This is a genomic window from Pseudomonas sp. GP01-A4, from assembly GCF_058780865.1.
Genome location: NZ_JBYSWF010000039.1, coordinates 1 through 56,889, shown reverse-complemented (window position 1 = coordinate 56,889; position 56,889 = coordinate 1). Strand labels below are relative to the sequence as shown.

50 protein-coding genes (1 of these 50 only partly in view) are annotated in these 56,889 nt (G+C 61.6%); 24 read left to right on the top strand and 26 right to left on the bottom strand.

The window, feature by feature from the left end:
- From AC3WKX_RS21225 to betI, 4 genes are all read right to left on the bottom strand, one after another.
- Window positions 1-407, bottom strand: the start of a protein-coding gene (locus AC3WKX_RS21225; RefSeq protein WP_102604370.1) for a TldD/PmbA family protein. 1,036 nt of this gene lie to the left of the window's left edge; only the first 407 of its 1,443 coding nucleotides appear in the window; its start codon is at window positions 405-407; the stop codon falls past the left edge of the window.
- 211 nt (window positions 408-618) lie between these two features.
- The gene (betA, locus tag AC3WKX_RS21220) at window positions 619-2,322 is read right to left on the bottom strand and encodes a choline dehydrogenase (protein WP_102604371.1); all 1,704 of its coding nucleotides are present in this window, start codon (window positions 2,320-2,322) and stop codon (window positions 619-621) included.
- 196 nt (window positions 2,323-2,518) lie between these two features.
- A complete protein-coding gene (gene betB, locus AC3WKX_RS21215) occupies window positions 2,519-3,991 on the bottom strand; it encodes a betaine-aldehyde dehydrogenase (RefSeq protein WP_003216900.1) in 1,473 nt (490 codons plus the stop codon).
- A gap of 61 nt (window positions 3,992-4,052) precedes the next feature.
- On the bottom strand, window positions 4,053-4,646 hold the full coding sequence (gene betI / locus AC3WKX_RS21210) for a transcriptional regulator BetI (RefSeq protein WP_003216902.1): 594 nt from the start codon (window positions 4,644-4,646) through the stop codon (window positions 4,053-4,055).
- A 376-nt stretch (window positions 4,647-5,022) separates the two neighbouring features.
- Between betI and AC3WKX_RS21205 the strand changes: the two genes are divergently transcribed.
- Complete coding sequence (locus AC3WKX_RS21205; protein WP_236260840.1) at window positions 5,023-6,957, top strand: BCCT family transporter; 1,935 nt, start codon at window positions 5,023-5,025, stop codon at window positions 6,955-6,957.
- Window positions 6,958-7,111: 154 nt separating this feature from the next.
- Here the strand turns inward: AC3WKX_RS21205 and choV are convergent, their stop codons facing one another.
- From choV to AC3WKX_RS21190, 3 genes are all read right to left on the bottom strand, one after another.
- Window positions 7,112-8,290 carry a choline ABC transporter ATP-binding protein gene (gene choV, locus AC3WKX_RS21200; protein ID WP_102604372.1) on the bottom strand — a complete coding sequence of 393 codons (1,179 nt, stop codon included), beginning with the start codon at window positions 8,288-8,290 and terminating at the stop codon, window positions 7,112-7,114.
- A complete protein-coding gene (gene choW, locus AC3WKX_RS21195; protein WP_003216909.1) occupies window positions 8,287-9,132 on the bottom strand; it encodes a choline ABC transporter permease subunit in 846 nt (281 codons plus the stop codon). The genes choV and choW overlap by 4 nt, the downstream gene beginning before the upstream one ends.
- A gap of 68 nt (window positions 9,133-9,200) precedes the next feature.
- Entirely contained in the window at window positions 9,201-10,148 is a 948-nt protein-coding gene (locus AC3WKX_RS21190; protein ID WP_003216912.1) for a choline ABC transporter substrate-binding protein, read from the bottom strand.
- Between the two features lie 436 nt (window positions 10,149-10,584).
- On the opposite strand from AC3WKX_RS21190, the gene AC3WKX_RS21185 reads away from it, so the two are divergent.
- The gene (locus tag AC3WKX_RS21185) at window positions 10,585-11,961 is read left to right on the top strand and encodes an L-serine ammonia-lyase (protein WP_008434038.1); all 1,377 of its coding nucleotides are present in this window, start codon (window positions 10,585-10,587) and stop codon (window positions 11,959-11,961) included.
- Between the two features lie 540 nt (window positions 11,962-12,501).
- Window positions 12,502-13,605 carry a choline metabolism transcriptional regulator GbdR gene (gbdR, locus tag AC3WKX_RS21180; protein ID WP_003216915.1) on the top strand — a complete coding sequence of 368 codons (1,104 nt, stop codon included), beginning with the start codon at window positions 12,502-12,504 and terminating at the stop codon, window positions 13,603-13,605.
- Window positions 13,606-13,712: 107 nt separating this feature from the next.
- Here the strand turns inward: gbdR and AC3WKX_RS21175 are convergent, their stop codons facing one another.
- The 6 genes from AC3WKX_RS21175 to AC3WKX_RS21150 form a co-directional block, all read right to left on the bottom strand.
- Window positions 13,713-13,976 carry a hypothetical protein gene (locus AC3WKX_RS21175; RefSeq protein ID WP_003216918.1) on the bottom strand — a complete coding sequence of 88 codons (264 nt, stop codon included), beginning with the start codon at window positions 13,974-13,976 and terminating at the stop codon, window positions 13,713-13,715.
- A 378-nt stretch (window positions 13,977-14,354) separates the two neighbouring features.
- Window positions 14,355-15,515, bottom strand: a complete 1,161-nt coding sequence (locus AC3WKX_RS21170; protein WP_102604373.1) for a gamma-butyrobetaine dioxygenase — start codon at window positions 15,513-15,515, stop codon at window positions 14,355-14,357.
- Between the two features lie 9 nt (window positions 15,516-15,524).
- Window positions 15,525-16,001, bottom strand: a complete 477-nt coding sequence (locus AC3WKX_RS21165) for a thioesterase family protein (RefSeq protein ID WP_008430629.1) — start codon at window positions 15,999-16,001, stop codon at window positions 15,525-15,527.
- A gap of 140 nt (window positions 16,002-16,141) precedes the next feature.
- Complete coding sequence (locus AC3WKX_RS21160; protein ID WP_102604374.1) at window positions 16,142-17,107, bottom strand: L-carnitine dehydrogenase; 966 nt, start codon at window positions 17,105-17,107, stop codon at window positions 16,142-16,144.
- Between the two features lie 177 nt (window positions 17,108-17,284).
- On the bottom strand, window positions 17,285-18,172 hold the full coding sequence (gene cdhC / locus AC3WKX_RS21155; protein ID WP_003216924.1) for a 3-dehydrocarnitine:acetyl-CoA trimethylamine transferase CdhC: 888 nt from the start codon (window positions 18,170-18,172) through the stop codon (window positions 17,285-17,287).
- Window positions 18,173-18,259: 87 nt separating this feature from the next.
- Window positions 18,260-19,204 (bottom strand): choline ABC transporter substrate-binding protein, encoded by a 945-nt coding sequence (locus AC3WKX_RS21150; protein ID WP_008430636.1) that lies wholly within the window; start codon window positions 19,202-19,204, stop codon window positions 18,260-18,262.
- A gap of 193 nt (window positions 19,205-19,397) precedes the next feature.
- Between AC3WKX_RS21150 and AC3WKX_RS21145 the strand changes: the two genes are divergently transcribed.
- Window positions 19,398-20,342, top strand: coding sequence for a GlxA family transcriptional regulator (locus AC3WKX_RS21145; RefSeq protein ID WP_003216927.1), 945 nt, complete (start codon window positions 19,398-19,400; stop codon window positions 20,340-20,342).
- Window positions 20,343-20,480: 138 nt separating this feature from the next.
- Here the strand turns inward: AC3WKX_RS21145 and AC3WKX_RS21140 are convergent, their stop codons facing one another.
- Together AC3WKX_RS21140 and AC3WKX_RS21135 are read right to left on the bottom strand one after the other, a co-directional pair.
- A complete protein-coding gene (locus tag AC3WKX_RS21140; RefSeq protein WP_102604375.1) occupies window positions 20,481-20,897 on the bottom strand; it encodes a DUF3010 family protein in 417 nt (138 codons plus the stop codon).
- Window positions 20,898-20,939: 42 nt separating this feature from the next.
- Window positions 20,940-21,341 (bottom strand): lysozyme inhibitor LprI family protein, encoded by a 402-nt coding sequence (locus tag AC3WKX_RS21135; protein ID WP_087694766.1) that lies wholly within the window; start codon window positions 21,339-21,341, stop codon window positions 20,940-20,942.
- 219 nt (window positions 21,342-21,560) lie between these two features.
- Here AC3WKX_RS21135 and AC3WKX_RS21130 point away from each other — a divergent pair, with 219 nt between their 5' ends.
- The 6 genes from AC3WKX_RS21130 (at window position 21,561) to etfB (ending at window position 29,321) form a co-directional block, all read left to right on the top strand.
- A complete protein-coding gene (locus tag AC3WKX_RS21130; protein ID WP_003216932.1) occupies window positions 21,561-22,538 on the top strand; it encodes a dipeptidase in 978 nt (325 codons plus the stop codon).
- A gap of 76 nt (window positions 22,539-22,614) precedes the next feature.
- A complete protein-coding gene (locus AC3WKX_RS21125; protein WP_008430647.1) occupies window positions 22,615-23,145 on the top strand; it encodes a DUF5943 domain-containing protein in 531 nt (176 codons plus the stop codon).
- Between the two features lie 15 nt (window positions 23,146-23,160).
- Window positions 23,161-25,221 carry a dimethylglycine demethylation protein DgcA gene (gene dgcA, locus AC3WKX_RS21120; RefSeq protein ID WP_087694764.1) on the top strand — a complete coding sequence of 687 codons (2,061 nt, stop codon included), beginning with the start codon at window positions 23,161-23,163 and terminating at the stop codon, window positions 25,219-25,221.
- Between the two features lie 158 nt (window positions 25,222-25,379).
- Complete coding sequence (dgcB, locus tag AC3WKX_RS21115) at window positions 25,380-27,320, top strand: dimethylglycine demethylation protein DgcB (protein ID WP_102604376.1); 1,941 nt, start codon at window positions 25,380-25,382, stop codon at window positions 27,318-27,320.
- On the top strand, window positions 27,320-28,540 hold the full coding sequence (gene etfA, locus AC3WKX_RS21110) for an electron transfer flavoprotein subunit alpha (RefSeq protein ID WP_102604377.1): 1,221 nt from the start codon (window positions 27,320-27,322) through the stop codon (window positions 28,538-28,540). The genes dgcB and etfA overlap by 1 nt, the downstream gene beginning before the upstream one ends.
- A 10-nt stretch (window positions 28,541-28,550) precedes the next feature.
- Window positions 28,551-29,321 carry an electron transfer flavoprotein subunit beta gene (etfB, locus tag AC3WKX_RS21105; protein WP_102370063.1) on the top strand — a complete coding sequence of 257 codons (771 nt, stop codon included), beginning with the start codon at window positions 28,551-28,553 and terminating at the stop codon, window positions 29,319-29,321.
- Between the two features lie 759 nt (window positions 29,322-30,080).
- On the opposite strand, the gene gbca is transcribed toward etfB, so the two are convergent.
- Window positions 30,081-31,376: a glycine betaine monooxygenase oxygenase subunit gene (gene gbca, locus AC3WKX_RS21100; RefSeq protein ID WP_003216945.1), complete on the bottom strand. Its 1,296-nt coding sequence runs from the start codon at window positions 31,374-31,376 to the stop codon at window positions 30,081-30,083.
- Window positions 31,377-31,656: 280 nt separating this feature from the next.
- Here gbca and gbcB point away from each other — a divergent pair, with 280 nt between their 5' ends.
- Entirely contained in the window at window positions 31,657-32,757 is a 1,101-nt protein-coding gene (gene gbcB / locus AC3WKX_RS21095; protein WP_003216947.1) for a glycine betaine monooxygenase reductase subunit, read from the top strand.
- A 122-nt stretch (window positions 32,758-32,879) separates the two neighbouring features.
- Here gbcB and AC3WKX_RS21090 read toward each other — a convergent pair whose 3' ends face one another.
- Complete coding sequence (locus AC3WKX_RS21090) at window positions 32,880-33,080, bottom strand: hypothetical protein (protein ID WP_003209176.1); 201 nt, start codon at window positions 33,078-33,080, stop codon at window positions 32,880-32,882.
- A 182-nt stretch (window positions 33,081-33,262) separates the two neighbouring features.
- Window positions 33,263-34,303, bottom strand: a complete 1,041-nt coding sequence (locus AC3WKX_RS21085) for a threonine aldolase family protein (protein ID WP_003209178.1) — start codon at window positions 34,301-34,303, stop codon at window positions 33,263-33,265.
- A 90-nt stretch (window positions 34,304-34,393) separates the two neighbouring features.
- On the opposite strand from AC3WKX_RS21085, the gene AC3WKX_RS21080 reads away from it, so the two are divergent.
- From AC3WKX_RS21080 to fdhA, 8 genes are all read left to right on the top strand, one after another.
- Window positions 34,394-35,122 (top strand): TraX family protein, encoded by a 729-nt coding sequence (locus AC3WKX_RS21080; RefSeq protein ID WP_102604378.1) that lies wholly within the window; start codon window positions 34,394-34,396, stop codon window positions 35,120-35,122.
- 257 nt (window positions 35,123-35,379) lie between these two features.
- Window positions 35,380-36,633 (top strand): serine hydroxymethyltransferase, encoded by a 1,254-nt coding sequence (gene glyA, locus AC3WKX_RS21075; RefSeq protein WP_102604379.1) that lies wholly within the window; start codon window positions 35,380-35,382, stop codon window positions 36,631-36,633.
- A gap of 22 nt (window positions 36,634-36,655) precedes the next feature.
- On the top strand, window positions 36,656-37,906 hold the full coding sequence (locus tag AC3WKX_RS21070; RefSeq protein ID WP_003209185.1) for a sarcosine oxidase subunit beta: 1,251 nt from the start codon (window positions 36,656-36,658) through the stop codon (window positions 37,904-37,906).
- 15 nt (window positions 37,907-37,921) lie between these two features.
- Window positions 37,922-38,224, top strand: coding sequence for a sarcosine oxidase subunit delta (locus AC3WKX_RS21065; protein ID WP_003209187.1), 303 nt, complete (start codon window positions 37,922-37,924; stop codon window positions 38,222-38,224).
- Entirely contained in the window at window positions 38,221-41,238 is a 3,018-nt protein-coding gene (locus AC3WKX_RS21060) for a sarcosine oxidase subunit alpha (RefSeq protein WP_102604380.1), read from the top strand. Before AC3WKX_RS21065 ends, AC3WKX_RS21060 begins: the two co-directional genes overlap by 4 nt.
- Window positions 41,239-41,370: 132 nt before the next feature.
- Entirely contained in the window at window positions 41,371-42,003 is a 633-nt protein-coding gene (locus AC3WKX_RS21055; protein WP_102604381.1) for a sarcosine oxidase subunit gamma, read from the top strand.
- A 120-nt stretch (window positions 42,004-42,123) separates the two neighbouring features.
- Entirely contained in the window at window positions 42,124-42,981 is an 858-nt protein-coding gene (purU, locus tag AC3WKX_RS21050) for a formyltetrahydrofolate deformylase (RefSeq protein WP_003209192.1), read from the top strand.
- 194 nt (window positions 42,982-43,175) lie between these two features.
- Window positions 43,176-44,375, top strand: coding sequence for a formaldehyde dehydrogenase, glutathione-independent (gene fdhA, locus AC3WKX_RS21045; protein WP_003209194.1), 1,200 nt, complete (start codon window positions 43,176-43,178; stop codon window positions 44,373-44,375).
- A 65-nt stretch (window positions 44,376-44,440) separates the two neighbouring features.
- Here the strand turns inward: fdhA and AC3WKX_RS21040 are convergent, their stop codons facing one another.
- From AC3WKX_RS21040 to AC3WKX_RS21030, 3 genes are all read right to left on the bottom strand, one after another.
- Entirely contained in the window at window positions 44,441-44,899 is a 459-nt protein-coding gene (locus AC3WKX_RS21040; RefSeq protein ID WP_003209196.1) for an anti-sigma factor domain-containing protein, read from the bottom strand.
- A gap of 84 nt (window positions 44,900-44,983) precedes the next feature.
- Entirely contained in the window at window positions 44,984-45,661 is a 678-nt protein-coding gene (locus AC3WKX_RS21035; protein ID WP_102604382.1) for an anti-sigma factor, read from the bottom strand.
- Window positions 45,658-46,293 carry a sigma-70 family RNA polymerase sigma factor gene (locus AC3WKX_RS21030; RefSeq protein ID WP_173882993.1) on the bottom strand — a complete coding sequence of 212 codons (636 nt, stop codon included), beginning with the start codon at window positions 46,291-46,293 and terminating at the stop codon, window positions 45,658-45,660. The genes AC3WKX_RS21035 and AC3WKX_RS21030 overlap by 4 nt, the downstream gene beginning before the upstream one ends.
- A 153-nt stretch (window positions 46,294-46,446) precedes the next feature.
- Here AC3WKX_RS21030 and AC3WKX_RS21025 point away from each other — a divergent pair, with 153 nt between their 5' ends.
- The gene (locus AC3WKX_RS21025; protein ID WP_003209203.1) at window positions 46,447-47,016 is read left to right on the top strand and encodes a DUF2780 domain-containing protein; all 570 of its coding nucleotides are present in this window, start codon (window positions 46,447-46,449) and stop codon (window positions 47,014-47,016) included.
- Here the strand turns inward: AC3WKX_RS21025 and yihG are convergent.
- A complete protein-coding gene (gene yihG / locus AC3WKX_RS21020) occupies window positions 47,013-47,900 on the bottom strand; it encodes a 1-acylglycerol-3-phosphate O-acyltransferase, YihG family (protein WP_003209204.1) in 888 nt (295 codons plus the stop codon). The two genes, AC3WKX_RS21025 and yihG, sit on opposite strands and share 4 nt — an antisense overlap.
- Window positions 47,901-48,073: 173 nt before the next feature.
- Here yihG and rloA2 point away from each other — a divergent pair, with 173 nt between their 5' ends.
- The 4 genes from rloA2 to creD are packed head-to-tail and all read left to right on the top strand — an operon-like array spanning window position 48,074 to window position 52,093.
- Window positions 48,074-48,574, top strand: coding sequence for a retropepsin-like aspartic peptidase RloA2 (rloA2, locus tag AC3WKX_RS21015; protein WP_003209205.1), 501 nt, complete (start codon window positions 48,074-48,076; stop codon window positions 48,572-48,574).
- Between the two features lie 9 nt (window positions 48,575-48,583).
- The gene (gene creB / locus AC3WKX_RS21010; RefSeq protein ID WP_003209207.1) at window positions 48,584-49,252 is read left to right on the top strand and encodes a two-component system response regulator CreB; all 669 of its coding nucleotides are present in this window, start codon (window positions 48,584-48,586) and stop codon (window positions 49,250-49,252) included.
- Window positions 49,252-50,691: a two-component system sensor histidine kinase CreC gene (creC, locus tag AC3WKX_RS21005; RefSeq protein ID WP_102604383.1), complete on the top strand. Its 1,440-nt coding sequence runs from the start codon at window positions 49,252-49,254 to the stop codon at window positions 50,689-50,691. Before creB ends, creC begins: the two co-directional genes overlap by 1 nt.
- 52 nt (window positions 50,692-50,743) lie before the next feature.
- Entirely contained in the window at window positions 50,744-52,093 is a 1,350-nt protein-coding gene (creD, locus tag AC3WKX_RS21000; RefSeq protein ID WP_102604384.1) for a cell envelope integrity protein CreD, read from the top strand.
- 201 nt (window positions 52,094-52,294) lie between these two features.
- On the opposite strand, the gene AC3WKX_RS20995 is transcribed toward creD, so the two are convergent.
- The 4 genes from AC3WKX_RS20995 to AC3WKX_RS20980 form a co-directional block, all read right to left on the bottom strand.
- Entirely contained in the window at window positions 52,295-52,924 is a 630-nt protein-coding gene (locus AC3WKX_RS20995) for a glutathione S-transferase (RefSeq protein ID WP_003209214.1), read from the bottom strand.
- A gap of 35 nt (window positions 52,925-52,959) precedes the next feature.
- A complete protein-coding gene (locus AC3WKX_RS20990) occupies window positions 52,960-53,136 on the bottom strand; it encodes a hypothetical protein (RefSeq protein ID WP_003209216.1) in 177 nt (58 codons plus the stop codon).
- A complete protein-coding gene (locus AC3WKX_RS20985; protein ID WP_102604386.1) occupies window positions 53,133-54,236 on the bottom strand; it encodes a PepSY-associated TM helix domain-containing protein in 1,104 nt (367 codons plus the stop codon). Before AC3WKX_RS20985 ends, AC3WKX_RS20990 begins: the two co-directional genes overlap by 4 nt.
- A 62-nt stretch (window positions 54,237-54,298) precedes the next feature.
- A complete protein-coding gene (locus AC3WKX_RS20980; RefSeq protein ID WP_102604387.1) occupies window positions 54,299-56,728 on the bottom strand; it encodes a TonB-dependent siderophore receptor in 2,430 nt (809 codons plus the stop codon).
- Between the last annotated feature and the right edge of the window lie 161 nt (window positions 56,729-56,889).

The following is a 56,889-nucleotide window of genomic DNA, read 5'->3' as shown; positions in this document are numbered from 1 at the left end:
GGCACGGCGGCCGATTCGGCGCCGAGCAGTTGGTAGCAGTCGCTCAGGGACGGGAAGGGCTGGTCGAGGCTCGGCGACAGGTAGTCGGCAATGTCGCTGGACACTGGCTGGTCGCGCAGGTCGAGCAGGGCGTGGGGCTTGATGAGCCGGGCTTGCTGTTCGGCGCGCTCAAGGGCGGCTTGCAGGCCGGGCAGGGAAATGTCGTGGGTGGCGGCGTAGGCTTCGACGCCATTGAGGCGCACGGTGAGCATCGCGCCTTCGTCCTGGCTGAGGTGTGGCGGCTCGGCGACGTTCTTGCGTACCGACAGGTACTGGCCGGACTCGCGGACGTAGCGCAGGGAAAAGAATTCGGCGGTGGTGCGCAGGGCACTGAACTGCTTTTTGAGTGTGGCGTGGTGTTCGAACATGGGGCCTTCCTTGTGGGCGGCTCGGCGCGGGCAGGCAAACAGAGTAGGCCTGGGCTGGGAGCTGATCAAGGAAAGTGTAGGCGGGCGGGAGGTCTTGCGGTGTCAGATCGGGCCTCTTCGGGAGCAAGCCCCCTCCCACATTTGATCGGGTTCACACGGTCAAAAATGTGGGAGCGGGCTTGCTCGCGAAGGGAGCACCTCGGTCCATCAGTTACTGCGCAGTAGGACCCACTTCACGCATCGGCTTGCCACGCACCGGCGCATCGCCTGCCACGTAGTAATCCGCAGTGCTGCGCGGCAGTGGCTTGCGGCCACGGATCTTGTCGGCGATTTTCTCGGCGATCATGATCGTCGGCGCGTTCAGGTTGCCGGTGGTGATGATCGGCATGATCGACGCGTCAACCACGCGCAGACCCTGCATGCCATGCACACGGCCTTCGGCGTCAACCACGGCCATCTCGTCGGTGCCCATCTTGCACGAGCAGGACGGGTGGAACGCCGTCTCGGCGTGCTCACGGATAAATTTATCCAGTTGCTCGTCGGTCTGTACGTCGATGCCCGGGCTGATTTCGCGGCCACGGTATTGGTCGAGTGCCGGCTGTTGCATGATTTCACGGGTCAGGCGGATGCCGTCGCGGAATTCCTGCCAGTCCTGTTCGGTAGACATGTAGTTGAAGAGGATGCTCGGGTATTCCCGTGGGTTCTTCGACTTCAGCTGCACGCGGCCACGGCTCGGCGAACGCATGGAACCCATGTGCGCCTGGAAACCGTGCTCTTTCACACCGTTGCTGCCGTTGTAGTTAATCGCTACCGGCAGGAAGTGATACTGGATGTTCGGCCAATCGAAGTCTTCACGGGTACGGATGAAACCGCCCGCTTCAAACTGGTTGCTGGCGCCGATGCCGGTGCCGTTGAACAGCCACTCGGCACCAATGGCCGGCTGGTTGTACCAGAGCAGCGACGGGTACAGCGAGACCGGTTGGGTGCACGCGTATTGCAGGTACAGCTCAAGGTGATCCTGCAGGTTTTCGCCGACGCCTGGCAGGTCGTGGACCACCGGAATGTCGAGGCTTTCCAGCAGTTTTGCCGGGCCAACACCGGAGCGTTGCAGCAGTTGCGGCGAAGCGATTGCGCCGCTGCACACCAGGACTTCCTTGCGGGCACGGGCTTCAACGCGTTCTTCGGCAGCACCGATCAGGTAACGCACGCCGACGGCACGCTTGCCTTCGAACAGGACTTTGTCGGTCAGGGCATGGGTGACGATGGTCAGCGTCGAGCGCTTCTTGGCCGTGTCCAGGTAACCGCGAGCGGTGCTGGCGCGACGACCGTTTGGCGTCACGGTACGGTCCATCGGGCCGAAGCCTTCCTGCTGGTAGCCGTTCAAGTCTTCGGTACGTGGGTAACCGGCCTGTACGCCGGCTTCAACCATCGCGTGGAACAGCGGGTTGTTGCCGGCCTTTGGCGTGGTCACGCTGACCGGGCCGTCGCCACCGTGGTAGTCGTTCGGGCCGATGTCGCGGGTTTCGGCTTTACGGAAATACGGCAGGCAGTCCAGGTAGGTCCAGTCTTCCAGGCCCGGCAGTTTCGACCAGTTGTCGTAGTCCATCGCGTTGCCGCGGATGTAGCACATGCCGTTGATCAGCGAGGAGCCGCCGAGGCCCTTGCCGCGACCGCACTCCATCCGGCGGCCGTCCATGTGTGGTTCTGGATCGGTTTCGTAGGCCCAGTTGTAGCGGCGGCCTTGCAGCGGGAACGCCAGGGCGGCTGGCATCTGGGTACGGAAATCGAAACGGTAGTCCGGGCCGCCGGCTTCCAGCAGCAGGACGGTGACGCCTTCGTCTTCGGTCAGACGGGTCGCCAGGGTGTTACCGGCGGAGCCGGCACCCACAATGATGTAGTCGTATTCTTGGGACATTGAATGCACCCTCGTGAAAGTTGGTTCAGGCTGCTTTTGTGGCGAGGGAGCTTGCTCCCGTTCGACTGCGCAGCAGTCGCAAAGTCAGCGCTCGAGTTCTGTCTGAAAGAACTGCGGTACCTGGCATGGGGCTGCTTCGCAGCCCGACGGGAGCAAGCTCCCTCGCCACATGGGCCATGCCAGGCTCAATCAGGTTTTAGAACACCGAGGCGTAGTCGCCCAGCTCAACCTGTACCGATTTGATGCGAGTGAAGTTGTTCAGCGAGCTGATCCCGTTTTCACGGCCCACGCCCGACTGCTTGTAGCCGCCCACCGGCATCTTCGCGTCGGACTCGCCCCAGGCGTTGATCCAGCAGATACCGGCTTCCAGCTGATGAATCACGCGGTGGGCGCGGTTCAGGTCCTTGGTCACCAGGCCCGCGGCCAGGCCGAAGTCGGTGTCGTTGGCACGGCGGATCACTTCTTCTTCAGTGTCGTAGGTGAGGATGCTCATCACCGGGCCGAAGATTTCTTCACGGACGATGGTCATTTCGTCGGTGCAGTCAGTGAACACGGTCGGGGCCACGTAGGCACCCTTGGCGAATTCACCGTCGGTCAGACGGTCGCCGCCGCACAGCACGCGGGCGCCTTCTTCTTTACCTTTGGCGATGTAGCCGAGCACGCTTTCCATGTGGGCGAAGCTGACCAGCGGGCCGAAGTTGGTGTTTTCATCTTCCGGGTTGCCGATGCGGATGCGGGCAACGCGCTCGGCGATCTTGGCTTCGAACGCGCCTTTGAGGGCGGTCGGAACGAACACGCGGGTGCCGTTGGTGCAGACCTGGCCCGAGCTGTAGAAGTTGGCCATCATCGCGATGTCGGCGGCGCGGTCGAGGTCGGCGTCGTCGAAAATGATCAGCGGGGATTTGCCGCCCAGTTCCATGGTGACTTCCTTGAGCGAAGAGCTCGAAGCGCTGGCCATGACTTTCTTGCCGGTGTCGGTGCCGCCGGTGAAGGAGACTTTCTCGATGCGCGGGTGTTCGGTCAGCCAGGTGCCGACTTCACGGCCGCTGCCGGTCAGGACGTTGAACACGCCATCCGGAACGCCGGCGGCGGTGTAGATTTCAGCCAGTTTCAGGGTGGTCAGCGAGGTGACTTCGCTTGGCTTGAAGATCATCGCGTTACCGGCCGCCAGGGCAGGTGCGGATTTCCACAGGGCGATCTGGATCGGGTAGTTCCATGCGCCGATACCGGCCACGACGCCCAGCGGCTCGCGACGGGTGTAGACGAAAGAAGTGTCACGCAGCGGGATCTGCTCGCCTTCGATGGCGGGCACCAGGCCTGCGTAGTATTCCAGCACGTCAGCGCCGGTGACGATGTCGACGTATTGGGTTTCGGAATACGGCTTGCCGGTGTCCAGGGTTTCCAGGGCGGCCAGTTCGTCGTTGCGCTCACGCAGGATGTCGACGGCACGACGCAGGATGCGCGAACGCTCCATGGCAGTCATGGCGGCCCAGATTTTCTGGCCCTTTTCGGCGCTGACCACAGCGCGCTCGACGTCTTCTTTGGTAGCGCGTTGCACGTTGGCGAGAACTTCACCGTTAGCCGGGTTGATGGCTTCGAAAGTGGCATCGCTGCCAGCGTCGGAGTAGCCGCCGTCAATGTAGAGTTTTTGCAGTTCGAAACGGGCCATAAAGTCCTCGCAAGTGCATTAGTGGTTGGCGCGGTTCGGGAGTTGAGCGTTTATGTGTGCTCTAACTCACCTGCTTGGCCAATTGGAAATCCATGTATTCGTAAGCGATCCGTTGCGCCTGCTCCGTGTCAAAAGCGTCTCCCGACAGGGCGCCGCGCAACCACAAACCGTCGATCAGGGCCGCCAGGCCTCGGGCTGCGCTGCGTGCCTCGGGCAACGGCAACGCTCGGCGGAACTGGCAACACAGGTTGGAATACAGACGGTGATCGTTGATCCGCTGCAGCCTGTGCAATGACGGGTGGTGCATGCTGGTGGCCCAGAAGGCCAGCCAGGTTTTCATAGCCGGGCCGTTGACTTGGCTGGCGTCGAAGTTGCCTTCGATGATCACCTGAAGATGGGCCCGCGGGCTGTCATCTTTCAGCGCCAACCGGCGCTCGGTGACGTTCTCGATCAGCACGTTCATCAGGTACCGCATCGTGGCGGCGATCAGGCCATTCTTGTCCTGAAAATAGTGACTGATGATGCCATTCGAGACACCGGCCAGACGGGCGATCAGCGCAATGCTGGCATCCCCCATTCCGACCTGATCGACCGCCGTCAATGTGGCTTCGATCAACTGCTGGCGGCGTATGGGTTGCATACCGACCTTGGGCATCGTGCACCTCTCCTTAGGCCTGCCAACGGGCGATAAACGTCCGTCGGCTTGAGGGCCAGTCTATTTTGTTTTGATTGAACGTTCAATCAACAAAGAATAAGATCTGCGACAAATGGTCGCTGCCTACAGGTATTTCCTACGTGCATGTGGCGCCACCTGACATCGGGAAAACCCATGAAACAGCCCGGCACAGCGGTTCGCCGGGGGTTTATGGTTTTTCGGGGTGTCTTTATACACCCGTCCGTCGACTGCCGAAAAATCGATGGCTCGGGTCAAGCGTTGCCTTGTGTTTCTCTGCACTGCCCGGAGCATCTGTGCCATGAGTTCTGCCTCTCTTATAAAGACCCCGCCAGAAAAGGTGCGGGTCAACGGTTGGGTGTTCTACACCTCCACCGCGCTGATTCTGTTGTTGACCGCGATTCTGATCATCGCCCCGCAGGAAGCCGGCAGGATGCTCGGTGTGGCCCAAGCCTGGTTGTCGAAAAGCTTTGGCTGGTACTACATGGTCGTGATCGCCGCCTACCTGGTGTTTGTGGTGGGCCTGGCGTTTTCGTCCTATGGCAAATTGAAACTGGGCAGCAAGGACGACACCCCGGACTTCAGCTACGGTGCCTGGGCCGGCATGCTCTTCTCGTCGGGCATCGGCATCTCGCTGCTGTACTTCGGCGCCTCCGAGCCGCTGGACCACTACTTCAACCCGCCTGAAGGCGCATCGGCCACCGGCGAAGCTGCACGCCAGGCGTTGCAGTTGACGTTCCTGCACTGGGGCCTGCACGGCTGGGCGATCTACGCACTGGTCGGCCTGGCCGTGGCGTACTTTGCCTACCGTCATAACCAGCCGCTGGCCCTGCGCTCGGCGCTGTACCCGCTGGTGGGCGAGCGTTGGGTCAAAGGCGCGGCCGGTCACGCGGTGGACGGCTTCGGCATGTTCGTGACCCTGCTGGGCCTGGTGACGAACCTGGGGATTGGCTCGATGCAAGTGTCGTCCGGGCTGGAAAACCTGTTCGGCATGCAGCACAGCAACACCAACCTGCTGATCGTGATCATCGTGATGAGCACCGTGGCGACCATTGCCGCCGTGTCGGGTGTGGAGAACGGCATTCGCCGCCTGTCCAACCTGAACATCGTGCTGTTCAGCGGCCTGCTGATTTTCGTGCTGCTGTTCGGCCCGACCCTGCACCTGCTCAACGGCTTCGTGCAGAACATCGGCGACTACATGAACGGCATCGTGCTGAAGACCTTCGACCTGTACGTGTACGAAGGCGACGCCGACAAGACCGAACGCTGGATGGGCCTGTGGACCCTGTTCTACTGGGCCTGGTGGATTTCCTGGGCGCCATTCGTGGGCATGTTCATCGCGCGTATTTCCCGTGGTCGCACGGTGCGTGAACTGGTGGCCGGCGTGCTGCTGATCCCGCTGGGCTTCACCCTGGCGTGGCTGTCGATCTTCGGCAACTCGGCCCTGGACCTGGTGGTGAACCATGGCGCGGTGGAGTTGGGCAAGACGGCGCTGGAACAGCCGTCCATGGCGATCTACCAACTGCTTGAGCATTACCCGGCGTCGAAAATCGTCATCGGTGTGTCGATCTTCGTGGGCTTCGTACTGTTCCTGACCCCGGCGGATTCCGGCGCGGTGATGATGGCGAACCTGTCCTGCAAGGGCGGCAACGTTGACGAAGATGCGCCGCACTGGCTGCGGATTTTCTGGTCGGCGGTGATCACCCTGGTGACCATCGGCCTGCTGTTCGCCGGTAACTTCGAAGCCATGCAAACCATGGTGGTGCTGGCGGGCTTGCCGTTCTCGGTGGTGCTGGTGTTCTTCATGTTCGGCCTGCACAAGGCGATGCGCCAGGACGTGGCGATCGAGTTGGAGCAGGCGCAGTTGGCCGAGCGTGGTCGGCGTGGTTTCAGCGAGCGTTTGACTGCCCTGGACCTGCAACCGAGCCAGGGTACCGTGCAACGCTTTATGGACAAGCACGTCACGCCGGCGCTGGAAGAAGCGGCGACTGCGTTGCGTGACCAGGGGCTGGAAGTGCAGACCCTGCTGGGCAAATCCAAGCGCTGCATTGGTGTGCGCATCGAGATGCAAGAGGGCAATCCGTTTGTCTACGAGGTCAGCCTGGATGCTTATTCGTCGGCACCGAACGACTTGCCCGAGGAAGAACGCACGCGCTACTACCGCGCCGAGGTTTACCTGCACAACGGGCCTCAGGAATACGACCTGATGGGCTTCACCCAGGAGCAGATCACCCGGGACGTGCTCGATCAGTTTGAAAGCCATCGGCAGCTCCTTGGCCGTGTCTATAGCTGAGTGTTGAAAGGACAGGTGGTGTCGTTACTGACACCACCTGAGCAAAATGTGGGAGCGGGCTTGCTCGCGAATGCGCAGTGTCAGTCAGTACATCTGACACTGATACACCGCATTCGCGAGCAAGCCCGCTCCCACATTTATGTTGCGGTGTCTGTTAGCCCAGGTTCTTGCCCAAGAGGGCGTGATAGAGCTCGCTGTCACCCAAAATCCCCACCACCTTGTTGTCGTCCTGCAGCACCAGCTTGTTGCCTGTCTGGTACCGAATCTGCAACGCATCGCGCATTCCGATATTGGAATCCACCAGCGTCGGCATCCGCCCCAAACCTTCCACGGCTTGCCCCGGTGCCCAGTTCTGCAGGTTCAGCACCGAACCGTTCTGCCGCGCGCCCTTGATGGTGTTGCCTTCGGCCAGGTCCAGCCACGAGTCACCGCCCGGGTCCAGGCTGATGGAGCCGTTGACGTGGGTGCAGTTATCCACCGTGCGCATCAGGCTGCGGCCACACAGCACATTCAGCGGGTTGGTGTGGGCCACGAAGGTCCGCACATAGTCATCCGCCGGGTTCAGCACGATCTCTTCCGGCACGCTGTACTGGATGATCCGCCCGTCTTTCATGATCGCGATGCGGCTGCCGAGTTTCAGCGCCTCATCCAGGTCGTGGCTCACGAATACGATGGTCTTGCTCAGCTTGCGTTGCAGCTCCAGCAACTCATCCTGCAAGCCCTGGCGGATCAGCGGGTCGAGTGCCGAGAAGGGTTCGTCCATCAACAGGATATCGGCGTCCATCGCCAATGCGCGGGCCAGGCCGACACGCTGCTGCATGCCACCGGAAAGCTCGTCTGGCTTCTTGTTGCGCCACTGCGACAGGCCCACCAGTTCCAGCTTGTCGTCCACCAGCTTGCGTCGTTCTTTCTCCGGGCGGCCCTGCATCTCCAGGCCGAAGCTGATGTTCTCGCGCACCGTCAGCCAGGGCATCAGGGCGAACTTCTGGAACACCATGGCGATGCGCTGGGTGCGCATCATTTTCAGCTCGGCGGGGGTGCAGGATGCGATGTCGATCTGGCGACCTTCATGCTCCACAAACAGCTTGCCGCGGCTGACGGTGTTCAAGCCATTGATGCAGCGCAACAAGCTCGACTTGCCCGAGCCGGACAGGCCCATCAGCACGCAGATCTCGCCTTTCTCGACATCCAGGCTGGCGTTTTCAACGCCGACAATCTGCCCGGTCTTTTTCAGGATCTCGTTGCGCGTCATGCCCTGGTCCAGCAGCTTGAGCGCCTCGCGTGGGTCTTTGGAGAAGATCACGTCGACATTTTCGAATCGGATAATGCTCATGCATCACCCCCTACTTTGGCGTCGGGTTGTTTGCAGATGCGGTCGAGCATGATGGCCAGCAGTACGATCGCCAGGCCGGCTTCAAAGCCCAGGGCGATGTCGGCGGTGTTCAGCGCGTTGACCACCGGTTTGCCGAGGCCGTCGGCGCCCACCAGGGCCGCGATCACCACCATCGACAACGACAGCATGATGCATTGGGTAATGCCGGCGGCGATGCTCGGCATGGCGTGGGGCAGTTCGATCCGCGAGAGCAACTGACGGCGCGAGCAGCCAAAGGCCTTGCCGGCGTCCATCAACTCTTGCGGCACATCACGGATACCCAGGTAAGTCAGACGGATAGGCGCGGCAATCGCAAACACCACCGTGGAAATCAGCCCGGGCACCACACCCAGCCCGAAGAGGGTCAGGGTAGGGATGAGGTAGACGAAGGTCGGTACGGTCTGCATCAGATCGAGCACCGGCCGCATCAGGGTGTAGAACATCGGTTTGTGCGCGGCAACGATGCCCAGCGGCACGCCGATCACCACGCAGACCAGGGTGGCGAACAGCACTTGCGCCAGGGTCTCCATGGTTTCCTGCCAGTACCCCAGGTTGAGGATCAGCAGGAAGGAGGCGATGACAAAAACGGTCAGGCCCCATTTGCGTTGAATGAAGTGAGCGAGCAGCGCAATCAGACCGATCAATGCCAGTGGATTGAACCAGGTCAGCGCGAACGTCACGCCGTGGATCATCGTTTCCAGGGTCGATGCGATTGCGTCGAAGTAGGCGGCCCCGTGTTGGGTCAACCACTCAACGAAGGCAGCGATGTACTGGCCTAGCGGGATTTTATGTTCAGTCAGCATGGTAGTGAATGTCCACATGCGAAGAGGAAAAACATCCCGGGCCAGCGTACCGGCCCGGGGTCAGCGGTTTACTTGGCGAGGTAAGCTTTGACGGCCTCCAGTCCTGGTTTGCCATCGACCGTGGTGACACCGGCGAGCCAGGTGTCGAGCACTTGCGGGTTCTTCTTCAGCCACGCCTTGGCGGCGGCGTCAGGCTTCATTTTGTCGTCCAGGACGTTACCCATCAGGGTGCTTTCCATGTTCAGGGTGAACGACAGGTTTTTCAGCAACTGGCCCACGTTGCTGCATTCCTGGGTGTAGCCCTTGCGGACGTTGGTGTAGATGGTGGCCTGGCCGTAGTTGGGGCCGAATGAATCATCACCCCCGGTCAGGTACTTCATCTTGAAGCGGGTGTTCATCGGGTGCGGTTCCCAGCCGAGAAACACGATGGCCTGGTCGCGCTTGGTGGCGCGTTCCACCTGCGAAAGCATCCCGGCTTCGCTGGATTCGACCACTTTGAAACCGGCGGTTTTCAGGCCGAAAGCGTCCTTGTCGATGAGGGTCTGGATGGTCCGGTTGCCGTCGTTGCCCGGCTCGATCCCGTAGATCTTGCCGCCCAGCTCATCCTTGAATTTGACGATGTCGGCGAAGTCTTTCAGGCCCTTGTTGTACAGCGCTTCCGGTACGGCCAGGGTGTACTTGGCGTTTTCCAGGTTGGCGCGCACGGTTTCCACGGTGCCGGCATCACGGTACTGCTTGATGTCGTTTTCCATGGTCGGCATCCAGTTGCCGAGGAAGATGTCCATGTTCTTGCCGTCGGCCAGGGACTTGTAGGTCACTGGTACTGAAATCATCGTGGTGCGGGGTTTGTAGCCGAGGCCCTTGAGGACTTCGCTGGTGGTGGCCGTGGTGACGGTGATGTCGGTCCAGCCGACATCGGAGAAGTTGACGGTCTGGCATTGCGCCGGTTCTGCAGCGTGAGCCACGACTGGCAGACTCAGCATGGCGGCCAACAACAACGACGGGGAACCTTTCATGGGGGTGGACTCCTGGTGTTTTTCTGGCGGCAATAACACCGCGCTTATAGGTGTTGCGGTTGGGCGTGCGGCACAGCTCTGCCACGCAACTGTGCAAACGAGTCGAGACTGATCATGTACCAGTGAAAATCTGACGCCTACAGGGGGCGTCGTATCCAGTACAGGGATGGTCGTATCCAGTGTCGGTGACGTCGCTTACAGATTTTTTCCACGGCAAAACTGCACTTTTTACCGATCTGCACCGCAAAAAACGGCCAAAACGTCGCCTTCCACAACAGCGGCGCTGATGAGCATGGGTACGTCGGTGTGAGACGCCGTGAGCGCCAGCAAAAGCTTGATGATGGCCGCATCTGGGCGGATTGCGACATGAGCGTAGCAGCTCCGTCACCAGGCGTTATGTGCGCCTGGCCTGTGCTCATCGAGGAGTTTCACGGCAATGGCTATCAGCGTTTTCGACCTGTTCAAGATCGGCATTGGGCCTTCGAGTTCTCACACCGTCGGCCCCATGCGCGCCGCGGCGTTGTTCGTTCAAGGATTACGTGAACGTGATGTGTTGGAACAAGTCAGGCGCGTCGAAGTTCAGCTGTATGGCTCCTTATCGGCCACGGGCATCGGTCACGGCAGCGACAACGCGGTGATCATGGGCCTGATGGGCGAGTGGCCGGACGCGATCGATCCGTCACAGATCGGCATCCGCATCGAAACCCTGCGCGAGACCAACACCCTGCTGCTGGACGCACGTTTGCCGGTGCCTTTCTTATGGGCGCGGGACATGCGCCTGATCGACGAAAACCTGCCGTTCCACCCTAATGCCATGACCCTGGTGGTGTTTGGTGATAACGGCGAGCTGCACCGCGACACCTACTACTCGGTGGGCGGCGGATTCGTGGTGGATGAAGCCCAGGCCAACAGCGGCGTGGCGGACATGGACCGCACCGAGCTGCCCTATGATTTTTCCAGTGCGGTGGAACTGCTGCAGCTGTGCAAGACCCACAACCTGCGCGTCGCTGAGCTGATGTTGGCGAACGAAAAAACCTGGCGTTCGGAAGAAGAAATCCGCAGCGGCCTGATGAAGCTTTGGCGCGCCATGCAGGATTGCGTGGAGCAAGGCCTAAAGCACGAAGGCATCCTTCCCGGCGGCCTCAATGTAAGGCGCCGTGCAGCCAAGTTGCACCGCAGCTTGCAGGAGCTGGGCAAGCCGAACGTGATCGGCTCGACCTTGAGCGCGATGGAGTGGGTCAACCTGTTCGCCCTGGCGGTGAATGAAGAAAACGCCGCCGGCGGGCGCATGGTCACGGCACCGACCAACGGCGCGGCGGGGATCATCCCGGCGGTGCTGCACTACTTCATGAAGTTCAGCGAAGAAGTGACCGAGGCCAACGTGGTCGACTATTTCCTCGGCGCGGCGGCGGTGGGCATCCTGTGTAAGAAGAACGCGTCGATCTCGGGTGCCGAAGTCGGCTGCCAGGGTGAAGTCGGCTCGGCGTGCGCCATGGCGGCGGCGGGGTTGGCGGAGATCCTCGGGGCTACGCCGGAGCAATTGTGCAACGCGGCGGAGATCGGCCTGGAGCACAACCTCGGCCTGACCTGCGACCCGGTAGGCGGGCTGGTGCAGGTGCCGTGCATCGAGCGTAATGCGATTGCCGCGGTGAAGGCGATCAACGCGGCGCAGATGGCGCTGCGGGGGGATGGCCAGCACTTCATCTCGCTGGACCGGGTGATCCGCACCATGCGCGATACCGGGGCGGATATGCATGACAAGTACAAGGAAACATCGCGGGGTGGGTTGGCGGTGAGTGCGGTGGAGTGTTGATCCGGAAAGACCGCGTCGCCTGCATTCGCGAGCAAGCCCGCTCCCACATTCGACCGAGTTCCTACTGAAAAAACGCGGTCAAGTGTGGGAGCGGGCTTGCTCGCGAATGCGGTAGGCCGGGCAACACTGCTCATAAAGTGAACACCAGAACCAAAAGCGCCACCTTTTAGCGCGTCGCAATTAGATAAGTAGCTCCCGAACGATTTCCCCTCATGACCATCGGTCACCCGTGCTTGTGGTGACAGACTTTTCCCACGTCGTTTCTCTCCCTTCCCACAAGTGCTACCGATCTGCTCACACACCTTGAGCCTGCGTTCTCTCACGTCTTTTCTGGGTCATATCCCCCACTCCATGCGCGGGCTTATATAGACACGTCATGAGGTCGTTTTCAGGAGTTATTGAATATGCATTCAACTTTAGGCATGGCATTTGCTCTATCAATACAAAGCCTCTCGCCATAGGAGTTTCCTTAAGGCGATGAGCGCAATAACAAGAGCCTCGCCTGAGGCCATCACCCGCTTTGTGTGAGGAGATACCGCGATGACGTCGTTCAACTCCGGGGCTCAACCCCAGAACCGTGCGCCTCAATCCATCGGCTTTTTGCTGCTGGACAATTTCACGCTGATTTCCCTGGCCTCCGCAGTCGAACCCCTGCGCATGGCCAACCAACTCTCCGGCCGCGAGCTGTATCGCTGGACGACGTTGAGTGTGGACGGAAACCAGGTGTGGGCCAGCGACGGTCTGCAAATCACCCCCGATGCTTCCATGCACAAAGCCCCGGCCCTGGACACCGTGATCGTCTGTGGCGGCGTGGGTATCCAGCGCACCGTGACCCGTGAGCATGTGTCGTGGCTGCAAAGCCAGGCGCGCCAATCCCGTCGCCTTGGCGCAGTGTGCACCGGCAGCTGGGCCCTGGCCTGCGCCGGCCTGCTGGACGGGTTTGATTGCAGCGTGCACTGGGAATGCCTGGCGTCGATGCAGGAAGCCTTTCCCCGCGTGGCCATGAGCACACGCCTGTTCACCCTCGACCGCAACCGCTTCACCAGCTCCGGCGGCACCGCGCCGCTGGACATGATGCTGCACCTGATCAGCCGCGACCACGGCCGTGAGTTGTCGGCGGCGATCTCCGAGATGTTTGTGTACGAGCGCATCCGCAACGAACAGGATCACCAGCGTGTGCCGCTCAAGCACATGCTTGGCACCAACCAGCCGAAGTTGCAGGAAATCGTCGCGCTGATGGAGGCCAACCTGGAAGAGCCGATCGACCTCGATGAACTGGCGGTGTACGTCGCGGTTTCCCGGCGTCAACTGGAGCGGTTGTTCCAGAAATACCTGCACTGTTCGCCGTCGCGCTACTACCTCAAGTTGCGCCTGATCCGTGCGCGGCAGTTGCTCAAGCAAACGCCGATGTCGATCATCGAAGTGGCGTCGGTGTGCGGGTTTGTCTCCACGCCGCACTTCTCCAAGTGCTACCGCGAATACTTCGGCATTCCGCCGCGGGATGAGCGTGTGGGTTCCAACACCACGCAGCAGGTAGCGATGATGCCGATTCCGCAGGCGCTGGTGTTGTCACCGTTGTCCGGGCCGTTGTCGGCGTTGAGCCAGGCCAGGAATGAGTCGACTTTCGCGAGTGTAAGGCTTTAGACCGAGTCGCCTGCATTCGCGAGCAAGCCCGCTCCCACACTTGACCGCGTTTTTTCAGTAGGAACGCGGTCAAGTGTGGGAGCGGGCTTGCTCGCGAATGCGGTATATCAGGCGCCAGAGTTCTGCCGAAATTGCACCAAAGCCGGCAACAACTGCTTGTCGATCGCCTGCCTCACCGCCGGCAAGATCGTCGCGCTGCCGGTGTACATCTGCTCAACCATACCCTTGAGCGCCTTGGCCCGTGCCGCGCTCAAGCCGCGCACCGCACACTCGCAAGCCTGCTCGGCGGTAGCGCCGCTGGACACCTCGAAACCCAACGACCGCAGCTGGCCCAGCAGGTCATCCTGGTCAATCAAATCCGCGTGCATCATGACGTTAATCCTTGTTAGGGGAGCGGGGGATTGAAGTCGATTCTGGTAGGCCATCACCGAGTCGGCAAGGCCTGAATGCATGAATGTCCGGCACACCTATGAACAGGTCGTTTTCGGCTAACTCGCAAGGCAGGGGAGTGTGCACACTGGCATCAAGCAAGCAGCTTGAAGGTTTGGTCACCCTCGGGATGCGCAGCTCACACAAAGCACTCTGCCCCGATCCTGTCACGGCTGGATCGGGGCTTTTTTTGAGCTGAAATTTGAGGTGAAGCTGCTGGCCCCTTCGCGAGCAAGCCCGCTCCCACAGTTGACCGCGTTTTTTCAGGAGAACTCGGTCAACTGTGGGAGCGGGCTTGCTCGCGAAGGGGGCGCCTCGGTCTACCGCTGCAACACCAATATCCGCGACAACAACTCATCCCGATCGATATAGCAGCCCTGGAAATGCCGCGCGCCGGACGCCGGATCAAACGCATTGCGCGCATGCAGGGTCCGGCGATTATCAAAGCACCACAGCTCGCCCGGATTCAGACGTTTGACCAGTCGAAAACGCTCCTCCCGGGTCATCGCAATAAACCGGCGATAGGCGCGATAGAGCAACGGCATCTGCTCTGCAGGCGCTTCAAACGGCCCGCGCAGAAAGTTGGCCATGCGAATCTCGACGACTTCACCCAAGGCATCCAGAGCGATGATCGGCGCCAGCCGGCGATAGTCGCTGTGACGGTCCTTGTTGCGAAACTCCACGGGGATTTCACACAGTGCGCGAAAGGCCTCCGGGTCTTCATCGCGCAATGCCCGGGCAATCGCAAAACCGTCGACAAAAATACTCTCGCCCCCGTCGGCGTCGTTCACCAGGCAATGCAAGAACTGCAGCCCGGGTTGCAGCTCCCGCGTCGGCAAATCACTGTGCAGCGGCAGGTTGAATGCCGTGTAGGCGTTGCTGTCGGCATCGGCCTTGGACTGCACGTTGAACAGCACGCCGAAGTTGCTCTCGCGGATGAACGAAATGCGCTTGGCGATCAGCGCCAGCGAGCCAGGTTCGGTGGGCACACCGCGCACTTGGGTGAGGCCGCTGTCACGCAGGGCCAGCAGCCATTGCAGCAGGGCTTTCGGGTCTTCCATCAATGCCGCGTAGTCGAAGACGGGCAGCTCGAACCTGTGGTCCCACAGCAGGGATTTCGGTTTGGCAGCCCGGCGTTCGGCGCGGGACTCATCGTCGTAGGCGTGCGCCCGCAACCATCCGGGATCGTATTGGCTGCGATGCCCGCCGCTCCATTCCACTGTCAGCAGACCCTGGTCGATACGTGCACTGAGGGCCTTGAGGTGTTCGTCCACATCGACGATTTCCAGCACCTGTTCACGGGTCACGCTGTAGACGCAAACAGGGCACGGGCAGTTGTCCCGCAGCCACTGGTGATGAAACGGGCTGACCCGCCCATCGGCCCATCGCACACTGAGGTGATCGCCGTGCACCTGCACATCGGCCAGGTCACTGATCAGTGGGTAAGTACGGAAGTCGGCAACAGCGGCGGCGGTTTGCATGGCGATTCCTTATTTTTGGGGTGGCAGTCCAATCACGCGGCCGAGCAGGGCGGGCTTCGGCAGGTCGGTTTGTTCGGCGCTGATGCTGGCAAGCTTGCCCAGCACCGCTTCACTGAATGGCGCCGAGTGCGGCCCGGCGAGGTCGACGTGGAGCAGCATCTGTTCGTTGCCCGCCAGCTCCTTTTCGTCGCCCACCAGGTGCAGGCTGTGATAGAGGTGCAGGCGCTTGCGGTCGTGGGCGATGAGTTGGGTGTGTACCTCGACGGCGGCGCCCAGTTTCACTTCGTGCAGGTAGTTGAGGTGCAACTCCAGGGTGAACAGCGAGTGGCCGCTGGCTTCGCGGTTTTCGCTGTCCAGGCCCAGGGTGTCCATCAGCGCATCGGTGGCGTAGCTGAAGATCAGCAGGTAGAACGCATCGCGCAGGTGGCCGTTGTAGTCGACCCACTCGGGGAGGATTTTGGTGGTGTAGGTGGTGAGTGCGGGCATGGTTCGGTTCCCGGTAGGTACGTGATCGTTCCCACGCTCTGCGTGGGAACGCCTCCTGTGACGCTCTGCGTCACGCGTTGGGACGCAGAGCGTCCTGGGCTGCATTCCCACGCAGAGCGTGGGAACGATCTTTACAGGGCTTATTCGGCGAAGGTCATACCGTGTTTTTCCTTGGTGGTCTTCACCGCCTCCAGCACCGCCAGCAGGCAATCATCACGATAGCGCTCCAGCGCCGAAATGCTGTGTTTGCCCAACTGATCGCTGGTGCCGTCCACCACGTCGTCAATCAACTTGTCGGTCAGTTCCGGGGCCGGCAAATAGGTCCACGGCAGCTGCAAGGCCGGGCCGAACTGCGCCATGAAGTGCCGCATCCCGGCATCACCGCCCGCCAGCGTATAGGTCAGGAACGTGCCCATGAACGACCAGCGCAAACCGGCGCCAAAGCGAATCGCATCATCGATCTCGCCGGTGGTTGCCACACCATCGTTCACCAGGTGCAACGCCTCACGCCACAGGGCTTCCAGCAGACGGTCAGCGATAAAACCGGGCACTTCCTTACGCACATGCAACGGGCGCATGCCGAGGGATTCATACACCTTGATCGCTGCCTGAATAGCTTCTGGCGCGGTGTTCTGTCCGCCGACTACCTCTACCAGTGGCAACAGGTAAACCGGGTTGAACGGGTGACCCACTACGCAGCGTTCCGGGTGGGTGGAGCCTTCGTAAAATTCACTCGGCAACAGCCCCGAAGTACTCGAGCCAATCAAGGCGTTCGGCTTGGCCGCCGCGCTGATCTTGCTGTGCAATTCCAGCTTCAATTCCAGGCGTTCCGGGGCACTTTCCTGGATGAAGTCGGCGTCTTTCACGCACTCTTCAATCGTGGCCACAAAGCGCAGGCGATCTTGCGAGGCGCCGGGTGCAAGGCCTTGTTTCTCGAGTGCGCCCCAGGCATTCGCGACACGTTTGCGCAGGGCCGCTTCGGCACCAGGCGCCGGGTCCCAGGCCACCACATCCAGGCCGTGAGCCAGTGCGCGGGATACCCAGCCGCTGCCGATAACACCGCTGCCCAGCGCGGCGAAGGTTTTGATTTCAGTGATAAAGCTCATGGCAAATTCCTAAAGAGTTCGGTGATTCTGTGTGAGAGCCAAGATCAAAGTGTGGGAGCGGGCTTGCTCGCGAAAGCGGTCTGTCAGTTGATGCATTCGGTGGCTGATCCACCGCTTTCGCGAGCAAGCCCGCTCCCACATTTGATTCGGTTCCTGCAGGGCGTCGTGCGGTGTGTCTTAGCCGCGCTTGGTCAGGCCCATCTTCACGCGGCCTTCGGCCGGGGTCATGACCCGCGCACCCAGGCGGCTGAGGATCTCGCTGGCGCGTTCCACCAACTGGCCGTTGGTCGCCAGCACGCCCTTGTCCAGCCACAGGTTGTCTTCCAGGCCGACTCGCACATTGCCGCCCAGCAGCACCGCTTGCGCCGCCATCGGCATCTGCATGCGACCAATCCCGAAGCCGGCCCACACCGCGTCAGCCGGCAGGTTGTCGACCATGGCTTTCATGGTGGTGGTGTCGGCCGGCGCGCCCCACGGGATGCCCAGGCACAGCTGGAACAACGGGTTGTCGAGCAAGCCTTCCTTGATCATCTGCTTGGCGAACCACAGGTGACCGGTGTCGAAAATTTCCAGCTCGGCTTTAACGCCCAGCTCTTGAATACGTTTGGCGCCAGCCCGCAGCTGGGCCGGGGTGGAGACGTAAATGGTGTCGCCATCGCCGAAGTTCAGGGTGCCGCAATCGAGGGTGCAGATTTCCGGCAGCAGCTCTTCCACGTGGGCCAGGCGGGTCAGCGGGCCCACCAGGTCGGTGTTGGGCCCGAATTCCATGGGGTTCTCGCCGCCACCGATTTCCAGGTCGCCACCCATGCCGGCGGTGAGGTTGACGATGATGTCGACGTCCGCCTCGCGGATGCGCTCCATCACTTCGCGGTACAGCGCCACGTCGCGGCTGAACTTGCCGGTCTCGGGGTCACGTACGTGGCAATGCACCACGGTGGCACCGGCCTTGGCTGCTTCCACCGCCGCGGCAGCGATTTGTTTCGGAGTGACCGGCACGTGAGGGCTTCTGGCGGTTGTGTCGCCAGCACCGGTGAGTGCGCAGGTGATGATGACGTCGTGGTTCATGAGGCAGGTTCCTTACAGGCGTGATTTTCAGGCGTAGTCATACCGTTCGCAGCCGGGAGCGGCTGCGAAACGGTGATTCAAGACAGGTTATTTGCTGGTCAATTGCAGGTTGGCTGCGGCGGGTTTGCCGTCGAAGGTGGTCACGCCTTCCAGCCAGCGCTGCTGGTCTTGCGGGTGATCCTTGAGCCATTGCCTGGCCGACTCGAAAGCGTCCTTGTGATCCAGCAGCGGCTGCATCATTCGGCTCTCGTCGGCGGCGGTGAAGGTCAGGTTGCTGAGCAACTTGTGCACGTTGGGGCATTGCTCGGCGTAGGTCGGCGAGGTGACGGACCACACGGTGGCCATGCCTTCGTTCGGGCCCAGCGCGTCATCACTGCCGGTGAGGTAAGTCATCGCCACGTTGACGTTCATCGGGTGCGGCGCCCAGCCGAAGAACACCACGGCCTCCTTGCGGCGCACGGCGCGGTCGACGGCGGCGAGCATGCCGGCCTCGCTGGATTCCACCAGTTGGAACTTGCCCAGGCCAAACTGATTCTTGGCGATCATCGCCTTGATCTGGGTGTTGGCGCCCGAGCCTGGTTCAATGCCGTAGATCTTGCCGCCCAGTTCTTTTTCAAACCTGGCGATGTCGGCGAAGGTCTTCAGGCCCTTGTCGGCCAGGTAAGTCGGCACCGCCAGGGTCGCGCGGGCGTCTTCCAGGGACGGCTTGTCGAGCACCTTGACCTGCTTGGCCTCGACAAACGGGGTGATGGTCTGGGTCATCAGCGGGTTCCAGTAGCCCAGGAACATGTCCAGGCGCTGGTCGCGAATACCGGCAAAGATGATTTGCTGGGACGCGCTGGTCTGTTTGGTCTTGTAGCCGAGGCCGTCGAGCAACACTTGAGTCATGGCACTGGTGGCGATTACGTCGGTCCAGTTCACCACGCCCATGCGCACGTTCTGGCAAGAAGCCGCATCGGCTGCCATGACGTTGGTGCTCAAAATGGCGCTGGCGCTGAGTGCGAGCACACAGCGGCTGATCAGTCGGTTCATGGTGGTTCCCTCGGCAGGTTGTTATTGTGGGTTCCGGCGTCTTTGTGCACCGTGCAGCCAAGTTACGCAGCTTGGTCCCCGACAAAACGCACGGCGGCGACCAGCTCTTGCACTGCAGCGACCTGCCCCCTTGAATGACCGATTGAACTGGCGTATCACAGTGACCACGCTGTCCGTCCTACGAGAGCGCTCCATGTCCCAGGATTTCTACTTTCTGCTGATGCCGGGCTTCTCCGCCATCGGCTTTATCTCCGCGATCGAACCTTTACGTGTCGCCAATCGTTTTCGCGGCGAGCTGTACCGCTGGCACGTCTTGAGCGCCGACGGCGGCGCGGTGCTGGCGAGCAATGGCATGTCGGTCAACGCCGACGCCGCGCTGGAGCCGCTGAAAAAAGGCTCGACCTTATTGGTGGTGGCCGGCTTCGAACCGCTGAAGTTCGCCACGCCCGCACTGGAACACTGGCTGCGTCGCCTTGATCACGACGGCGTGACCCTCGGCGCCATCGACACTGGCGCCTGCGTACTCGCCGAAGCCGGCCTGCTCGACGGCCACCGCCTGACCCTGCACTGGGAAGCCATCGACGCCTTCAAGGAATCTTATCCACAGCTGACGGTAACCCAGGAGCTGTTCGAGATCGACCGCCGGCGCATCACCTCGGCGGGCGGCACCGCGTCCATCGACCTGATGCTCGACCTGATCAGCCAGGCTCACGGGCCAGAGTTGGCGATCCAGGTGTCCGAGCAATTCGTGCTCGGCCGCATCCGCCCGCGCAAAGACCACCAACGCATGCAGATCGCCACGCGCTACGGCATCAACAACAAGAAGTTGGTGCAGGTGATTGGGGAGATGGAACAGCACACGGAACCGCCGTTGAGCACACTGGCGCTGGCGGAGGCGATCAAGGTCACGCGGCGGCAGTTGGAGCGCTTGTTTCGGCTGCACCTGAACGACACACCGAGCAACTTCTACCTGGGTTTGCGCCTGGAAAAGGCTCGGCAGTTGTTGCGCCAGAGCGACCTGAGCGTGCTGGAGGTGAGCATCGCCTGCGGGTTTGAGTCGCCGTCGTATTTCACCCGCAGCTACCGGGCAAGGTTTGCCAAGTGCCCAAGGGAAGATCGGCGCCGGGAAGCGGTATGAGCACTGCTCTTGAGAACAATACAGATCAAATGTGGGGGCGGGCTTGCTCGCGAAAGCGGTGGATCAGTCGGTACATGTATTGACTGACACACCGCATTCGCGAGCAAGCCCGCTCCCACAGGGGATGTGCGATGTGGCTTACTTCTTCAGCAGGGCTGAACACGCGGCCTTGTAAGCCTCATGCTGATACTTGTTCAGCGTCGCCGGCAGGGCAAAGTCATGTTTCTTGTTCTGCGCATTGATGGTCTGCGGCGACAGCAGCGTCACTTCAACGCCCTCCAGCAACTGAAACACACCTTCAATCTTGAACGTGGTCGGGCCACCGGCGAATTCGCCTTTCTTGCTGCGCTTCTTGATGGCGATGCGGCTGATGCCGTTTTCCCGCACAAACGCGCTGACCTGAGCGGCGAAGGCCTTGACGTTGGCCGCCTCATCATCGTCTTCAAGGGCGATTTTCTTGGTGGCCAGAGCGACGTGGCCCAATGCCTGACCGTCGAGAGAGGCGACAGCAATAATGGCTTCGCTGCCTTTGATTTCGATGCCGCAGATTGTCATGAATAGCCTTGGTTCTGAGTAAAGAGTGGAGGGGATTGTCGCTTATTCCTGCCCAATCGACTCCAAAAACTCCGACCGTTCATCACTCATCCGCGCCAGACAATCATTCTGCTGGATCGCATATGCCTTGCTGCCCGCCACTGCCGGGAAGGTATCTACGGCGCAATCCGCATCACGTAACTTTTCCCACTTCTGCTGGGCATCCTTCAGACGAGCGGTAATGTCCGCCAGCTGCGTCTTGTTGCTGCCATAGGTCGAACCCATGCGTTCCAGCAGCCCCTGGTAGTTATCCTTGAGCAGTTGTTCGGCGGTGGTTTTGTTGTAGGTGGCGCATTCCAGGGTTTGCTTGTCGTTCTCGATGCCATCGCAAGGCGTGTTATCGGTGTCTTCAGCGGCGTGTGCGCCGGTTGCGATGAGTGCCAAAGCCAGGAAAATCGATTTCATTGCGCCGTCTCATATCAGTTGATGAGCAAATTCTGGCTCAAGCGTAAGACAAAGAACAGACACCCGTCAGAGATGTCATGTTGGCCTTTGTCGCGGATTGACGCTTTCGGCAATTCCCTTGTCGTTTTTGCACCCGGCTCCTTCTGCCCCGGGGCATATGCTGGCCCCAAAGCGCCGGCAGACGATTCGGCGCATGAATCGCCAATAAGGGGACGCCTGATGAGCCCAGCCGAATTGCACGCCGACAGCATCGTTATCGACGGGCTGATCATTGCCAAGTGGAACCGCGACCTGTTCGAAGACATGCGCAAGGGTGGCCTCACCGCTGCCAACTGCACCGTGTCGGTATGGGAAGGGTTCCAGGCCACCATTAACAACATCGTGGCCAGCCAGACCCTGATTCGCGAAAACAGCGACCTGGTGATCCCGGTGAAAACCACCGCCGATATCCGTCGCGCCAAGGAACAGGGCAAGACCGGCATCATCTTCGGCTTCCAGAACGCCCACGCGTTTGAAGACCAGCTCGGCTATGTCGAGATCTTCAAGCAGCTCGGGGTTGGCGTGGTGCAGATGTGCTACAACACCCAGAACCTGGTGGGGACCGGCTGCTATGAGCGCGATGGCGGCCTGTCGGGCTTCGGTCGCGAGGTCGTCGCCGAGATGAACCGCGTCGGCATCATGTGCGACCTGTCCCACGTGGGCTCCAAGACCTCCGAAGAAGTCATCCTCGAATCGAAAAAGCCGGTGTGCTACTCCCACTGCCTGCCTTCAGGCCTCAAAGAGCACCCGCGCAACAAGTCCGATGAAGAGCTGAAGTTCATCGCCGACCACGGTGGGTTTGTCGGCGTGACCATGTTCGCGCCGTTCCTGGCCAAGGGCATCGACTCGACCATCGACGACTACGCCGAAGCCATCGAGTACACCATGAACATCGTGGGCGAAGACGCCATCGGCATCGGCACCGACTTCACCCAGGGCCATGGCCAGGATTTCTTCGAAATGCTGACCCACGACAAGGGCTACGCCCGCCGCCTGACCAGCTTCGGCAAGATCATCAACCCGCTGGGCATCCGCACCGTGGGCGAGTTCCCGAACCTCACCGAGACCCTGCTCAAGCGCGGCCATCCCGAGCGCGTGGTGCGCAAGATCATGGGCGAAAACTGGGTCAACGTCCTGAAGGACGTCTGGGGCGAATAAGCCACCACTCACGCCTCTTTTCCCCCAACCTTATGCGTCGGGGGCTTACCAAAGCATTTTCCGGAGTTAAGTTTCCATGGCCAAGATCGCCCCTCAATTGCCTATCGAAGTCGACAGCGAAACCGGTGTCTGGACCTCCGACGCCCTGCCGATGCTGTACGTGCCGCGCCATTTCTTCGTCAATAATCACATGGGGATCGAAGAAGTCCTGGGCAGCGAGGCCTACGCCGAAATCCTCTACAAGGCCGGCTACAAATCCGCCTGGCACTGGTGTGAAAAAGAAGCTGAATGCCATGGCCTGGAAGGCGTCGCAGTGTTCGAGCACTACATGAAGCGCCTGTCGCAGCGCGGCTGGGGCCTGTTCAAGATCCAGGACATCGACCTCGATAAAGGCACGGCCAGCGTCAAGCTCGAGCACTCGGCATTCGTCTACGTGTACGGCAAGGTCGGGCGCAAGGTCGACTACATGTTCACCGGCTGGTTTGCCGGCGCGATGGACCAGATTCTCGAAGCCCGCGGCAGCAAGATCCGCACCGTTGCGGAACAGGTATACGGCGGCTCCGAAGAGGGCCACGACGACGGCCTGTTCACCGTCAAGCCGTTGTAAGTCGAGGACCCTGCCATGGCTTTCGAAGCAATGTTTGCGCCGATCCAGATCGGCAAACTGACCATCCGCAACCGCGTGCTCAGTACCGCCCACGCTGAGGTGTATGCCACCGACGGCGGCATGACCACCGACCGCTATGTGAAGTACTACGAAGAGAAAGCCAAGGGCGGGATCGGCCTGGCGATCTGCGGCGGTTCTTCCAGTGTCGCCATCGACAGCCCGCAAGGCTGGTGGAAGTCGGTGAACCTGGCGGATGACCGGATCATCCCGCACTTCCAGAACCTGGCCGACGCCATGCACAAGCATGGCGCCAAGATCATGATCCAGATTACCCACATGGGCCGTCGCTCGCGCTGGGACGGCGAGCATTGGCCCACGCTGCTGTCGCCCTCGGGCATCCGCGAGCCGGTGCACCGCGCCACCTGCAAGACCATCGAGCCTGAAGAAATCTGGCGGGTGATCGGCAACTACGCTACCGCTGCGGCACGGGCCAAGGCCGGTGGCCTGGACGGTGTGGAGCTGTCGGCGGTGCACCAGCACATGATCGACCAGTTCTGGAGCCCTCGGGTCAACAAACGTACTGACGAATGGGGCGGCAGCTTCGAAAACCGCATGCGTTTCGGCCTTGAGGTGTTGAAGGCGGTGCGCAAGGAAGTCGGCCCGGATTTCTGCGTCGGCATCCGTTTGTGCGGCGACGAATTCCATCCGGACGGCCTGTCCCACGAGGACATGAAACAGATCGCCAAGTACTACGACGACACCGGCATGCTCGACTTCATCGGCGTGGTCGGCTCGGGGTGCGACACCCACAACACCCTGGCCAACGTTATCCCGAACATGAGTTATCCACCGGAGCCGTTCCTGCACCTGGCGGCCGGCATCAAGGAAGTGGTCAAGGCCCCGGTGCTGCACGCGCAGAACATCAAGGACCCGAACCAGGCCACGCGCATCCTGGAAGGCGGCTACGTGGACATGGTCGGCATGACCCGCGCCCACATCGCCGACCCGCACCTGATCGCCAAGATCAAGATGGGCCAGATCGACCAGATCAAACAGTGCGTCGGCGCCAACTACTGCATCGACCGCCAGTACCAGGGCCTGGATGTGCTGTGCATCCAGAACGCCGCCACTTCCCGTGAATACATGGGCGTGCCGCACATCATCGAGAAATCCACCGGGCCAAAACGCAAAGTCGTGGTGGTGGGTGCCGGCCCGGCCGGGATGGAAGCGGCGCGGGTGGCTGCCGAACGTGGCCACGACGTGACGTTGTTCGAGAAGAAAGAATTTATCGGCGGGCAAATCACCACTGCATCGAAAGCCCCGCAGCGTGACCAGATTGCCGGGATCACCCGCTGGTTCCAGTTGGAACTGGCGCGCCTGAACGTCGACCTGCGCCTGGGTGTGGCGGCGGACGCGGCGACCATCCTCGACCTGCGCCCGGACGTGGTGGTGCTGGCGGTGGGCGGTCATCCGTTCCTGGAGCAGAACGAACACTGGGGCGCGGCTGAAGGCCTGGTGGTCAGCAGCTGGGACGTGCTCGACGGCAAGGTTCTACCTGGCAAGAACGTGCTGGTGTACGACACCATCTGCGAGTTCACCGGCATGTCGGTGGCCGACTTCCTCGCGGACAAGGGCAGCCAGGTCGAGATCGTCACCGACGACATCAAGCCGGGCGTGGCCGTGGGCGGTACGTCGTTCCCGACGTACTACCGCAGCATGTACCCCAAGGAAGTGATCATGACCGGCGACATGATGCTGGAAAAGGTCTACCGCGAAGGCGACAAGCTGGTGGCGGTGCTGGAGAACGAATACACCGGGGCCAGGGAAGAGCGGGTGGTGGACCAGGTGGTGGTCGAGAACGGCGTGCGTCCGGACGAAGAGCTCTACTACGGGCTCAAGGCAGGCTCGCGCAACAAGGGCCAGATGGACATCGAGGCCCTGTTCGCGATCAAGCCGCAGCCGTGCCTAAGCGAGCCGGGCGAGGGGTACTTGCTGTTCCGCATTGGTGACTGCGTGGCCCAGCGTAATACCCACGCGGCCATCTATGACGCCCTGCGCCTGTGCAAGGATTTCTGACGAGGTGTACTCGGTCAAATGTGGGAGCGGGCTTGCTCGCGAAAGCGGTGTGTCAGCCACTGGATGCATCGACTGACACGCTGCCTTCGCGAGCAAGCCCGCTCCCACATTTCGGGCCAGTTTCACAGTAGACCTGTGTGGTCTTCGGGAGCTTCACCATGTTGAACACCCTTCTTCCCATCCTGCTCTTCGCCGCCCTGGGCCTTGCCGTCCTCGGCGCGCTGCGCCGGGTGAACATGTGGCGCCGCGGGAGGTCCTCCAAGGTCGACTTGCTCGGCGGCCTGTTGGCCATGCCCAAGCGCTACATGGTCGACCTGCACCATGTGGTCGCCCGCGACAAATACATCGCCAACACCCACGTCGCCACCGCCCTGGGCTTTGTGCTCTCGGCGCTGCTGGCGATCCTGGTGCACGGTTTCGGCCTGCATAACCGCATCCTCGGCTACGCCTTGCTGTTGGCTTCGGTGCTGATGTTTGTCGGCGCCACCTTCGTCTACCTGCGCCGTCGCAACCCGCCTGCACGCCTGTCGAAAGGCCCGTGGAAGCGCCTGCCGAAAAGCCTGATGGCGTTCTCGGTGAGCTTCTTCCTGGTGACCTTGCCGGTGGCCGGGATTCTGCCGGCGGACTTCGGCGGCTGGCTGCTCGCCGCGCTGCTGAGCCTGGGCGTGTTGTGGGGCGTGTCGGAAATGTTCTTCGGCATGACCTGGGGCGGCCCGATGAAACACGCCTTCGCCGGTGCCCTGCACCTGGCCTGGCACCGCCGCGCCGAACGCTTCGGCGGCGGCCGTTCCACCGGTTTGAAACCCCTGGACCTCGCCGATAAAAGCGCGCCCCTGGGCGTGGAAAAACCGGTGGATTTCACCTGGAACCAACTGCTCGGCTTCGACGCCTGCGTGCAGTGCGGCAAGTGCGAAGCCGCGTGCCCGGCGTTCGCCGCCGGCCAGCCACTGAACCCGAAAAAACTTATCCAGGACATGGTCGTCGGCCTGGCCGGTGGCACCGACGCCAAGTTCGCCGGCAGCCCGTATCCGGGCAAAGCCATCGGCGAACACGCCGGCAACCCGCACCAGCCAATCGTCAATGGCCTGGTGGACGCCGAGACCCTGTGGTCGTGCACCACTTGCCGCGCCTGCGTGGAAGAGTGCCCGATGATGATCGAGCACGTGGACGCCATCGTCGACATGCGCCGCCACCTCACCCTGGAAAAGGGCGCGACCCCGAACAAGGGCGCCGAAGTCCTGGAAAACCTGATCGCCACCGACAACCCGGGCGGCTTCGCACCGGGCGGGCGGATGAACTGGGCGGCGGATTTGAACCTGCCCTTGCTCAGCGACAGGAAAACCGTCGACGTGCTGTTCTGGGTCGGCGACGGTGCCTTCGACATGCGCAACCAGCGCACCCTGCGCTCGTTCGTCAAAGTGCTGAAAGCCGCCAAGGTCGACTTCGCCGTACTGGGCCTTGAAGAGCGCGACAGCGGCGACGTGGCCCGGCGCCTGGGCGATGAAGCCACTTTCCAGCTGCTGGCCGCACGCAATATCCAGACCCTGGCCAAGTACAGCTTCAAGCGCATCGTCACCTGCGACCCCCACAGTTTCCACGTGCTGAAAAACGAATACGGCGCCTTCGATGGCAACTACCTGGTGCAGCACCACAGCACCTACATGGCCGAACTGATCGACGCCGGCGCCCTGAACCTGGGCCAGCACAAAGGCAACAGCGTGACCTATCACGACCCGTGCTACCTGGGCCGCTACAACGGCGAGTACGAGGCACCGCGCCAAGTGCTGCGGGCGCTGGGGATCGAGGTCAAGGAAATGCAGCGCTCCGGTTTCCGCTCGCGCTGCTGCGGTGGCGGTGGCGGGGCGCCGATCACCGATATTCCCGGCAAGCAGCGGATTCCCGACATGCGCATGGAAGACATCCGCGAGACCGGCGCCGAACTGGTGGCCGTGGGTTGTCCACAGTGCACGGCGATGCTGGAAGGCGTGGTCGAACCGCGTCCCTTGATCAAGGACATTGCCGAACTGGTAGCTGACGCGTTGCTTGAAGACGCGGCACCGTCCAGGGCGCCGAAACGCGAACCTGCGGAGGTGCATTGATGAGCGACATTATCCGCCGCGACCCACGGGCCGAATGGATCGCCCGTAACCGCCTGCACCCGCTGCACGCGGCGATGCAGCCGGTGCAACACAGCTGGATGGGGCCCAATGGGGTCATCCGCAAGAACGTGCACGGTGTCGGTTTTATCGGCCCCAACGGCATCAAGCGTATTGACCGCAGCGGCGCCCAGCAGGGCGGCGCGGCCAAGCGTACGGCAGCGGTGGAAGTGCAGTTGCCGCTGCATCAGGTACCGGCGCCCGCTTTCTACATCAACGTGGTGCCGGACATGGTCGGCGGCCGCCTGAGCAGCCACGACCGCGACTTGCTGGGCCTGGCCCGGCAGCTGGCCGGCGACGACGGTGCGGTATTGGCCGTGGTGTTCGGCGAACACAAGGAAAACGCCTTCGCCACTGCCGGTGTGGATCGGCTGCTGGTGTTGAACGGGCATGAGTTCGACGGTTATTCACCGGAGCAACGGGTTCACGGTCTGCGGGCTGTGGATAACCAGTTCAACCCGCGCCACTGGTTGCTGCCGGACAGCCGCAGCGGCGGTGGTGAATTGGGGCGGCGCTTTGCCGCCAGCCTCAAGGAGCGCCCGGCCACGCGGGTCTGGCAGATCAAGGGCCAGGAATGTATTGGCCGTGCAGGCGCGGGTCAGGAGGATCTTGCCCGGCCACTGCCACGGATGATCCTGGCTGCGGCGGAGTGCGCCGATCCCGTCAGCGAAACCCGTCACGAAGTGCTGCCGGTGGAGTTATCCACAAGCCTGGCCCGCAGCCTTGCGCGTATCGAAGATTTGGGTGCGGTGGCCGTGGACCCGGCGGCGATTCCCATGGCCGAAGCCGAATTTATTTTCTCCGGTGGCAACGGGGTCAAGGACTGGGCACTGTTCCACCAGACCGCTGCCGCGTTGGGCGCCACCGAAGGTGCTTCGCGGGTGGCGGTGGACGACGGCTTCATGGCGCGCGATCGCCAGGTCGGCGCCAGCGGTACCTGGGTTACCGCGCGGGTTTACGTGGCGGTGGGGATTTCCGGGGCGATCCAGCACCTGCAAGGCATTGGTGCCTGCGACAAGGTGGTGGCGATCAACCTCGACCCGGGCTGCGACATGATCAAGCGTGCCGACCTGTCGGTGATCGGCGAAAGCGCCGCGATACTGCAAGCCTTGATCGTTGCGGTCGAGGCCTACCGCCACGGCGCCAAGCGCGATGCGGCTTAAGGAAATGGCCATGACGACGAATGTAATCAGCCTGGTGTCCATCGGTGCCCACCCGACTTCCGGCCGTCCACGCCGGGCGGAGCAAGACGCGCGCGCTGTGGAACTGGGCCTGCAACTGGCTGGGGATAACCTGCAAGTGCTGCACGCCGGCGACATCGGCGAACCCACCCTGCGCGCTTACCTGGGCATGGGCTTGCCGCAGTTGCACGTGCTTGAACAACCGGCCGGGGCAGACGCCTTGCCGGTGCTCGGCGACTATCTGCGGGACGCGGGCGCCCAAGTGGTGCTCACCGGCAGCCAGGCGGAAACCGGCGAAGGCTCGGGGATGTTGCCGTTCCTGCTGGCGGAACAACTGGGTTGGCCGCTGATTGTCGGCCTGGCCCAGGTGGAATCCATCGAAGGCGGCGTGGCCCATGTGCTGCAGGCCTTGCCTCGCGGCCAACGGCGGCGGCTGAAGGTGCGCCTGCCGTTTATGGCCACGGTGGATAACGCGGCGCCCAAGCCACGGCAAAGCGCCTACGGCCCGGCGCAACGCGGTGAGCTGACGGCCCATGACGTCGAGGTGTTGGAGGATGAGTTATTCACAGGCGCTGTATTGCAGCCGGCCAAGCCTCGGCCCAAGCGCCTCAAGGTGATCAAGGCCAAAAGCGGTGCCGACCGGATGAAGGCTGCAACGGCCAAGGCCAGCGGCGGCGGTGGGCAGGTGCTCAAAGGCGTGAGCCCGGAAGCGGGCGCTGAAGCCATTCTTAAATTGCTTATAGAAGAAGGTGTAGTGCGCTGATCCACTGTGGGAGTGGGCTTGCTCGCGAAGGCGGTGTGTCAGGTAACTCATGTACCGACTGATCCGCCGCTTTCGCGAGCAAGCCCGCTCCCACACTGTTTTGCGGCGATTGTGGCTTTACCCACAATCCCTGTTAACCCACCTGTGGATAACCTGTTCGCGGCTGTCCACACCCCATGCAAATCAAGCCCTCCAGCTCTCTGTACGAAAAATAACCAACCTAACTGACGGTTTTTCCTTGGGTTTTTCTGTGGATAAGGAAAATGCCCGGGACAGACTTGCCCCCAAAGTCTGTTGGTGCTTCTGTGGATAAGATGTTCGCTATCCGCTGTAGGCCATATAACGCGTGGCTTACAGTGTGCTGGTTAAAATATAGCCAATATCGCCGTTCCAGCTGAGTTTTGCTCTCAAAGCCGCGATTTTCCTCGGTTTAAGCCGGTTTTCCACAGATGGCCCAAAGTTGCCCCCAAAGTCTGTTGGCGCTTCTGTGGATAAGGTGTTTGCGTTCCTCTGTAGCCCATGCAGGACGTGGCTTTCAGGCTTTAGGTCAAAAAATGATCAATGTGGGATAAAACCGGTACCTTTGAATAAGTCACGGATTTTCTTGGTTTTATTTCGACGGGAAAGCGCAGTTGCCCACAATTGCTGTGGGTGGCTTTGTGGATAAGTTGTTGGGCAATGGCTGGAAGGCAGGAAAGCAGGGGTCTGTCAGAGACCTGGCTGTTTTTTGTACAGTTCAGGTCCCTGTCACTGTATGGCTTACTCGTGGACCGCGACGCCTTTCAGATACGGCGCTGGCGCCGCCCCCAGGTTGCTCAGCATCCGCTCGCTGTACCAGTCCACAAAGTTGACCACACCAAACTCATAAGTCTTGGAGTACGGCCCTGGCTGATACGCGGTGGAGTTGATGCCGCGCTGGTTCTCTTCGGCCAGGCGACGGTCCTGGTCGTTGGTGGCGTCCCACACTTTGCGCATGCGCTCGACGTCGTAGTCCACACCCTCCACGGCGTCCTTGTGCACGATCCACTTGGTGGTGACCATGGTTTCCTGGGCACTGATCGGCCACACGGTGAACACAATGATGTGGTCGCCCATGCAGTGGTTCCACGAGTGTGGCAGGTGCAGGATGCGCATCGAGCCCAGGTCCGGGTTCTTGATGCGGCCCATCAGCTTGTTGCAGCCTTGCTTGCCGTCGAGGGTCATCGACACGGTGCCCTTGAGCAGCGGCATGCGCACGATGCGGTTACGCAGGCCGAAGCTGGCGTGGGCGTAAGGGATCTTTTCGGCATCCCAGGCGGCGGCGGAGGCGGCCACGTGGTCCTTGAAGGCCTGGTCGGCCCGCGGGTCGGTGACGTCGTCCCATTCCAGCAGGGTTTTCAACAGTTCCGGGTGCGACGCGTTGCAGTGGTAGCACTCGCGGTTGTTTTCCAGCACCAGCTTCCAGTTGGCTTTTTCAAACAAGGTGGTCTGGATCGCCACCTTGGTGTTCTCCATGTCGTAGGGTTCCATGTAGTGGCTCAAGGTCGACAGGAAGTCGTCGATGGCCGGCGGGTTCTCCGACAGGCTGATAAAGATGTAGCCACCGGCGGTCTTCACATTCACCGGCTTGAGGCCGTATTGCTTCATGTCGAAGTCGGCGCCCATTTCGGTACCGGCGAACAGCAGGCGGCCGTCCAGTTCATAGGTCCACTGGTGGTAATGGCACACCAGCTTGGCGACCTTGCCCTTGTCGCTGGTGCACAAGCGCGAACCGCGGTGGCGGCACACGTTATGGAATGCGTGCACCACACCATCGGCGCCACGGATCACGATGATCGGGTTCTTGCCCACTTGCAGGGTGATGTAGTTGCCCTTGGCGGGGATCTCGCAGGTCATGCCGGCGATCAACCACTCTTTCTGGAAAATTTCCTGCATGTCGATATCGAACAGCCGTTCATCAGAGTAAAACGGCTGCGGCAGCGAAAAGGTCCGCTCGCGTTCTTGCAGCATTTGCGCAGTGGCCTTGCGTGCGGGTTCCAGCGGATCGCCCAAGCTTAAGGTTGCGGTGACGTCCATCGTGTGTGTCCTCATGGCCATTCTGTGTGGCCGGCGAATAGTGGCTAGGTTTTGCAGCAAGGCGTAAAGAAAGCGTCTTTGTTGGGAGCGAGTGTGGGCCCCACAACGGCCAGAACCTTATCCATGAACGACATGGCCCACTCTGTTCCCGACGCGCAACCCCCGTGGTATGGGGGCTGGTCGCGATAAGTATGTGAATGTCGCAGATAGGTAAATGGGTGATTCGCGCGTTACGCAGAATCGCCACCATAAGGCCGATCACACGGCTATGGAGAACAGCATGTCCAACAGCTTCCTGAACCCGGTAACAACCCAGACCTGGGCCAATGGTCGGCACATCGTCCGTTGCGTCAAAGTCATCCAGGAAACCTGGGACGTGCGCACCTTCTGCTTTATGGCCGACCAGCCGATCCTGTTCTTTTTCAAGCCCGGGCAGTTCGTCACCCTGGAGCTGGAAATCGACGGCCAGCCGATCATGCGTTCGTACACTATTTCCAGTTCGCCGTCGGTGCCTTACAGCTTTTCGGTGACCATCAAGCGCGTGCCGGGCGGCAAGGTGTCCAACTGGTTGCATGACACGCTGCACGAAGGCCAGGAGCTGGCGGTGCACGGGCCGGTGGGGCTGTTCAATGCCATCGACTTCCCGAGCCCGAAAGTGCTGTACCTCAGTGGTGGTGTCGGTATTACCCCGGTGATGTCCATGGCGCGCTGGTTCTACGACACCAACGCCAACGTCGACATGACGTTTATCCACAGCGCCCGCTCGCCAAAGGACATCATTTACCACCGCGAGCTGGAGCATATGGCGTCGCGGATTGATAACTTCAGCCTGCACCTGATTTGCGAGAAACACGGCCTGGGTGAACCCTGGGCCGGTTATCGCGGTTACCTGAACCACAAGATGCTCGAACTGATGGTGCCGGACTTCCTGGAGCGGGAAGTCTTCTGTTGCGGCCCGACGCCTTACATGAACGCGGTAAAGCGCCTGCTGGAAGCCGCCGGCTTCGACATGGCGCGTTATCACGAGGAATCCTTCGGCGCGACGCCACCGGAAGCCCGGGCCGACGCGGTGGAACAAGCCGAACAAGCGGCGGATGCACCGGAGATCGACCTGGCGGACCTGCACCAGGTGGAATTCATTGCCTCCGGCAAGAGCATCCGCGTGGCACCGGGCGAGACCGTGCACGCAGCGGCGGCCAAGCTTGGCCTGCTGATTCCGAAAGCTTGCGGCATGGGGATCTGTGGGACGTGCAAGGTGCTGAAGCTGGGCGGGGAGGTCGAGATGGACCACAACGGCGGGATCACCGAGGAAGACGAAGCCGAGGGTTACATCCTGTCGTGCTGCAGCGTGCCGAAGGGTGATGTGCGCATCGAGTTCTAATGATCGTTCCCACGCTCCGCGTGGGAATGCCTCCTTGGACGCTCCGCGTCCCGTCCCGCTGTGTGACGCGGAGCGTCACGGGCTGCATTCCCACGCAGAGCGTGGGAACGATCAGTTAGAGGTTATTGGGCATAGATATGCACGACGAAGTGCTGGCCGGATGCTGTCAGTTCATAGACCTTGTCAGTGATCCGCAATGTCCTCGTCGGTTCGCTGATGGTGTCACCGATTTTCGCGGATTTTCTGAATTCGTCCCAGTCGATGACGGTGGTGCTGATGGTGCCTTCGCCTAGCAAGTTGTTTCCGTAGCGTTGCGCTTCCATGGTATTGCCCTCTGCTGGATTTCCGTTTCCGGCCGATTATTCGGCTGGCGGTTAGTCCCGAAAGGCGGCCTTTTCCTTCCGGGTTCCAAGAGGCTAGTCAATGAAAACGAAGTTGGTTGCTGTCAGAAATATCAAAAAACAGTCTCGGCCTTTCGCCATTATCTGAGGGGCTGATGCCTACTTCAGGCGCTCATCACTTCCCGAATATCGGCGGCTAATTCTCTTACGCGCTCTTCCTCGGTATCCCACGCACACATGAACCGCGCGCCACCCTTGCCGATGAAGGTGTAGAAGCGCCAGCCCTTGGCCGTCAGCGCGGCAATTGCCGGTTCCGACAGTTGCAGGAATACGCCGTTGGCCTGGACCGGGAACATCAACTCCACACCCGGAATATCCGCCACCAGGTTGCTGAGCAATTGCGCACAGTGGTTGGCGTGGCGGGCGTGTTTGAGCCAGGCGTCGTTTTCCAGCAGGCCCACCCACGGGGCGGAGAGGAAGCGCATCTTTGAGGCAAGCTGCCCGGCCTGTTTGCAGCGGTAGTCGAAGTCTTCGGCCAGCTTGTGGTTGAAGAACAGGATCGCTTCACCCACGGCCATGCCGTTCTTGGTGCCACCAAAGCACAGCACGTCGACGCCGGCTTTCCAGGTCAGGTCGGCCGGCGAGCAGCCGAGGAATGCGCAGGCGTTGGAGAAGCGTGCGCCGTCCATGTGCAGGTTCAGCCCCAGTTCCTTGCAGGTGACGCTGATGGCGCGGATTTCTTCCGGGGTGTAGACGCTGCCGACTTCGGTGGCCTGGGTCAGGGTCACGACGCGGGGTTTCGGGTAGTGAATGTCCTGGCGCTTGAGGGCGATCTCGCGGATCGACTCCGGGGTCAGCTTGCCGTTTTCGGTGCGGGCGGTGAGCAGCTTGGAGCCGTTGGAGAAAAACTCCGGCGCGCCGCATTCGTCGGTTTCGACGTGGGCGGTTTCCGAGCAGATCACGCTATGGTAGCTCTGGCACAAGGAGGACAGCGCCAGGGAGTTGGCTGCGGTACCGTTGAAGGCGAAGAACACTTCGCAGTCGGTTTCGAACAGTCTGCGGAAACCGTCGGCGGCGCGGTGGGTCCATTCATCATCGCCATAGGCGCGTTGATGGCCCTGGTTGGCGAGTTCCATGGCGGCCCAGGCTTCCGGGCAGATGCCGGAATAGTTGTCGCTGGCGAATTGTTGGCTCTTGTCGGTCATGGCCCAGTCCTGTGGTCGATGTTGGTGCGCACTTTACCCAAGATTGTCGGGCGGGCGCACGCACTGTTAATGCAAAGTCATTGGGGAATTATGCACGGTTCTGAAAGCGTTCCTGTAAGCCGCGTCCGCGATGGCGCCCTGGACCTGCTCAAGTGGCTGGCGCTGCTGAGTATGGTGCTGGACCACCTGCGGTATGTCGGTTTGAGCCTGGACGGGCTGTATGTGCCGGGCCGCCTGGCGTTCCCGTGGTTTTGCCTGGCGATCGCGGCGAATTTGCATCGGGTCAAGGACGCGCCGGTGACGGGGCAGTGGCGCTATCTGGGCTGGTTGCTGCTGTTCAGTGTGATCAGTGAGGTGCCGTACCGGATGTTCATCGACGACGCCGACACGCTGAACGTACTGCCGACCCTGGCGCTGGGTTTGCTGGTTGCCCGGGGATGGCAGCAGAAGACGGTTATTGATCGAGGATTGGCGTTGATCGCGCTGGTTTTGGCGGGGTTTTTCTCGGCGCAGCTGATGTTCGGTTTCTTTGGCGTACTGCTGCCGTTGGCGATGCTGCTGGTGTTTCGCCGGCCGTGGTACTTCAGCGTGCTGCCGGGTGTGGTGTGCCTGGCTGCCAATCAATGGCAGGTCCTGCTCAATAGCGGCACGCTGGTGGCGATGCTGGGATTGGCGACATGCCTGATTGCGCCGCTGGCCGGATTGGTCTTGTTGCGACATGCCGGGCAGGTATCGCCACCGGCCATGCGGCGCTGGGCGTATGCGCTTTATCCGGCGCATTTCCTGCTGCTGCTACTGGTCCGCAAGATCATCGCCTAACCCCTGTGGGAGCGGGCTTGCTCGCGAAAGCGGTGTGTCAGGCTGCACCTATATTGGCTGGCCCACCGCATTCGCGAGCAAGCCCGCTCCCACATTTGTTCTGTGTTGTTCCGGCCATGTCGTAAACGCACCTTTGCGTGGCGTCCATAGGCATTTGACCTCTCTGCGCCCGCCCTACCATCGCATCAAAGGGCCCCTCCGTCGTGCGGCGGCCCCAACAATACGATTGGCGCACCGCCGCCGCTGGGAGAGACGCGATGTTCAGCAAGCAAGACCAGATCCAGGGTTATGACGATGCACTGCTGGCGGCCATGAATGCCGAGGAGCAGCGCCAGGAAGATCATATCGAGCTGATCGCGTCAGAGAACTACACCAGCAAGCGTGTCATGGAAGCCCAGGGCAGCGGCCTCACCAACAAGTACGCCGAAGGTTACCCGGGCAAGCGTTACTACGGCGGCTGCGAGCACGTGGACAAGGTCGAAGTGCTCGCCATCGAGCGTGCCAAGCAGCTGTTCGGCGCCGACTATGCCAACGTGCAGCCGCACTCCGGTTCGTCCGCCAACAGTGCGGTGTACCTGGCGCTGTTGAACGCCGGCGACACCATCCTCGGCATGAGCCTGGCCCACGGCGGCCACCTGACCCACGGCGCCAAAGTGTCGTCCTCGGGCAAGCTGTACAACGCGGTGCAATACGGCATCGACACCAACACCGGGCTGATCGACTACGACGAGGTCGAGCGCCTGGCCGTGGAGCACAAGCCGAAGATGATCGTGGCGGGTTTTTCCGCCTACTCCAAGACCCTGGATTTCCCGCGCTTTCGCCAGATCGCCGACAAGGTCGGTGCGCTGCTGTTCGTCGACATGGCCCACGTCGCCGGCCTGGTGGCCGCCGGTCTGTACCCGAACCCGCTGCCCTACGCCGATGTGGTCACCACCACCACCCACAAGACCCTGCGCGGTCCACGTGGCGGGTTGATCCTGGCCAAGTCCAACGAAGAAATTGAAAAGAAACTCAACTCTGCGGTATTCCCGGGCGCCCAGGGCGGCCCGCTGATGCACGTGATCGCCGGCAAGGCGGTGTGCTTCAAGGAAGCCCAGGAACCAGGTTTCAAGGCCTATCAACAGCAAGTGATCGACAACGCCCAGGCCATGGCCGGCGTGTTTATCAAACGCAGCTACGATGTAGTGTCCGGCGGCACCGATAACCACCTGTTCCTGGTCAGCCTGATCCGTCAGGGCCTCACCGGCAAAGAGGCGGACGCCGCCCTCGGTCGCGCTCACATCACCGTCAACAAGAACGCCGTGCCCAACGACCCGCAGTCGCCCTTCGTGACCTCGGGCCTGCGTATCGGCACGCCGGCGGTGACCACACGCGGCTTCAAAGTGACCCAATGCCTGGAGTTGGCCGGCTGGATCTGCGACATCCTCGACAACCTCGGCGACGCCGATGTGGAGGCCAACGTCGCCAAGCATGTGGCCGCCCTGTGCGCTGATTTCCCGGTTTATCGCTGAGCGCGGTTTTGGAGTAATGACTATGCAACGCTACTCGGGCTTCGGCCTCTTCAAGCACTCACTCAGCCACCACGAAAACTGGCAGAAGATGTGGCGCACGCCCACCCCGAAAAAGGTCTACGACGTGGTCATCGTCGGCGGCGGCGGGCATGGTCTGGCGACGGCTTACTACCTGGCCAAGGAGCACGGCATCACCAACGTGGCGGTGGTCGAGAAAGGCTGGCTGGGCGGCGGTAACACCGCGCGCAACACCACCATCGTGCGGTCCAACTACCTGTGGGACGAGTCGGCGCACCTGTACGAACACGCGATGAAACTCTGGGAAGGTTTGTCCCAGGATTTGAACTACAACGTGATGTTCTCCCAGCGTGGCGTCTACAACCTGTGCCACACCCTGCAGGATATCCGTGACTCCGAGCGTCGCGTCAGCGCCAACCGCCTGAACGGTGTGGACGGCGAACTGCTCAACGCCAAACAAGTGGCCGATGAGATTCCGTACCTCGACTGCTCCAAGAACACTCGCTACCCGGTAATGGGCGCCACCGTGCAACGGCGCGGCGGCGTGGCCCGTCACGATGCCGTGGCCTGGGGCTTTGCCCGCGCCGCTGACGCACTGGGCGTGGACCTGATCCAGCAGACCGAAGTCATCGGTTTCCGCAAGGAAAACGGTGTGTGCATCGGCGTGGAAACCAACAAAGGCTTCATCGGCGCCAAGCGCGTCGGCGTGGTGACGGCGGGTAACTCCGGCCACATGGCTTCGCTCGCGGGCTTCCGCCTGCCGATCGAATCCCACCCGCTGCAAGCACTGGTGTCGGAGCCGATCAAACCGATTATCGACAGCGTGATCATGTCCAACGCCGTGCACGGTTACATCAGCCAGTCCGACAAGGGCGACCTGGTGATCGGCGCCGGTATCGACGGCTACAACGGCTATGGCCAGCGCGGCTCGTACCCGGTGATCGAGCACACCATCCAGGCCATCGTCGAGATGTTCCCGGTGCTGTCCCGCGTGCGCATGAACCGCCAGTGGGGCGGCATCGTCGACACCACGCCGGATGCCTGCCCGATCATCTCCAAGACCCCGGTCCCGAACATGTTCTTCAACTGCGGTTGGGGCACCGGTGGTTTTAAAGCGACTCCAGGCTCAGGCAACGTATTTGCCGCCAGCCTGGCCAAGGGTGAAATGCACCCATTGGCAGCTCCATTCTCCATCGACCGTTTCCACAACGGCGCGCTGATCGACGAACACGGCGCTGCGGCCGTCGCCCACTAACAGGAGAAATTCCCTATGTTGCATATCTTCTGTCCTCACTGTGGCGAACTGCGCTCCGAAGAGGAATTCCACGCCTCCGGCCAAGCGCACATCCCGCGCCCACTGGACCCGAACACCTGCACCGACGAGGAGTGGGGCGACTACATGTTCTTCCGCGACAACCCGCGCGGCCTGCACCACGAACTGTGGATTCACGCTGCCGGTTGCCGCCAGTATTTCAACGCGACCCGCGACACCGTGACCTACGAAATTCTTGAAACCTACAAGATAGGCACCAAGCCGCAATTCACCGCCAAGGCTTCTGGAGAGAAGGTATGAGCCAGATCAATCGCCTGTCCAACGGTGGCCGGATCGACCGCAACAAAGCCCTGAGCTTCACCTTCAACGGCCAGAGCTACAAAGGCTTTGAAGGCGACACATTGGCCGCTGCGCTGCTGGCCAACGGCGTCGACATCATCGGTCGCAGCTTCAAGTATTCCCGCCCGCGCGGCATCTTCGCCGCCGGTGCCGAAGAGCCGAACGCGGTGCTGCAGATCGGCGCCACCGAAGCCACGCAAATCCCCAACGTGCGCGCCACGCAACAGGCGCTGTACCAGGGTTTGGTCGCCACCAGCACCAACGGCTGGCCGAGCGTGAACAACGACATGATGGGCATTCTCGGCAAGGTCGGCGGCAAGCTGATGCCGCCGGGTTTCTACTACAAAACCTTCATGTACCCGCAATCGTTCTGGATGACTTACGAGAAGTACATCCGTAAGGCAGCCGGTCTTGGCCGCTCGCCGACCGAGAACGATCCGGACACCTACGACTACATGAACCGTCATTGCGACGTGCTGATTGTGGGCGCGGGCCCTGCCGGCCTGGCGGCTGCGTTGGCCGCCGCCCGCAGTGGCGCCCGGGTGATCATCGCGGACGAGCAGGAAGAATTCGGCGGCTCCCTGCTGGACTCCCGCGAAAGCCTCGATGGCAAGCCTGCGGCCGAGTGGGTTGCCAGTGTGATTGCTGAACTCAAGGCCCTGCCGGACGTGGTGCTGCTGCCTCGCGCCACCGTCAACGGTTACCACGACCATAACTTCCTGACCATTCACGAGCGCCTCACCGACCACCTCGGTGACCGTGCGCCGATCGGCCAGGTGCGTCAGCGTATCCACCGGGTTCGCGCCAAGCGTGTCGTGTTGGCCACCGGTGCTTGCGAGCGTCCGCTGGTGTACGGCAACAACGACGTACCGGGCAACATGCTGGCGGGAGCGGTCTCCACTTACGTGCGTCGCTACGGCGTGGCACCGGGCAAGAAGCTGGTGCTGTCCACCAACAACGATCACGCCTACCGCGTGGCGCTGGACTGGTTCGACGCCGGCCTCAGCGTTGTCGCCGTAGCCGATGCCCGCCACAACCCACGGGGCGCGCTGGTTGAAGAGGCGCGTGCCAAAGGCATTCGCATCCTCACCGGCAGCGCCGTGATCGAGGCCCGTGGCAGCAAGCACGTCACTGGTGCCCGTGTTGCGGCCATCGATGTCAAAGCTCATAAAGTCACCAGCCCCGGCGAGTGGCTGGAGTGCGACCTGGTCGCCAGCTCCGGCGGCTACAGCCCGGTGGTCCACCTGGCCTCGCACCTGGGCGGCAAGCCGACCTGGCGTGAAGACATCCTCGGTTTTGTACCGGGCGAAGCACCGCAGAAACGCGTGTGCGTCGGTGGCATCAATGGCGTCTACGGCCTCGGCGATTCCCTGGCCGACGGTTTTGAAGGTGGCGTGCGCGCTGCCAGCGAAGCCGGGTTTGCGCCGGTGGAAGGTACGCTGCCCAAAGCCTTGAGCCGTCTGGAAGAACCGACCCTGGCGCTGTTCCAGGTACCTCACGAGAAAGCTACCGCACGGGCGCCGAAGCAATTTGTCGACCTGCAGAATGACGTCACCGCGGCCGCCATCGAACTCGCCACCCGCGAGGGTTTCGAGTCGGTGGAGCACGTCAAGCGCTACACCGCACTGGGCTTCGGCACTGACCAGGGCAAGCTCGGCAACGTCAACGGCCTGGCCATCGCGGCCCGTTCGCTGAATGTGACCATCCCGCAGATGGGCACTACCATGTTCCGTCCCAACTACACGCCGGTAACCTTCGGCGCGGTAGCAGGCCGCCACTGTGGGCACATCTTCGAGCCGGTGCGCTACACCGCGCTGCAAGCCTGGCACGTGAAAAACGGCGCCGAGTTTGAGGACGTCGGCCAGTGGAAACGCCCATGGTATTTCCCGCGCAACGGTGAAGACCTGCACGCCGCAGTGAAGCGCGAATGCCTGGCCGTGCGTGACAGCGTCGGCCTGCTGGACGCGTCCACCCTCGGCAAGATCGACATCCAGGGCCCGGATGCCCGCGAGTTCCTCAACCGCATCTACAGCAACGCCTGGACCAAGCTCGACGTGGGCAAGGCCCGCTACGGCCTGATGTGCAAGGAAGACGGCATGGTCTTCGACGACGGCGTGACTGCCTGCCTCGCCGACAACCACTTCCTGATGACCACCACCACCGGCGGCGCAGCACGCGTACTCCAGTGGCTGGAAATCTACCAGCAGACCGAATGGCCGGACCTCAAGGTGTACTTCACCTCGGTCACCGACCATTGGGCAACCATGACTTTGTCCGGCCCCAACAGCCGCAAGCTGCTGAGCGAAGTCACCGACATCGACCTGGACAAGGACGGCTTCCCGTTCATGACCTGGAAAGAAGGCCTGGTAGGCGGCGTGCCGGCACGGGTGTTCCGGATTTCGTTTACCGGTGAGTTGTCGTACGAAGTCAACGTGCAGGCCGACTACGCCATGGGTGTGCTCGAGAAAATCGTCGAGGCCGGCAAGCAGTACAACCTGACCCCGTACGGCACCGAAACCATGCACGTGCTGCGGGCCGAGAAGGGTTTCATCATCGTTGGCCAGGATACCGACGGCTCGATGACCCCGGACGACCTGAACATGGGCTGGTGTGTAGGCCGCACCAAACCGTTCTCGTGGCTCGGCTGGCGCGGGATGAATCGCGAGGATTGCGTGCGTGAAGACCGCAAGCAGCTTGTCGGACTCAAGCCGATCGACCCGAACGTGTGGCTGCCGGAAGGCGCGCAGTTGGTGTTCGACGCCAAGCAGACGATCCCGATGAAGATGGTCGGCCACGTCACCTCCAGTTATGCCCATAACTCCCTCGGTTATTCGTTTGCCATGGGCGTGGTGAAGGGCGGCTTGAAGCGCATCGGCGAGCGGGTGTTTGCACCGCTGGCGGATGGCAGCGTGATCGAGGCGGAGATTGTTTCTTCGGTGTTCTTCGACCCTAAAGGCGATCGCCAGAACATCTGACACCTGATCGTTCCCACGCTCCGCGTGGGAATGCATCCCGGGGCGCTCTGCGCCCCAAGAGCGGACGCAGAGCGTCCATGGCGGCATTCCCACGCAGAGCGTGGGAACGATCAAATTCAACACAGGTGCTTTATGACAGCAGCCAATGTTTACCAACAACGCCCCACCTCCGGAGCCAAGGCCGAGTCGTCGCTGCACCATGCCGACCTCGCCAGCCTGGTAGGCAAGGGCCGCAAGAATGCCGGCGTGACCGTGCGTGAAAAGAAACTGCTGGGCCACCTGACCATTCGTGGCGATGGCCATGACGCAGCCTTCGCCGCCGGTGTGCACAAAGCCTTGGGTATCGAATTGCCCGGTGCCCTGCAAGTCATCGTCAAGGGTGAGACCAGCCTGCAATGGCTCGGTCCGGATGAGTGGTTGCTGGTAGTGCCAGGCGGTGAGGAATTCGCCGCCGAGAAAAGCTTGCGTGAGGCGCTGGGTGATTTGCATATCCAGGTCGTCAACGTCAGCGGAGGCCAGCAGATTCTCGAACTCAGCGGCCCGAACGTGCGCGATGTACTGATGAAATCCACCAGCTACGACGTGCACCCCAACAGCTTCCCGGTGGGCAAGGCGGTGGGCACGGTGTTTGCCAAGTCGCAATTGGTGATTCGCCATACTGCTGAAGACACCTGGGAGCTGGTGATTCGTCGCAGCTTCTCGGATTACTGGTGGCTGTGGTTGCAGGATGCGGCGGCTGAGTATGGTTTAAGCGTCCAGGCCTGATCGTTCCCACGCTCCGCGTGGGAATGCATCCCGGGACGCTCCGCGTCCCAAGAGCGGACGCAGAGCGTCCATTGCGGCGTTCCCACGCAGAGCGTGGGAACGATCAAGGAGTCACGAATAATGAGCCGCGTACCCGATACATGGATTTTGACCGCCGACTGCCCCAGCGTGCTCGGCACGGTGGACGCGGTCACTCGCTACCTGTTCGAGCAGGGCTGCTACGTCACTGAGCACCACTCCTTCGATGACCGGCTCTCGGGCCGGTTCTTCATCCGCGTGGAGTTCCGCCAGCCCGATGGTTTCGACGAACAAGCCTTCCGCGATGGCCTGGCCACCCGTGGCGAAGCCTTCGGCATGATCTTCGAACTGACCGCGCCGAACTACCGGCCGAAAGTGGTGATCATGGTCTCCAAGGCCGATCACTGCCTCAACGATTTGCTCTACCGCCAGCGCATCGGCCAACTGTCGATGGACGTGGTCGCCGTAGTCTCCAACCACCCGGACCTCAAGCCCCTGGCCGACTGGCACCAGATTCCCTATTACCACTTTCCCCTGGACCCCAACGACAAGCCGTCGCAGGAGCGCCAGGTGTGGCAGGTGATCGAAGAGTCCGGCGCCGAGCTGGTGATTCTTGCGCGCTACATGCAAGTGCTGTCGCCGGAGCTGTGCCGCAAGCTTGACGGTAAAGCCATCAACATCCACCACTCCCTGCTGCCCGGTTTCAAGGGCGCCAAGCCGTATCACCAGGCTTACAACAAGGGGGTGAAACTGGTCGGCGCCACTGCGCATTACATCAATAACGATTTGGACGAAGGCCCGATCATCGCCCAGGGCGTGGAGGTGGTGGACCACAGTCACTATCCGGAAGATTTGATTGCCAAGGGACGGGATATCGAAGGCCTGACCCTGGCCCGGGCCGTGGGGTATCACATTGAGCGGCGGGTGTTCTTGAACGCCAATCGGACAGTGGTGCTCTGATGGACGCCTTCGCGAGCAAGCCCGCTCCCACATTCGACCGCATTTCAAAGGTAGGACTCGGTCAACTGTGGGAGCGGGCTTGCTCGCGAAGAGGCCCTTACTAACAACGCAAAAACAGCATCTGTACCCGAGCACTTAAACGCGCTGCCTGCCTGGGCAACGCGGTTCCATAAAAACAACAGCGAGGTGAAAGCATGTCTGGTAATCGTGGTGTCGTGTATCTCGGCAACGGCAAGGTCGAAGTACAGAAAATCGACTATCCCAAAATGCAGGACCCCCGTGGCAGGAAGATTGAGCACGGCGTCATCCTGCGCGTGGTCTCCACCAACATCTGCGGCTCCGACCAACACATGGTGCGCGGCCGCACCACTGCCCAGACCGGCCTGGTCCTGGGCCACGAAATCACCGGCGAAGTGATCGAGAAGGGCAGCGACGTCGAGAACCTGAAGATCGGCGACCTGGTGTCGGTGCCGTTCAACGTCGCATGCGGCCGTTGCCGTTCCTGCAAAGAGCAGCACACCGGCGTGTGCCTGACCGTCAACCCGGCCCGTGCCGGTGGCGCCTACGGCTATGTCGACATGGGCGACTGGACTGGCGGCCAGGCCGAATACGTGCTGGTGCCTTACGCCGACTTCAACCTGTTGAAACTGCCGGACCGCGACAAGGCCATGGAGAAAATCCGCGACCTGACTTGCCTCTCCGACATCCTGCCCACCGGCTACCACGGCGCAGTCACTGCGGGCGTTGGCCCGGGCAGCACGGTCTACATCGCCGGTGCCGGTCCGGTAGGCCTGGCGGCTGCCGCTTCCGCTCGCCTGCTGGGCGCTGCGGTGGTGATCATCGGTGACGTCAACCCGATCCGCCTGGCCCACGCCAAGGCCCAGGGTTTTGAAATTGCCGACCTGTCGAAAGACACCCCGCTGCACGAACAGATCGCTGCGTTGCTGGGCGAGCCGGAAGTGGATTGCGCCGTCGATGCCGTGGGTTTCGAAGCGCGCGGCCATGGTCATGAAGGGGCCAAGGCAGAGGCTCCGGCCACCGTGCTCAACTCGTTGATGGGCGTGGTGCGGGTGGCTGGCAAAATCGGTATTCCGGGCCTGTACGTCACCGAAGACCCGGGTGCCGTGGATGCCGCTGCAAAAATGGGCAGCCTGAGCATTCGTTTCGGCCTGGGCTGGGCCAAGTCCCACAGCTTCCACACCGGGCAAACCCCAGTGATGAAGTACAACCGCCAGTTGATGCAGGCGATCATGTGGGACCGTATCAACATTGCCGACATCGTCGGTGTGGAAGTCATCAGCCTGGATGACGCGCCACGCGGGTACGGCGAGTTCGATGCGGGCGTGCCGAAGAAGTTTGTGATTGATCCGCACAAGTTGTTCAGCGCGGCTTAAATCGCGGGCAAATAAAAAGGCGACCTCAGGGTCGCCTTTTTTGCATCTGCGGTTGGGTGGGAGAATCAGCGAATCGCCAAAGCCCCCTGATACACCGTTGGCCCCGTCGGCTGCTTGCTCACCGAGCCGCCCTTGGTTTCCGAGCTGACCATCAGTGTCACCGGCTTGCTGATCGACTCCTGCTGGCGAGGGTTGATGCCGATAATGCCTTTGCCGTCTTCCGGCAACAGGCCCAGTGACACCGGCGTACCGTCAGCCGGGACAGCCCACAGTTCCAGGCTTTGGTCCGGGGCCGGTGCCGTGGCGGCAATCGGCTGCACTTCGAGGTAATCCTTGTGGGCCACGATCTGCGTGGCCGGTTGCTGGGTGGTGTTCACCAGCAGCGCGGCAGCCTTGACGCTGTCCTGGGTGTAGAGGGCGCCGCCGACGCCTGCCACTATCACCAAACAGGCGCCGACGAACAGGCGTGGGCGGTTCCAGAATGAAGGCTTGTGCTCAATCACTTGGGGGTTGATCGCAGTCATTAGGCTCTTCCTGACATGTTTTGTAGTCTTTAATGGACCCGGTTAACGGCGATCGGTTCCTCATCCGTCGTATTGAGCCTCGGATCAGAGTGATGCCAATTGGCCCTGATACAGCACCGGCCCGGTGGGTTGTCCGGTCGGCGAGCCCCCCTGAGGCTCAAGGCTCACTGCCAGGGTCAGCGGCGCCGTCAGCAGCGCCTGGTGTTCTTTGCTCAACTGGATTCGGCCGTTACCCGACACCGGCAACAACCCCAGGGAGATGGGTTTGCCGCCTGCCGGGATTGCCCACAGTTCCAACGCGCGGGCCGGCTCCACGGCCGCCAGGGTCAGCGGTTCCACTTGCAGGTGATCCGCGTAGGCCTGGATCTTCAGCGCCGGCTGCTGATCAGCCGCCACCAGCGTGGCGTTGTACTCCACCCCAAGATCGCGCTGGTACAACACACCCACCAATACCGCGATCACCACCCCGCACGCCGCTACCAGCAAGCGCAGGTTCATCCAGAACGGTTTCTTCGCCGGCATATGCAGCACTTCCGGCTCAATGCGCGCCTTGATCCCTTCCCATACGTGGTCCGGCACCGGCCGTTCAGGCAGCGGCCCGGTGAGGCTGGCGAGGGCATCCTGCCAGTGCCCGAGTTCGACGCGCAGCGCCGCGTCATCCCGCAGCAGCGCTTCAAAGCGCCGGCGGGCGGTGGCAGGCATCAGCCCGATGGCGTAGTCAGCCGCCAGGGCGCGGCGCAGGGCGGTGGTCTGGTAGTTCATGATTCAAGGCACCTGCGCAAGCGCTCCATGCCGCGGCGAATCCAGGATTTGACCGAGCCCAGGGGCGCGGCCAGATGTTCGGCCAATTCCGAGCACGACAAGCCCTGGAAGTAAGCCACGGTGATCGATTGACGCTGCATGCCTTCGAGGCTGTCGAGGCAGCGGTTCAGGGCGAGGGCTTCACGCTCGCTGTCGAGCTGTTCATGGGCGCTGGGGCTTTCGTCGGCCGTGGCGTCCTCCTGGCCTTCGTTCAAGGGTTGTTCGCGGTGTTTGCGCAACTGGTCGATCGCCAGGTTGCGGGTGATATTGACCATCCAGGTCATGGGCGCCGACAGATGGGCCTCATAGCGTGAGGCGTTGTACCAGATGCGCACGAAGCTTTCCTGCAACACCTCCTCGGCCAGATCCTTGCGACCCATGAAACGCAAGGCAACACCATGCAAACGCGGGGAAACGCTGCGATAGAGCGTTTCGAACGCCTGGCGATTACCCAGTGAACACTGGGCCAGCAATTGCCGTAGCTGATCTGCATCGTGGGTCGAAATAGGGCTTCTCCAGGCGCTTGCAACAGGGCGATGGGACGGCGCACGGTAAAGAGGGCAGGCTGAGGTTAGTCCAGCTTGGGCATTCATTCCATCTACCTCCGTGCGGCTCGTGGTGGATATACGCAGCGCAAGGCGCATCGGATGCAGTGGTTTTCTGAACTAATCTGCAGGGAGGGAACAATCCTTCGGCGTACCCAGTCAAACTCCTGCTTTTTGCGCTTACTTTCAGAGGTTGTCTTGATGAAGATTTCACGCGGTTTTGCCCTGTCCTGCCTGTTGACCGTGGCGGCCAGCCCGGTATTTGCGGCAGGTTTCAGCCTCGGCGACGTGGCCAATGCCGTGTCCGGTGCACAAGGTGGCGACAAGGCAGCAGCGGCTGCACCCACTTCACAGACCGCTGGTCTGCTGCAGGCACTGACCTCGCAATTGAACGTGACCCCTGAGCAGGCCGTTGGTGGTACCGGCGCAATGCTGGGCCTGGCCAAGAATAAATTGGGCGGCGGTGATTACTCGCAACTGACCAAAAGCGTACCGGGCCTGGACAAGCTCTCCGGCAGCAACTCCCTGGGCAGCCTCGGCGCCCTGAGCGGCATGCTCGGCCAGAGCGGCGGCAGCAAGACCTCGGGCCTGGACGGCGTGTTGGGTAACGTGAAGAACACCAACGACCTGAACACCGCGTTCAGCGCGCTGGGCATGGACAGTGGAATGGTTGGCCAGTTTGCGCCGGTTATCCTGAAATACCTGGGCGGCCAGGGCGCCAGCGAATCGGTGCTGGGCAAACTGGCTTCGGCCTGGGGCACTGGCGGCTAAGGCCGCTCCGCGCGCAGTTGGGCGATGCGCGCATCCTTCTCCATCCAGAGCTGGTTGACCCAGTTCTGGACGGTCTGGCGAAACGCCGGATCGTTCTCGTAATCCCCCTGCCACAACGCCGGATCCAGCTCTCGGGTACGGATATCCACGATCACCTTCGGCACTGCGCCACTGATCAAGTCCCAGAAGCCGGGAATGTTTTCCTGTGGATAAACCACGGTGACGTCGAGCACCGCATCCAGCTGTTCACCCAACGCAGCGAGCACGAACGCCACGCCACCCGCCTTGGGCTTGAGCAGGCGCTCGAAGGGTGAAGCCTGCTGTTTGCGCTTGGCCGGGGTGAACCGCGTGCCTTCCAGGTAATTCACCACGGTGACCGGCTGGCGCTTGAACAACTCGCAGGCCTCTTTGGTGATCTTCAGGTCCTGGCCTGCCAGTTCCGGGTGTTTGGCCAGGAATGCCTTGCTGTAGCGCTTCATGAACGGGTAATCCAGCGCCCACCAGGCCAGGCCCAGGAAGGGTACCCAGATCAGTTCCTTTTTCAGGAAGAACTTGAAGAACGGCGTGCGCCGGTTGAGGGCCTGGATCAGTGCGGGGATGTCGACCCAGGATTGATGGTTGCTGATCACCAGGTAAGAAGTGTCACCCCGCAGGTCGCCGCCGCCGCGAATGTCCCATTGGGTAGGGATGCACAGGGCGAAGATCAGCTTGTCGATCTCGGCCCAGGTTTCGGCGATCCACATGACGGCCCAGGAGGCATAGTCACGAAAGCGACCGGGGGCCACCAGCTTGAGCAGGGCAAACACCATCAGCGGCCCGAACAGCACCAGGGTGTTGAGCAACAGCAGCAATGTGACGAAACAGCCGGTGAGCAGGCGGCGCATAAGTAACTCTTGGAATCATTTTTGGCCCGCCATGATAAGCAGCTTGGGCCTGGAGACCAAATCGCAAATAAGCTTACGAATGTTTCACAGCGGGCTGGGTATGCTCTGTGATCTAACTAAGCAGCGAATTTGCAGTCTAGAATTGGCCCACTTATTTCAAGGAAACCTCCTACGTGAAATCCATCCTTGCCCTGCTAACGCTGGTGGCCTTGCCTGTCATGGCCGCCGAGCCGACCCTTTATGGTCGCTACGAATACATCCAACTGCCGGAAATCGGTGAGACCTTCAAGGCCAAGATGGACACCGGCGCGCTGACCGCCTCGCTGTCGGCCCGGGACATCGAGACCTTCACCCGTGATGGCGACGACTGGGTACGCTTCCGCCTCGGCGGCAAGGACGCCACCAACAAGGTGTACGAGCACAAGGTTTCGCGCATCAGCAAAATCAAGAGCCGCGCCGACGAAGATGACGACAAGGACGAAGCCACCGTGGCCAAGCGCCCGGTGATCGACCTGGAAATGTGCCTGGGCAACGTCAAGCGCACCGTCGAGGTCAACCTCACCGACCGCAGCAGCTTCAACTACCCGCTGCTGATCGGCGCCAAGGCCCTGCGTGAATTCGGCGCTGCGGTAAACCCGGCCCGCCGTTACACTGCGGACAAACCGGACTGCTGACGGAACACCATGGCGCATATCCTGATTGTCGAAGACGAAGCGGCTATCGCCGACACGCTGATTTTCGCCCTGCAAGGCGAGGGCTTCACCACCACCTGGTTGAGCCTCGGCCAGGCGGCGCTGGCCCATCAGCGGCAAACCCCGGCGGACCTGGTCATCCTCGACATCGGCCTGCCGGACATCACCGGCTTTGAAACCTGCAAGCAACTGCGGCGTTTCAGCGAAGTACCGGTGATGTTCCTCAGCGCCCGGGACGGTGAGATCGACCGCGTGGTGGGTCTTGAGATCGGCGCTGACGACTATGTAGTCAAGCCGTTCAGCCCGCGGGAAGTGGCAGCGCGGGTACGGGCCATTCTCAAGCGCGTGGGCCCCGGTGCTGCTCCGGCGGTGTTCCAGGTGGACCTGGAGCGCATGCAGATCAGTTATCGCGGCCAGCCCCTGAGCCTCACTCGCCATGAATTCCGTCTGCTGCACAGCCTGTTGGAGCAACCCGAGCGCGTGTTCAGCCGCGAGCAACTGCTGGATGCGGTGGGCGTGGCGGCGGACGCAGGCTACGAGCGCAATATCGACAGCCACATCAAAAGCGTGCGCAGCAAATTGCGCGCGGTGGCGCCCGAGGCGGAGCCCATCCAGACCCACCGTGGCCTTGGCTACAGCTACAGCCCGGGCAACAGCTGATGCGCCTGGGGATCCGGTTCTTCCTGGTCTATGCGCTGTTTATCGGCCTGACCGGCTACTTCGTACTCAGCACCGTGATGAAGGAAATCCGCCCCGGTGTGCGCCAGTCCACCGAAGAAACCCTGGTGGACACCGCCAACCTGCTGGCGGAAATCCTGCGCAGCGATGTGAAGAACGGCACCCTCGGCCAGAGCCACTGGCCCGAACTGCTCAAGGCCTACGGTGAGCGTCAGCCCGGCGCGAATATCTGGGGCCTGCCGAAAAACCAGGTCAACCACCGCATCTACGTCACCGACGCCAAGGGCATCGTGTTGCTGGACTCCACCGGCGAGGCGGTGGGCGAGGACTATTCGAAGTGGAACGATGTGTACCTGACCCTGCGCGGCGAATACGGTGCGCGCTCGACCCGCAGCGAACTGGACGACCCTGCCTCATCGGTGATGCACGTCGGCGCGCCGATCCGCGATAGCGGGCAGATCATCGGCGTGGTCACTGTGGCCAAGCCCAACAGTTCACTGCAACCCTATGTGGACCGCACCGAAGACCGGTTGCTGTGGTACGGCGCCGGGCTGGTCGCCCTGGGCTTGCTGTTTGGTGCGCTGTTGTCGTGGTGGTTGAGTGTCGCACTGCGCCGGCTGACGGCGTATGCCCAGGCGGTGAGTGAAGGCCGGCGTGCCGAGTTGCCGCACTATCGCGGCGGTGAACTGGAGCAGTTGTCCACCGCCGTGGAACACATGCGCACCCAGCTGGAAGGCAAGGCGTACGTCGAACGTTATGTGCACACCCTGACCCACGAATTGAAAAGCCCGCTGGCGGCGATTCGTGGTGCGGCGGAGCTGTTGCAGGGCGACATGCCCCGTGACCAGCAGCAGCGTTTCGTGAGCAATATCGACAGCGAAAGTGCGCGCTTGCAGCAGTTGATCGAACGCCTGCTGAACCTGGCGCAGGTGGAGCAGCGCCAGGGCCTTGAGGACCAGGCCAGCCTGTTGTTGGCGGCGCTGGTGGACGAAGTGCTCAGGGCTCAATGTGCGCGCATTGAAGGCGCCGGGTTGCAGGTCGAGCAGGCGATTGACGCGGATCTGCAGGTGTACGGCGAGCCGTTCCTGCTGCGTCAGGCCCTGGGGAATCTGCTGGAAAACGCCCTGGATTTCACCCCGCCCGGCGGCGCCTTGCGGTTCAGTGCCAAGGCTGTGAATGACGGCGTCGAATTCACCCTGTTCAACCAGGCCGACGCCATTCCCGAGTACGCGTTGCCGCGCCTGAGCGAGCGCTTCTATTCCCTGCCGCGCCCGGCCAGCGGGCGCAAGAGCACCGGCCTTGGGCTCAATTTTGTCGAAGAGGTGATGAAGCTGCACGGCGGCTCATTGCAGATCGGCAACGTGCCCGGCGGCGTGCAGGTAAAACTGCATCTCCACACAGTCTCCACATTCCCTTCATAAATCCCCCTTAAGCGCCCGCCAGACTCTCCCCCATCAAAACAGGGAGAGCTTCATGAACCGCAATCTGCTTTTCAAATTGGGCGCCATCGCGCTGCTGATCGTGCTGTTGTTGATTCCGTTGCTGATGATCCACGGGGTGATTACCGACCGTCAGCAACTGCGCGACGACGTCTTGCAGGATATCGCCCGCAGTTCCAGCTACAGCCAGCGCCTCAATGGCCCGGTGCTGGTGGTGCCTTATCGCAAGACAGTCCGGGAGTGGAAGCTCAATGAAAAGCTCAACGAACGCTACGAAGAAACCCGCGAGGTGCGTGGTCATCTGTATTTCCTGCCGGAGCAATTTGCCCTCGACGGGCAGGTGCAAACCGAAGTGCGGGCCCGGGGCATTTACCAGGCGCGGTTGTTCCACGCCGACAGCCGTATCAGTGGGCGGTTTGTGTTGCCGGAGCAGTGGGGCATCAAGGAAAATTTTGCCGATTACCGCTTTGACCCGGCGTATCTGGCAGTGGGTATCAGCGACATTCGCGGTATCGAAAATGCGTTGAAGCTGGAGCTGGGCAGCCAGCAACTGGCGTTTTCCCCGGGTACTCAAGTGGCTTGGCTGGGGGAGGGTGTGCACGTGATGCTGCCCGAGCAGGACAGCCAGAATCCGTCACCTTTTGACTTCGCCTTTGACCTGCGCCTGCAAGGCACCGAGCAACTGCAAGTGGTGCCGGTGGGCAAGACCAGCCAGGTCAAGCTCGCGTCCAACTGGCCGCACCCCAGCTTTATCGGCAACTTCCTGCCGACCCAGCGCGAGGTCACCGCCCAAGGCTTCAGCGCCAATTGGCAGACCACATTCTTCTCCACCAACCTGGAAGAAGCACTGCGCGGTTGCCTGGCCGAGCGCGGCTGTGACGACTTCAACAGCCGCAGCTTCGGCGTGAGCTTTATCGACCCGGTGGACCAGTACCTCAAGAGCGATCGGGCGATCAAATATGCGCTGCTGTTCATTGCCCTGACGTTTGCCGGTTTCTTCCTGTTCGAGGTGCTCAAGAGCCTGGCGGTGCACCCGATCCAGTACGCGCTGGTGGGGGTTGCCCTGGCGTTTTTCTACCTGCTGCTGTTGTCGTTGTCCGAGCACATCGGGTTTGGCCCGGCTTACCTGATATCGGCGGCGGCCTGTGTGTTGCTGATCGGGTTTTACGTCTGCCATGTGCTGCGCAGTGTCGCCCATGGCCTGGGGTTTTCAGCAGGGTTGGCGGCGTTGTATGGCTTGCTGTACGGGTTGCTGAGTGCCGAGGATTACGCGTTGTTGATGGGCTCGTTGCTGCTGTTCGGGTTGCTGGGCACGGTGATGGTGCTGACCCGCAAGCTGGATTGGTATGGGGTGGGCAAACGCAAGGAGGTGGGTGATGAGTAGGTCGTTGGGGTTGCGGGAAGATCAGCAAGAGGGCGCGCAGTTAGTGGTGAGGATTAACGCGCTATTCCCTGTGGCCCGGGAGCTTTTTGTGGCGAGGGAGCTTGCTCCCGCTGGGCTGCGCAGCGGCCCCAAAAATCCTGGGAGCGCTTCGCACTCCAGCGGGAGCAAGCTCCCTCACCACAAAAGAACCCTTGCAGCAGGTTAGGCCGGTGGCTGGGTCTGGAGCATCGACGGCCGCTGACTCACCTCGGCATACCACGCCGCCAGCTTCGGATGGCTCGACCGCCACTGCATGTCCGGGTGGCGGAAGTCCAGATAAGCCAGTGCACACGCCACGCTGATCGCGGCCACGTCAAACGGCCCGGCCAGTTCGGCGATGGCGTCCTGTTCGAGCATGTCGAGGGCGCGGCGGATCTTGTCGCGCTGGCCTTCCAGCCACAGGTCCCAATGTTTTTCCTCGGGGCGCATGGCGGTTTCATAACGCACCAGTACGGCGGCATCCATGATGCCGTCGGCGGTCGAGGCCAGGGTCAGGCGCCGCCAGCGGGCCGGGCCGTTCCGGGGGATCAGTGGAGTCCCGGTGTGTTGGTAGTCGAGGTAATCGAGGATCACCCGGCTGTCGTGCAGCGCATTGCCGTCGGCCAGGCGCAGGGCGGGGATCTTGCCCAGCGCGTTGTCCAGGATTACATCGGCGTCGGGCTTGACCGGCGTCGGCACGCAGGCGTGCAAGGTCACGCGGTCCAGTTGACCGGTCTCGTGCAACAACACCCGTACTTTGCGTACAAACGGCGAGGCAGGGTTGTGGAACAACGTCATGCTGGGGGTGGACATGGGCATTCCTCGGAAAAGGGCAGCGCTAATCTATCTCAACGCTTGAGCAACGCCCAGCTACCTATGGCGGCCGGAATGCCCAGCCCCACCCAGCTCAGCGAATCCCACAAGCCGTCCCCCAGCAATGCCGCAAACAATCCGGCAGCACTCAACAACCCGATGGCCAGCGGAATGCCAAATACCTTCCAGAAACTCGATTGCCTCGGCTTCATGACTTGGCCGCCTTGCGCCGCACCAGCCACAGGTACACGCCACTGCCCAGGACGATGATGGTCAGCACATCCAGCACCGCCCACAGGATCTTCATTGGCATGCCGCCGTAGTCACCGAAGTGCAGCGGCTGGGACATGCCCATGGCGTCCATGTACCACGGCCGTTCGGCGATGGCGGTGACGTGCAGGTTGCTGGCGTCGATGAATACCGGCGTCAGCAGGTGTGAAGTCAGGTGGGTGCTGCCTTTCATGAACACCGCGTAGTGATGCTCGCTGGAGAAACGCGTGCCGGGGAACGCGATAAAGTCCGGCTCCATCCCGGGCGCGGCCTTGGCGGCAATCGTCAGCAGGTCGGTGGCGGGGGCGCGCAGGGTCAGCGGCGGGGCGTTTTTGTAAGGCTCGATCATTGCGCTGAGGCTGTCGGTGCGCCACGCGGCGATGATCAGGTCGGCGCAGGCGCTGATCACGCCGGTCATGCCCACTACCAGCGCCCAGGTCAGGGTGACCACGCCGATCAGGTTGTGCAGGTCGAGCCAGCGCAGGCGCGTGGATTTGTCCTGGCGCACGGTCGCGAATTTCAGCCGGCGCATGAACGGCAGGTACAACACCGTGCCGGAGATGATCGCCAGCACAAACAGAATGCCCATGAACGCCAGCAGCAACTTGCCCGGCAGCCCGGCGAACATATCGACGTGCAGGCGCAGCAGGAACATCGTCAGCCCGCCGTTGGCCGAAGGCGTTTCCACGGCCTCGCCGGTGCGGGCGTCGAGCATGAAGGTGTGGGAGGAATTGGGTTCGGTGCCGGCGGTGGCGGCCATGATTGCGATCACGCCGTTCTTGTCGTCTTCGTCCCAGGCCAGGTATTGCATGGCTTCGCCGGGGCGATGGGCCTGGGCTTTGGCAACAAGCTGTTCGAGGTTCAGCTGTGGGGTATCGGCGGGCATCTGTGCCAGCTCGGGTTCGTTGCCCAGCAGGTGGTCGATCTCGTGGTGGAAGATCAACGGCAGGCCGGTGAGGGCGAGCAGCAGCAGGAATACGGTGCAGACGAGGCTGGTCCAGGTGTGGATGAAGGACCAGCGGCGGATGGTTTTGCTTTTCATTTTCTAGCCTTCAGACACACCGAAGCCGCCCACGGGGGCGGCCCGGTTGTTAACTCAGCCGATTACCACTGGTAGGTGGCACTGGCGACGACGCTGCGTTGGTCGCCGTAGTAGCAGTAGGAAGCATCGCAGGTGGAAATGTAGTCCTTGTCGAACAGGTTGGTGGCATTCAGTTTCACCGAAGCCCCCTTGAGGCTATTGTCCAGGCGGCCGAGGTCGTAATGCACGGAGGCATCGAACACGGTGTAGGCATTGGCCTTGCCCAGCCAGGTGTTGCCCTGGTCGCCATAGGTGTTGCCGGTGTAGCGGGCACCCGCGCCAATGCCGAAACCGTCGAGCACACCGGCGTGCCAGGTGTAGTCGGTCCACAGTGAGGCTTGCTGGTTTGGCATCAGTTGCAGGCGGTTGCCTTTGTATTGGCCTTTTTGCACTTCGGATTTGGCCAGGGTGTATGCCGCGATGACCTTAAGGTTCTCGGTCACGTCAGAGACGGCTTCCAATTCCAGGCCCTTGACCTTCACTTCGCCGGTCTGGTCGGTGATCGACTGGCCACCGGCACCGAAGCTGGTAACCAGCACGTTCTTTTGGGTCAGGTCGTACACCGCTGCGCTCAGCAGGGTATTTGAGCCGGGTGGTTGGTACTTGACCCCCAATTCCCATTGCTTGCCTTCGGTGGGTTTGTACGACTCGGTTGGCGAGACGCTGGCGTTACTCGCTGGCTGGAACGATTCGGCGTAGGAGAGGTACGGAACGAAGCCCGAATCGAACACATAGCTCAGCGCGGCGTTGCCACTGAAGTTCTTGCTGCGGTCGGTATTGGTTGCATCGTTTTTGTTGAAGTAGGTGGTGCCTTGGTGCACCCAGTCTTCACGCCCGCCAAGAGTCAGGCGCCACTGGTCCAGGGCCATCTGGTCCTGGGCGTAAAGGCCAGTCTGGATGGTTTTCTGGTTGTAGTCGTAATAAGCGGTGGAGCGCGCCGGACGCACCACCGGCTTGGTGTTGACCGGGTTGTAGAGGTTGACTGTGCCGCCGTCACCGAAGATCGACAGGTACGAGGTGTCGGTGCGCTGGTGATCCAGGCCGAGCAACAGCGTGTGGGTGATATCACCGGTGGCGAAGTCAGCCTGGAAATTGTTGTCGACGGCGAACTGGCCGATGCTTTCGTCGACGTTGGTCGACCCGCGGCTGGTATTACCCTCGGCATCAATGGTCGAGTAACCATAGGAACCCACGGTCAGCTGCTGGAAAGCCAGCTCCGACTTGGTGTAACGCAGGTTCTGCTTGAACTGCCAGGTATCGTTGAAGCGATGCTCGAAGGCGTAGCCCAGCGCGTAGTAGGTGCGGTCGTAGTACTCGTAGTCCGGGTCGCCGAGGTTCTTGTGATGAGAGATGTCCCCCAGCGGCGATTTGATCTTGGTGCCGACAATGGGCAGGAACTGACTGGTAGCACCGGTATCGTCGCGGGTGAACTGCGACAGGAACGTCAGCTTGGTGTCGGTATCAATATTCCAGGTCAGGCTGGGGGCGATGTTGTAGCGCTTGTTGTCGATGTGATCGACCTGGGTGCCGGCGTCGCGCACCACACCGCTGAGGCCGTAGAGAAACTGGCCTTCATCATCGATCTTGCCGGTGCTGGCGAAGTTGATCTGGCGGTAGTTGTCGCTGCCGTACTGCACCTGGATGGCATTGCTCGACTCGGCACTTGGACGTCGGCTGACCATATCCAGCAGGCCACCCGGTGGCGTCTGGCCGTAGACCGACGAGGCCGGCCCACGCAGCAGCGCAAGGCGGTCGAGGTTCCAGGTTTCGGCTTTCGGGTTGGCATACACGCCGCGTGGCAGCGGCAGGCCGTCGAGGAACTGGGTGGGTTCGAAGCCGCGTACACGCATCCAGTCGTAGCGGGTGTCACTGCCGTAGCTGGCGGACACGATACCGGGCATGTATTTGACGGCGTCATCCAGGTTCTGGACGTTGCGGTCCTGCATTTGCTGGCGAGTGGCGACGGAGATCGAACGCGGGGCTTCGACCAGTGCGGTATCGGTCTTGGTGCCGGCAGCGGTGCGGGTCGCCAGGTAACCATCAACCGGCCCCCATGCACTTTCCGCGTCGGCCTGGCCGGTAATGCTGGTCTCCGGCAATGCCACGACCCCATCCGGGATCGCTACCAGGCTGAACGTGCCTGCACTGCTTTGCTCCAGTTGCAGCCCGGTCCCGCGCAACGCTTCACGCAATGCGCCTTGTGCATCGAATTGCCCTTTTACCGGCGCGGAAGTCTTGCCCGCTGCCAACCCCGGGTTCAGCGTCAGCGCCAAACCGGCCTGGCTGGCGATCTGGTTCAGGGTGGTGGCCAGCGACGCTGCCGGCAGATTGTAGGCGCGCACACTGGACGCTTGTTCGGCGGCGAGCAACTGGGTGCTGGCCAGCGGAGCGCTGAGGGCAATGGCCACGGCCAACAGGCTGGGGCGCAACAAGGTGTCTAGCGTGCGGGACATAGGGCGGCTCCTGAATGGAAATATTTCTCAATTGCCTATGTGCCGAGCGAGATGCAAAAAGTGATAGGGCTCGATGAAAATAATTTCTATTAGTGGGTGAGTGCTGTTTTTGAGGGCCTCATCGCAGGCAAGCCAGCTCCCACAGGGGAACGCATTCCACC

What these genes read in the sequence shown, in the direction of transcription:
- betA (WP_102604371.1), bottom strand. Translation starts at nt 2,322, where the DNA reads ATGTCCCAAGAATACGACTACATCATTGTGGGTGCCGGCTCCGCCGGT.
- betB (WP_003216900.1), bottom strand. Translation starts at nt 3,991, where the DNA reads ATGGCCCGTTTCGAACTGCAAAAACTCTACATTGACGGCGGCTACTCC.
- betI (WP_003216902.1), bottom strand. Translation starts at nt 4,646, where the DNA reads ATGCCCAAGGTCGGTATGCAACCCATACGCCGCCAGCAGTTGATCGAA.
- choV (WP_102604372.1), bottom strand. Translation starts at nt 8,290, where the DNA reads ATGAGCATTATCCGATTCGAAAATGTCGACGTGATCTTCTCCAAAGAC.
- choW (WP_003216909.1), bottom strand. Translation starts at nt 9,132, where the DNA reads ATGCTGACTGAACATAAAATCCCGCTAGGCCAGTACATCGCTGCCTTC.
- AC3WKX_RS21190 (WP_003216912.1), bottom strand. Translation starts at nt 10,148, where the DNA reads ATGAAAGGTTCCCCGTCGTTGTTGTTGGCCGCCATGCTGAGTCTGCCA.
- AC3WKX_RS21185 (WP_008434038.1), top strand. Translation starts at nt 10,585, where the DNA reads ATGGCTATCAGCGTTTTCGACCTGTTCAAGATCGGCATTGGGCCTTCG.
- gbdR (WP_003216915.1), top strand. Translation starts at nt 12,502, where the DNA reads ATGACGTCGTTCAACTCCGGGGCTCAACCCCAGAACCGTGCGCCTCAA.
- AC3WKX_RS21175 (WP_003216918.1), bottom strand. Translation starts at nt 13,976, where the DNA reads ATGATGCACGCGGATTTGATTGACCAGGATGACCTGCTGGGCCAGCTG.
- AC3WKX_RS21170 (WP_102604373.1), bottom strand. Translation starts at nt 15,515, where the DNA reads ATGCAAACCGCCGCCGCTGTTGCCGACTTCCGTACTTACCCACTGATC.
- AC3WKX_RS21165 (WP_008430629.1), bottom strand. Translation starts at nt 16,001, where the DNA reads ATGCCCGCACTCACCACCTACACCACCAAAATCCTCCCCGAGTGGGTC.
- AC3WKX_RS21160 (WP_102604374.1), bottom strand. Translation starts at nt 17,107, where the DNA reads ATGAGCTTTATCACTGAAATCAAAACCTTCGCCGCGCTGGGCAGCGGT.
- cdhC (WP_003216924.1), bottom strand. Translation starts at nt 18,172, where the DNA reads ATGAACCACGACGTCATCATCACCTGCGCACTCACCGGTGCTGGCGAC.
- AC3WKX_RS21150 (WP_008430636.1), bottom strand. Translation starts at nt 19,204, where the DNA reads ATGAACCGACTGATCAGCCGCTGTGTGCTCGCACTCAGCGCCAGCGCC.
- AC3WKX_RS21145 (WP_003216927.1), top strand. Translation starts at nt 19,398, where the DNA reads ATGTCCCAGGATTTCTACTTTCTGCTGATGCCGGGCTTCTCCGCCATC.
- AC3WKX_RS21140 (WP_102604375.1), bottom strand. Translation starts at nt 20,897, where the DNA reads ATGACAATCTGCGGCATCGAAATCAAAGGCAGCGAAGCCATTATTGCT.
- AC3WKX_RS21135 (WP_087694766.1), bottom strand. Translation starts at nt 21,341, where the DNA reads ATGAAATCGATTTTCCTGGCTTTGGCACTCATCGCAACCGGCGCACAC.
- AC3WKX_RS21130 (WP_003216932.1), top strand. Translation starts at nt 21,561, where the DNA reads ATGAGCCCAGCCGAATTGCACGCCGACAGCATCGTTATCGACGGGCTG.
- AC3WKX_RS21125 (WP_008430647.1), top strand. Translation starts at nt 22,615, where the DNA reads ATGGCCAAGATCGCCCCTCAATTGCCTATCGAAGTCGACAGCGAAACC.
- dgcA (WP_087694764.1), top strand. Translation starts at nt 23,161, where the DNA reads ATGGCTTTCGAAGCAATGTTTGCGCCGATCCAGATCGGCAAACTGACC.
- dgcB (WP_102604376.1), top strand. Translation starts at nt 25,380, where the DNA reads ATGTTGAACACCCTTCTTCCCATCCTGCTCTTCGCCGCCCTGGGCCTT.
- etfA (WP_102604377.1), top strand. Translation starts at nt 27,320, where the DNA reads ATGAGCGACATTATCCGCCGCGACCCACGGGCCGAATGGATCGCCCGT.
- etfB (WP_102370063.1), top strand. Translation starts at nt 28,551, where the DNA reads ATGACGACGAATGTAATCAGCCTGGTGTCCATCGGTGCCCACCCGACT.
- gbca (WP_003216945.1), bottom strand. Translation starts at nt 31,376, where the DNA reads ATGGACGTCACCGCAACCTTAAGCTTGGGCGATCCGCTGGAACCCGCA.
- gbcB (WP_003216947.1), top strand. Translation starts at nt 31,657, where the DNA reads ATGTCCAACAGCTTCCTGAACCCGGTAACAACCCAGACCTGGGCCAAT.
- AC3WKX_RS21090 (WP_003209176.1), bottom strand. Translation starts at nt 33,080, where the DNA reads ATGGAAGCGCAACGCTACGGAAACAACTTGCTAGGCGAAGGCACCATC.
- AC3WKX_RS21085 (WP_003209178.1), bottom strand. Translation starts at nt 34,303, where the DNA reads ATGACCGACAAGAGCCAACAATTCGCCAGCGACAACTATTCCGGCATC.
- AC3WKX_RS21080 (WP_102604378.1), top strand. Translation starts at nt 34,394, where the DNA reads ATGCACGGTTCTGAAAGCGTTCCTGTAAGCCGCGTCCGCGATGGCGCC.
- glyA (WP_102604379.1), top strand. Translation starts at nt 35,380, where the DNA reads ATGTTCAGCAAGCAAGACCAGATCCAGGGTTATGACGATGCACTGCTG.
- AC3WKX_RS21070 (WP_003209185.1), top strand. Translation starts at nt 36,656, where the DNA reads ATGCAACGCTACTCGGGCTTCGGCCTCTTCAAGCACTCACTCAGCCAC.
- AC3WKX_RS21065 (WP_003209187.1), top strand. Translation starts at nt 37,922, where the DNA reads ATGTTGCATATCTTCTGTCCTCACTGTGGCGAACTGCGCTCCGAAGAG.
- AC3WKX_RS21060 (WP_102604380.1), top strand. Translation starts at nt 38,221, where the DNA reads ATGAGCCAGATCAATCGCCTGTCCAACGGTGGCCGGATCGACCGCAAC.
- AC3WKX_RS21055 (WP_102604381.1), top strand. Translation starts at nt 41,371, where the DNA reads ATGACAGCAGCCAATGTTTACCAACAACGCCCCACCTCCGGAGCCAAG.
- purU (WP_003209192.1), top strand. Translation starts at nt 42,124, where the DNA reads ATGAGCCGCGTACCCGATACATGGATTTTGACCGCCGACTGCCCCAGC.
- fdhA (WP_003209194.1), top strand. Translation starts at nt 43,176, where the DNA reads ATGTCTGGTAATCGTGGTGTCGTGTATCTCGGCAACGGCAAGGTCGAA.
- AC3WKX_RS21040 (WP_003209196.1), bottom strand. Translation starts at nt 44,899, where the DNA reads ATGACTGCGATCAACCCCCAAGTGATTGAGCACAAGCCTTCATTCTGG.
- AC3WKX_RS21035 (WP_102604382.1), bottom strand. Translation starts at nt 45,661, where the DNA reads ATGAACTACCAGACCACCGCCCTGCGCCGCGCCCTGGCGGCTGACTAC.
- AC3WKX_RS21030 (WP_173882993.1), bottom strand. Translation starts at nt 46,293, where the DNA reads ATGAATGCCCAAGCTGGACTAACCTCAGCCTGCCCTCTTTACCGTGCG.
- AC3WKX_RS21025 (WP_003209203.1), top strand. Translation starts at nt 46,447, where the DNA reads ATGAAGATTTCACGCGGTTTTGCCCTGTCCTGCCTGTTGACCGTGGCG.
- yihG (WP_003209204.1), bottom strand. Translation starts at nt 47,900, where the DNA reads ATGCGCCGCCTGCTCACCGGCTGTTTCGTCACATTGCTGCTGTTGCTC.
- creB (WP_003209207.1), top strand. Translation starts at nt 48,584, where the DNA reads ATGGCGCATATCCTGATTGTCGAAGACGAAGCGGCTATCGCCGACACG.
- creC (WP_102604383.1), top strand. Translation starts at nt 49,252, where the DNA reads ATGCGCCTGGGGATCCGGTTCTTCCTGGTCTATGCGCTGTTTATCGGC.
- creD (WP_102604384.1), top strand. Translation starts at nt 50,744, where the DNA reads ATGAACCGCAATCTGCTTTTCAAATTGGGCGCCATCGCGCTGCTGATC.
- AC3WKX_RS20995 (WP_003209214.1), bottom strand. Translation starts at nt 52,924, where the DNA reads ATGTCCACCCCCAGCATGACGTTGTTCCACAACCCTGCCTCGCCGTTT.
- AC3WKX_RS20990 (WP_003209216.1), bottom strand. Translation starts at nt 53,136, where the DNA reads ATGAAGCCGAGGCAATCGAGTTTCTGGAAGGTATTTGGCATTCCGCTG.
- AC3WKX_RS20985 (WP_102604386.1), bottom strand. Translation starts at nt 54,236, where the DNA reads ATGAAAAGCAAAACCATCCGCCGCTGGTCCTTCATCCACACCTGGACC.
- AC3WKX_RS20980 (WP_102604387.1), bottom strand. Translation starts at nt 56,728, where the DNA reads ATGTCCCGCACGCTAGACACCTTGTTGCGCCCCAGCCTGTTGGCCGTG.